At 41.3% G+C, this 57,671-nt stretch carries 41 protein-coding genes, 3 tRNA genes, 1 other RNA gene and 3 pseudogenes (1 of these 48 running past the window's edge); 30 read left to right on the forward strand and 18 right to left on the reverse strand.

Annotation, left to right across the window (positions count from 1 at the left end; all coding sequences use genetic code 11):
* Positions 1-984: 984 nt before the first annotated feature.
* The 3 genes and pseudogenes from L2703_RS07705 to L2703_RS07715 all read left to right on the forward strand — a co-directional run bounded on the left by L2703_RS07705 (position 985) and on the right by L2703_RS07715 (position 3,280).
* On the forward strand, positions 985-1,548 hold the full coding sequence (locus L2703_RS07705; RefSeq protein WP_248970536.1) for a hypothetical protein: 564 nt from the start codon (positions 985-987) through the stop codon (positions 1,546-1,548).
* Positions 1,549-1,706: 158 nt separating this feature from the next.
* Positions 1,707-2,785: pseudogene (locus tag L2703_RS07710) on the forward strand (transposase).
* A gap of 207 nt (positions 2,786-2,992) precedes the next feature.
* Positions 2,993-3,280, forward strand: a complete 288-nt coding sequence (locus L2703_RS07715) for a hypothetical protein (protein ID WP_283107835.1) — start codon at positions 2,993-2,995, stop codon at positions 3,278-3,280.
* 99 nt (positions 3,281-3,379) lie between these two features.
* Here the strand turns inward: L2703_RS07715 and L2703_RS07720 are convergent, their stop codons facing one another.
* Entirely contained in the window at positions 3,380-4,846 is a 1,467-nt protein-coding gene (locus L2703_RS07720; protein WP_248970537.1) for a DASS family sodium-coupled anion symporter, read from the reverse strand.
* A 683-nt stretch (positions 4,847-5,529) separates the two neighbouring features.
* Here L2703_RS07720 and L2703_RS07725 point away from each other — a divergent pair.
* The 11 genes from L2703_RS07725 to L2703_RS07775 all read left to right on the forward strand — a co-directional run bounded on the left by L2703_RS07725 (position 5,530) and on the right by L2703_RS07775 (position 14,901).
* The gene (locus L2703_RS07725; protein WP_248970538.1) at positions 5,530-6,345 is read left to right on the forward strand and encodes a YHYH protein; all 816 of its coding nucleotides are present in this window, start codon (positions 5,530-5,532) and stop codon (positions 6,343-6,345) included.
* Entirely contained in the window at positions 6,332-6,916 is a 585-nt protein-coding gene (locus tag L2703_RS07730) for a toxin-antitoxin system YwqK family antitoxin (RefSeq protein WP_248970539.1), read from the forward strand. Before L2703_RS07725 ends, L2703_RS07730 begins: the two co-directional genes overlap by 14 nt.
* Positions 6,891-7,547, forward strand: coding sequence for an SCO family protein (locus L2703_RS07735; protein WP_248970540.1), 657 nt, complete (start codon positions 6,891-6,893; stop codon positions 7,545-7,547). The genes L2703_RS07730 and L2703_RS07735 overlap by 26 nt, the downstream gene beginning before the upstream one ends.
* 370 nt (positions 7,548-7,917) lie before the next feature.
* Positions 7,918-8,337 carry a secondary thiamine-phosphate synthase enzyme YjbQ gene (locus L2703_RS07740; RefSeq protein WP_248970541.1) on the forward strand — a complete coding sequence of 140 codons (420 nt, stop codon included), beginning with the start codon at positions 7,918-7,920 and terminating at the stop codon, positions 8,335-8,337.
* A 256-nt stretch (positions 8,338-8,593) separates the two neighbouring features.
* Positions 8,594-9,238, forward strand: a complete 645-nt coding sequence (uvrY, locus tag L2703_RS07745; RefSeq protein WP_248970542.1) for a UvrY/SirA/GacA family response regulator transcription factor — start codon at positions 8,594-8,596, stop codon at positions 9,236-9,238.
* Between the two features lie 39 nt (positions 9,239-9,277).
* Complete coding sequence (gene uvrC / locus L2703_RS07750) at positions 9,278-11,110, forward strand: excinuclease ABC subunit UvrC (protein WP_248970543.1); 1,833 nt, start codon at positions 9,278-9,280, stop codon at positions 11,108-11,110.
* Positions 11,111-11,154: 44 nt separating this feature from the next.
* Positions 11,155-11,703, forward strand: coding sequence for a CDP-diacylglycerol--glycerol-3-phosphate 3-phosphatidyltransferase (pgsA, locus tag L2703_RS07755; RefSeq protein ID WP_248970544.1), 549 nt, complete (start codon positions 11,155-11,157; stop codon positions 11,701-11,703).
* Between the two features lie 227 nt (positions 11,704-11,930).
* Positions 11,931-12,006, forward strand: a tRNA-Gly gene (locus L2703_RS07760).
* 40 nt (positions 12,007-12,046) lie between these two features.
* Positions 12,047-12,120: transfer RNA gene (locus L2703_RS07765), tRNA-Cys, on the forward strand.
* A gap of 48 nt (positions 12,121-12,168) precedes the next feature.
* Positions 12,169-12,254: transfer RNA gene (locus L2703_RS07770), tRNA-Leu, on the forward strand.
* A gap of 769 nt (positions 12,255-13,023) precedes the next feature.
* Positions 13,024-14,901 (forward strand): methyl-accepting chemotaxis protein, encoded by a 1,878-nt coding sequence (locus L2703_RS07775; protein ID WP_248970545.1) that lies wholly within the window; start codon positions 13,024-13,026, stop codon positions 14,899-14,901.
* Positions 14,902-15,426: 525 nt separating this feature from the next.
* Here the strand turns inward: L2703_RS07775 and panP are convergent.
* From panP to L2703_RS07810, 7 genes and pseudogenes are all read right to left on the reverse strand, one after another.
* Entirely contained in the window at positions 15,427-17,079 is a 1,653-nt protein-coding gene (gene panP, locus L2703_RS07780) for a pyridoxal-dependent aspartate 1-decarboxylase PanP (protein WP_248970546.1), read from the reverse strand.
* Positions 17,080-17,276: 197 nt separating this feature from the next.
* Complete coding sequence (locus L2703_RS07785) at positions 17,277-18,446, reverse strand: glycerate kinase (RefSeq protein WP_248970547.1); 1,170 nt, start codon at positions 18,444-18,446, stop codon at positions 17,277-17,279.
* 123 nt (positions 18,447-18,569) lie between these two features.
* On the reverse strand, positions 18,570-19,724 hold the full coding sequence (locus L2703_RS07790) for a sugar diacid recognition domain-containing protein (protein ID WP_248970548.1): 1,155 nt from the start codon (positions 19,722-19,724) through the stop codon (positions 18,570-18,572).
* Positions 19,725-20,052: 328 nt separating this feature from the next.
* Positions 20,053-22,140: an MtrB/PioB family decaheme-associated outer membrane protein gene (locus tag L2703_RS07795; RefSeq protein WP_248970549.1), complete on the reverse strand. Its 2,088-nt coding sequence runs from the start codon at positions 22,138-22,140 to the stop codon at positions 20,053-20,055.
* A gap of 12 nt (positions 22,141-22,152) precedes the next feature.
* Entirely contained in the window at positions 22,153-23,142 is a 990-nt protein-coding gene (locus L2703_RS07800) for a DmsE family decaheme c-type cytochrome (RefSeq protein WP_248970550.1), read from the reverse strand.
* 97 nt (positions 23,143-23,239) lie between these two features.
* Positions 23,240-25,201 (reverse strand): annotated as a pseudogene (locus tag L2703_RS07805) (OmcA/MtrC family decaheme c-type cytochrome).
* A gap of 278 nt (positions 25,202-25,479) precedes the next feature.
* On the reverse strand, positions 25,480-27,642 hold the full coding sequence (locus tag L2703_RS07810) for an OmcA/MtrC family decaheme c-type cytochrome (RefSeq protein WP_248970551.1): 2,163 nt from the start codon (positions 27,640-27,642) through the stop codon (positions 25,480-25,482).
* A 900-nt stretch (positions 27,643-28,542) separates the two neighbouring features.
* Here L2703_RS07810 and ffs point away from each other — a divergent pair.
* An RNA gene (gene ffs, locus L2703_RS07815) (signal recognition particle sRNA small type) lies at positions 28,543-28,640 on the forward strand.
* A gap of 47 nt (positions 28,641-28,687) precedes the next feature.
* Here the strand turns inward: ffs and L2703_RS07820 are convergent.
* From L2703_RS07820 to dinG, 6 genes are all read right to left on the reverse strand, one after another.
* Positions 28,688-28,990, reverse strand: a complete 303-nt coding sequence (locus L2703_RS07820; protein WP_248970552.1) for a late competence development ComFB family protein — start codon at positions 28,988-28,990, stop codon at positions 28,688-28,690.
* Positions 28,991-29,074: 84 nt separating this feature from the next.
* Complete coding sequence (locus tag L2703_RS07825) at positions 29,075-30,004, reverse strand: histone deacetylase family protein (protein WP_248970553.1); 930 nt, start codon at positions 30,002-30,004, stop codon at positions 29,075-29,077.
* Positions 30,004-30,693 carry a DUF2057 domain-containing protein gene (locus L2703_RS07830; RefSeq protein WP_248970554.1) on the reverse strand — a complete coding sequence of 230 codons (690 nt, stop codon included), beginning with the start codon at positions 30,691-30,693 and terminating at the stop codon, positions 30,004-30,006. The genes L2703_RS07825 and L2703_RS07830 overlap by 1 nt, the downstream gene beginning before the upstream one ends.
* A gap of 9 nt (positions 30,694-30,702) precedes the next feature.
* On the reverse strand, positions 30,703-31,365 hold the full coding sequence (locus L2703_RS07835; protein ID WP_248970555.1) for a primosomal replication protein: 663 nt from the start codon (positions 31,363-31,365) through the stop codon (positions 30,703-30,705).
* On the reverse strand, positions 31,362-32,135 hold the full coding sequence (locus tag L2703_RS07840; RefSeq protein ID WP_248970556.1) for a TSUP family transporter: 774 nt from the start codon (positions 32,133-32,135) through the stop codon (positions 31,362-31,364). Before L2703_RS07840 ends, L2703_RS07835 begins: the two co-directional genes overlap by 4 nt.
* An 8-nt stretch (positions 32,136-32,143) precedes the next feature.
* Positions 32,144-34,219, reverse strand: a complete 2,076-nt coding sequence (gene dinG / locus L2703_RS07845; protein WP_248970557.1) for an ATP-dependent DNA helicase DinG — start codon at positions 34,217-34,219, stop codon at positions 32,144-32,146.
* 80 nt (positions 34,220-34,299) lie between these two features.
* Here dinG and L2703_RS07850 point away from each other — a divergent pair, with 80 nt between their 5' ends.
* The gene (locus L2703_RS07850; RefSeq protein ID WP_283107836.1) at positions 34,300-36,735 is read left to right on the forward strand and encodes a DNA polymerase II; all 2,436 of its coding nucleotides are present in this window, start codon (positions 34,300-34,302) and stop codon (positions 36,733-36,735) included.
* Positions 36,736-37,295: 560 nt separating this feature from the next.
* Positions 37,296-40,136 (forward strand): TonB-dependent receptor domain-containing protein, encoded by a 2,841-nt coding sequence (locus tag L2703_RS07855; protein WP_248970558.1) that lies wholly within the window; start codon positions 37,296-37,298, stop codon positions 40,134-40,136.
* A 134-nt stretch (positions 40,137-40,270) separates the two neighbouring features.
* Here the strand turns inward: L2703_RS07855 and L2703_RS07860 are convergent.
* Positions 40,271-40,504, reverse strand: a pseudogene (locus L2703_RS07860) (transposase); the annotation flags it as partial.
* A gap of 492 nt (positions 40,505-40,996) precedes the next feature.
* On the opposite strand from L2703_RS07860, the gene L2703_RS07865 reads away from it, so the two are divergent.
* The 12 genes from L2703_RS07865 to glnS all read left to right on the forward strand — a co-directional run bounded on the left by L2703_RS07865 (position 40,997) and on the right by glnS (position 55,094).
* Positions 40,997-41,779 (forward strand): DUF3450 domain-containing protein, encoded by a 783-nt coding sequence (locus L2703_RS07865; protein WP_248970559.1) that lies wholly within the window; start codon positions 40,997-40,999, stop codon positions 41,777-41,779.
* The gene (locus L2703_RS07870) at positions 41,779-43,134 is read left to right on the forward strand and encodes a MotA/TolQ/ExbB proton channel family protein (RefSeq protein WP_248970560.1); all 1,356 of its coding nucleotides are present in this window, start codon (positions 41,779-41,781) and stop codon (positions 43,132-43,134) included. Before L2703_RS07865 ends, L2703_RS07870 begins: the two co-directional genes overlap by 1 nt.
* Positions 43,134-43,661, forward strand: a complete 528-nt coding sequence (locus L2703_RS07875) for a MotA/TolQ/ExbB proton channel family protein (protein WP_011638074.1) — start codon at positions 43,134-43,136, stop codon at positions 43,659-43,661. Before L2703_RS07870 ends, L2703_RS07875 begins: the two co-directional genes overlap by 1 nt.
* A gap of 13 nt (positions 43,662-43,674) precedes the next feature.
* Entirely contained in the window at positions 43,675-44,079 is a 405-nt protein-coding gene (locus tag L2703_RS07880; protein WP_188739792.1) for an ExbD/TolR family protein, read from the forward strand.
* Between the two features lies 1 nt (position 44,080).
* Positions 44,081-44,701, forward strand: coding sequence for an energy transducer TonB (locus tag L2703_RS07885; protein ID WP_248970561.1), 621 nt, complete (start codon positions 44,081-44,083; stop codon positions 44,699-44,701).
* Positions 44,701-45,948: a tetratricopeptide repeat protein gene (locus tag L2703_RS07890; RefSeq protein ID WP_248970562.1), complete on the forward strand. Its 1,248-nt coding sequence runs from the start codon at positions 44,701-44,703 to the stop codon at positions 45,946-45,948. The genes L2703_RS07885 and L2703_RS07890 overlap by 1 nt, the downstream gene beginning before the upstream one ends.
* A gap of 1,020 nt (positions 45,949-46,968) precedes the next feature.
* On the forward strand, positions 46,969-48,798 hold the full coding sequence (locus tag L2703_RS07895) for a DUF885 domain-containing protein (protein WP_248970563.1): 1,830 nt from the start codon (positions 46,969-46,971) through the stop codon (positions 48,796-48,798).
* A gap of 76 nt (positions 48,799-48,874) precedes the next feature.
* Complete coding sequence (locus tag L2703_RS07900; protein WP_248970564.1) at positions 48,875-49,153, forward strand: peptidylprolyl isomerase; 279 nt, start codon at positions 48,875-48,877, stop codon at positions 49,151-49,153.
* 96 nt (positions 49,154-49,249) lie between these two features.
* A complete protein-coding gene (locus L2703_RS07905; protein ID WP_248970565.1) occupies positions 49,250-49,786 on the forward strand; it encodes a GNAT family N-acetyltransferase in 537 nt (178 codons plus the stop codon).
* A gap of 196 nt (positions 49,787-49,982) precedes the next feature.
* Entirely contained in the window at positions 49,983-50,222 is a 240-nt protein-coding gene (locus L2703_RS07910) for a FeoA family protein (RefSeq protein ID WP_248970566.1), read from the forward strand.
* The gene (feoB, locus tag L2703_RS07915; RefSeq protein WP_248970567.1) at positions 50,215-52,527 is read left to right on the forward strand and encodes a Fe(2+) transporter permease subunit FeoB; all 2,313 of its coding nucleotides are present in this window, start codon (positions 50,215-50,217) and stop codon (positions 52,525-52,527) included. The genes L2703_RS07910 and feoB overlap by 8 nt, the downstream gene beginning before the upstream one ends.
* Before the next feature lie 896 nt (positions 52,528-53,423).
* Positions 53,424-55,094: a glutamine--tRNA ligase gene (gene glnS / locus L2703_RS07920; RefSeq protein ID WP_248970568.1), complete on the forward strand. Its 1,671-nt coding sequence runs from the start codon at positions 53,424-53,426 to the stop codon at positions 55,092-55,094.
* Between the two features lie 64 nt (positions 55,095-55,158).
* Here the strand turns inward: glnS and L2703_RS07925 are convergent, their stop codons facing one another.
* A complete protein-coding gene (locus tag L2703_RS07925) occupies positions 55,159-55,755 on the reverse strand; it encodes a Yip1 family protein (protein ID WP_248970569.1) in 597 nt (198 codons plus the stop codon).
* 372 nt (positions 55,756-56,127) lie between these two features.
* On the opposite strand from L2703_RS07925, the gene miaE reads away from it, so the two are divergent.
* Complete coding sequence (miaE, locus tag L2703_RS07930; protein WP_248970570.1) at positions 56,128-56,898, forward strand: tRNA isopentenyl-2-thiomethyl-A-37 hydroxylase MiaE; 771 nt, start codon at positions 56,128-56,130, stop codon at positions 56,896-56,898.
* Positions 56,899-56,917: 19 nt separating this feature from the next.
* On the opposite strand, the gene L2703_RS07935 is transcribed toward miaE, so the two are convergent.
* Both L2703_RS07935 and L2703_RS07940 read right to left on the reverse strand, forming a co-directional pair.
* Positions 56,918-57,640, reverse strand: a complete 723-nt coding sequence (locus L2703_RS07935; protein WP_248970571.1) for a UDP-2,3-diacylglucosamine diphosphatase — start codon at positions 57,638-57,640, stop codon at positions 56,918-56,920.
* A gap of 2 nt (positions 57,641-57,642) precedes the next feature.
* Positions 57,643-57,671 carry the end of a peptidylprolyl isomerase gene (locus L2703_RS07940; protein WP_248970572.1) on the reverse strand. Its footprint extends 466 nt past the window's final position, so only the last 29 of its 495 coding nucleotides appear in the window; its start codon lies off the right edge, out of view — the gene reads right to left on this strand; the stop codon is at positions 57,643-57,645.

Consider the following 57,671-nt stretch of genomic DNA (forward strand, 5'->3'; position numbering starts at 1 on the left):
ATATAACAAGTTGCTCAAGTTCGTTCGTAAACTCACTGGGACAATTACCAGTCGGCTTGGCGCTTCGCGCAATCCTAGCCAACTGGTAATTGCCCCTTAGCAAAGCGTTATGTTGGGGAATTGCAACAGAATATCGCCTCGCATAACTTTCTACTTTTTTCATAAGGAAATTGGTGCTAAATGTCATTTGTGCTGTTTATATTACTTCCGTGCTTATCATTATTTTTAATACCGTTATTAATTCCAACATGGAAATGGTATTGGATCAGCTCTGCAATCATAGGCTTGCCTCTTATTGCAATATGGGCTGAATATTTTTTATTGCAGCAGAGCAGTAACGGAAGCCCAGGAGATGGGCTAGGTGTAGCACTACTGAGCTTTCCCACAATTGCTTTTTTTGGAGGTATGCTAGCTAGGTTTGGTAGGTGGCTAATTGAATTGAAAATTTTAGAAATGCGAAGTAGGAACTAAAATCACATAACAAGGTGTTCCAACAACGTTCCGGCGCTTCGCGCCTCCACTCGACAGTTTGTAAGTAGCGCATTTAGCGAATTGCTGCGCAAAGTGTATCGCAATGCGCTACTTACAAACTGCGGTTGAACACTACGTTATGAGATATGGAAGTATCATAAATGAACGAAAACTCATCAATGTTATCAGAAATCCTAATTAGTTGGCTTCCAATGCTAATTATACTTGTCGTATTTTGGTTGGTTCCGTTGTTTGTCATTGGAAAATCAAACAAAGTAGGGAGAAACGAAAAGCTGGCTTGGATACTTGCCACTCTTTTTGTAAGTTGGGTAAGTTTCATATTTTACTTACTATTGGCACCATTAAAACCGAACGACAAGTAGAATGTCTTATAACAAAGCGCTCAAGTTGCAACCCGCTGCGCGGGCTGCTGGGACAAAAACACAATGCGGCTTCGCTATTTTCGCATTGTGCTTTTGCCCCATAGCTAAGCGTTAGATATTTAGGAGCGTTATGAGTTTTAAATCAATTTTTGGTGGAAAATCCCAACAAGAAATAAATGATATTATTAATGACAGCGAGTCCGAACTTCATGTCTATATGAAAAGTTTCAATACAAAGGCTGACTCTTGGATTACGGTAAATGATTTAATAAGTGCTATAGAGCAAAGATTAATAGAATCCCCTCACTTCAAAACAAAGCTAGTAACTAAAAATGCGCGGTTTACTAATTTAAACGATGATGAGGTAGAAATTTTTAATATTGGTTCAGGGTACTTCGATGAGGAAGACGGTAGCCAATTTATTTTAGTGGCTACAGAGTTTGCAAACGAAGAAGAAGGTTTAGGTAAAGAAATTCAAACTTGTGAGCTACTCTCTTTGTTAAAATCACAAGCTGATTCATTTGGTGACTGGCCGATTGTTTCAATCTCAGATCAATTCACCATTCCAGATGGAAGTGTGATTCGCTTATATGGAACCAATAATTTCCCTTATTTAATTTGGCATTCCAATGAAGAAGAACTTTGGCTTCTAGAAAGCCCTATAGAACAATGGCCAGAGTATAAAAATGCCTAACACATATGAGCCTTCCTCCAGTCAATAGGCGAGCCTAACTTATTTGACTGCTTTTGCAGTCAAATTAAAATAACAATAACATGGCCACCCATTACAGCTGGCTAAATATTCAACACTGAACTAGGCTTTATTTACCCTTTCACAAACGGTAATTAAAGATGGCCAGACCAAGACAGACAATCGTTAGCCTGGAAGATACGCCTGCTCTTGTAAATAGAAAGTTATCACTGCTGTTCTCGTGTGGTGCGTAAGGCATTCTTGTGCGGAATTGATAATTCAACAGGTGAGAACTTTGAGCATCGGCGTGAATGGGTTGATTCACGCATTCTTGAGTTAGCGACCATCTTTGCTATTGATATCTGTGCTTATGCATTCTTTGTAATGAACAGGGAGTAATCACTTACATGTGGTGTTAAAGGTTGATGCTGATAAAGCAAAACAGTGGTCAGATAAAGAAGTGCTCATTCAATGGCACAAGGGCTTTAAAGGTACGTTACTCACGCACAAATACCTTAAAGAGGAAGACCTTAACCAGTTTGAACTTCAAACGGTTAATGAATGCATTACTGAATACCGTAAACGCTTAATTGATATCAGTTGGTTTATGCGCTCACTCAGTGAGCCCATCGCCAGAATGGCCAATAAAGAAGATAAGTGCACTGGTCGTTTCTATTCGCTGCCATCCATGGCGCTCACCCTTCGGGCCAGCTAAAGCTGTTCAAATTGATTCCCAATAAATTTGTGGGAAGGGCGTTTCAAATCTCAAGCACTACTCGATGAAGCTGCAGTATTAGCCTGTATGGCCTATGTAGATTTAAACCCAGTCAGAGCCAAGATGGCCACAACCCCTGAAACCTCAGATTACACCAGTATTCAACGTCGAATAAATTCAGCAATGAAAGGTGAGCAACCACCCGAGCTATAACCGTTTGTGGGAAATGAAAGACTCAATATGCCTAACGGACTCATGTTCAGCGTAAAAGATTACATTGTACTGGTTGAAGATACCGGTCGGATTATTCGAGAAGATAAGCGTGGTGCCATTAGCTCAAGCAGTCAGGACATACTGAATAGGCTAAACATCCCCGCAGAGAATTGGCTTAAAATCACCACTGAATTTGGTGCATTATTTAAAGGTGCAGTCGGAGCGTTACCTGCCTTAACTGAATACTGTGAGCATTTAGAGCGAAAACGACGACAAGGCGCGGCAAATTGTCAGCGCTGGCTGTGCGCTTAAGTCATCATCCCAAATAAAATTACAATTCTTCTTATGCTTGATAGCTATCAATGTTCTCTGCTGTGCTAAATTTCTTAGATGACACATAAATCACTCATTTAACGATAATATTTTAGCTATATCGATAAAAATTGATGAGTTGATCACTTCAATCGTAACCCTCGCCAAAGCCATGAAAAAGAGTTAAGTTACTTTTGTAAATTATGGGTGGCTTCGTTTTTTTTCCGTGATGGTGTTGGGCAAGCTAAACGTGCTGAAGAGTCGTTAACGGCAATCAATGTGTCGGTGATTAAAATCAGTGATATGAACACCCAAATTGCAACTGCTGCTGAGCAACAGTCGGCCGTGGCGGCAGAGATAAATCAAAACTTTGTTGAGATAACCCGTTCAGCATTGTTAGCCCAACAAGAGGCGAGTAAAATCACCGCTGCGAGCCATCAATTAGAAGATCTTGCACAAACCTTAGAGTTAAATGTAAAACAGTTTAAAACCTAAATCGTATCGACTTAAGGGGATTGCGTTATAACGCTGACAAATTGCCTAGGGCATTTGTCAGCGTTAATTTAAAAGTACAGTAAGTTGATTGCGATAAGCTTACCAAAAGCCCAGCGCTTTCCACCAAAGGGCGCCAACCACACCCCAAATAGTTAAATTAACCACACTCATGATTAAACCCATTAGCCACCAATTTTCCATTGATACGTAACCCGAGCCAAAAATAATGGGTGAAGTACCGGTAGCATAATGGGTTAATGACATCATTAAAGACGATGCGCCGGCAAGCAGTAAACCAAGATATAACGGTGGTGCGCCTAAGGCGATACCTGCAGCAAAAAATGCGGCAAACATGGCGGTAATGTGTGCGGTTGTGCTGGCAAAGAAATAGTGCGCGTAGAAGTAAACCACTACCAGAATAATGACTGATATCATCCAGCCCACTCCTAATTGAGCGATATTGCTTTCAACGATGCCAGAAAACCAAGCCACTAAGCCGAGTTTACTTAAAAAAGTGGCCATCATGACTAACGCAGAAAACCACACCACTGTATCCCAGGCGGCTTTTTCTTTAAGCACATCTTCCCAACTCAACACGCCGCTAATTAATAAAATCGATAACCCTAAAAAAGCGACTGCAGTTGTGTCAACAGCAAAGGCTTCACCAAAAATCATTGCCGGTATCCCTGCCCATAACACTAGCAACAAGGTAAATACACCAACCATGATTTTTTCTGCGTATGACATTGGGCCCATGTTGGCTAATTTATCTTTCGCGTATACACGGGCGTCTGGGGTTCGTTTGATTTCTGGTGGATAAATTGCGTAGATAATGAGCGGCATAAGTGCAATACAAAGCAGGCCGGGTAACAATGCAGCTAATGCCCATGTGCCCCAAGTAATACTTATATTTGCCCCCGTAGCGTCGGCAATTAATTTGACGATGAGTGGGTTCGGGGCTGTTGCGGTAATAAACATGGCTGAGGTGATAGGGTTAGTATGATAATTCACTAACGCGAGATAGTGACCTATTTTGCGCGATGTGCCATCTTCTGGCGATGAGCCAAAGCTGGTGGCAATAGATTTCATTATGGGGTGAATAATACCACCGCCCCTTGCAGTATTACTTGGGGTAACTGGTGCAATAACAAGTTCTGATAGCGCTAACGCGTAGCCAATACCTATGGTTTTTCGGCCAAACAATGCAATAAAGTAATAGCCGATACGATTACCCAGACCTGTTTTCGCTAATCCACGTGAGATAATAATCGCAATACCTATTAGCCAAATTAATGAGTTAGAAAAACCACTGAGCGCATCTTTAATCGCATCTGATGGTTTGTCACTGGTTACGCCTGTTAATGCCACCAATGTTATGGCTAAAACCGCAATAGCCCCAATGGGCATGGCTTTACCAATAATGGCGACAACTGTGCCCACAAATAACGCCAATAAATGCCATGCATTGGCAGACACCCCCTGTGGCGGAGCGACAACAAACCAAAGAAAGAGAATGATTGCAATTGAAACTATGCCCGGAATAACGCGAATGTCAGTACTTTTCATTGCAGGTTCCTTAAGGGTGATTGCACACCTTTTGCATGAGGCTCATCGTGCTTGACGTGGATAAGTATTAAAATAAATCTGCTCGATAACTTGATACTAAGTCTTTGTCGACATTAAATTTGTGAGGTATTTCTCATTGCCAATATGTGTCATGTTTAATTGATGTCTTAGTGTATTACCAATAAAAATGTTGCATCTGTTGGTCAAAGGGCACAGCCCCTAGGGTCTGTTGATCTTTGCTGGTTGAATTTTGTTCGAGTTAAAAATGTTTTAATCGAGGCGAATGGATTGAAGCCTAGTCACCTAAGCAACTCTTTATTTGAAAGCATCGTTCAACAAAGAGTAAAACGTTTTTAGCCGAACCCTGTGGGCAGCGTTTGTTGGCCATTTTTACTGCTTATCGACTTTTTAAGAAGAATTACTACACCTCAAAGTCTCCGCTGCGCACTTGTATATGAGTAAAGACCAACAAATCGCTGCAAAAACATCCTTGAATGATCAACAGACCCTAGGTTAACGGCTTGTGGTACATAACTTAGGCGCAAAGGCCAGTAGATTGTGATTGGGTTGTTGTTTTGGTTAACAATGTTGGATACAAACATGCTGCTTATCCATTATTTCTCCATATTTTCTGCACATTGCATTGTTAAGCTTTGTCTTATGTTTAACCGATGAGAAATAAAATGAACAATGCTCCTTTAACTAAGCTCGCGATTGCAATCACTTTGGCATTGACCTTGGGATTATTGGGTTGTGGAGGGACTGAAGACAGTACTGATGTAACCGACGCGGCAAGTTCTACAGACTCATCTACCGACAGCGATTCTGACGATCTTGGCACTGGTATTTTGCATACGGCTTATTATGAGTTTGATCAAGATAACGTCAATGTTGTGCTCAGTGGCACTAAAGTTGTTATTGAAACAACAGGTTTACCAAATCACACTTCACCTTACTGGTCGTCAGGACACGAGTTACATGTTGAGCCTACCGTAACCAGTTATGCGCAAATGGCACCGGGTTACATTGATGATTTTGTGGGCACATATACATTAACCGTTGATAACAACCCAACTAAAGCTACGTCTAGCTCAGCTACTGGGCTTGGGGCGATTGGTATTGCTGTGAGTGGGGCCGTTATTTATAACGATGAAGAAGGCCCAGGTGTCCCATTAGATGATGCCGCGACGAGTCTTGACTTTAACGGTGCTCACACCGGACCCCAAAGTTATCATTATCATTTAGAGCCCATTTCGTTTTCCGACGATGACTCAAATTTAATTGGCGTGATTGCTGATGGCTTCTTTTTGTATGGCCGCAAATGTAATTCTACTGGCACATACCCGACCGATTTAGATGAATCTGGTGGGCATACGTCAACAACACAGTTTGCGCAAGATCCTGAATACCATTATCACATTCAAAATGAGCTGTACTTAGGGTCGTACTACATATTATTCCCAGGCGATTATCAAGGTACCGCTAGTGCTATCCGTTAAAGCAATATTGTTAGGTATTGGCTCGGTGTTGTTACTTGTGGTGGCGTGTTTACTGTTTAATGCTCCCGTAAATGGCTCTATCGACAGTAAGTTGATCCATATTTCGCATACCACGGGGTTAAGAATGTACCAAAATAAGCCTTTTACAGGTGATGCCGTGACTTTTTACCCCAACGGAAAAATGGCTAAACGCGAACACTTTAAGCAAGGGTTACGTGACGGTTTTTTAACACAATGGTTTGAAAACGGTACATTGGCTTTTGATTCTCGTTATGTTGCTGGTGTGCTTGAAGGAACAACTCACAGTTGGTGGAGTAATGGCAATATGCGCTCCGAGTCTGTTTATCGGCAAGGCAAGGTGAATGGCACTTCGTTGCAATGGTATGCCACAGGTGAGTTGTTTAAAAAGATGAATTATGTTGATGGTCAGGAAGTTGGTTTACAACAAGCTTGGCGGCGTAATGGAAAATTGTTTAGCAATTATGAGTATATTAACGGCCGTGTTTTTGGCCTTAAGCGTTCAAATATGTGTGTGGAATTAGAAAATGAAGAAGTGGTTGAGTCTAATTAATTTATGTGTGGCTTTGTGTACAGGAACTGCGTTAGCTGAGCCAAGTGCTAAAGAGGCATTGGCCACCTTACCTTATTATGGCAGTGCTGAATTTACTCCCCATTGGTTTACACCAAACAGCTCCGAATTGGTGGGGTTTCATCAAATTCCGGCGTTTTCGTTTATTGATCAACAAGGTGAGTCGGTTACTCAAGACACGGTAAAAAATAAAATTTATGTAGCCAGCTTTTTCTTTACGAGTTGTCCGGGGATTTGCCCTCGAATGAAGTCGCAATTATCTAAAGTACAAAGCGAATTTATAGACGATGGCGATGTGATGATTGTGTCTCATTCTATTCAACCGGCTAATGACACGGTTGAGGTTCTGCAACAATATGCTCAAAAAAATCATATTAATGCCGCCAAATGGCGTTTGGTTACGGGAGAGCGCGAACAGATTTACTCACTTGCCAGAAATGCCTATTTTGCCAATGAAGATTTAGGTGAATATGTCAGTAATGAAGATTTTTTACATACCGAAAACTTAGTGTTAGTTGATAAAAACAGGCACATTCGAGGCATTTATAATGGTTTAAATAATACCTCTGTTGCTAATCTTATTGTCGACATCAAACAATTAATGCTGGAATAACATCAGCGTGTAAACGCCGTTTGTTGCTGCTTTTAAGCATGGCAAACGGCTTAGTGCCATTGTTTTATCTCGTTAACCCCTTCCTCGCTCACTCTTTTATTGTGATTTTTTACCTGAGTCAAAGGTAAAGTGTTTATCTTTGACTTCATCTTCATACTAAATCGTCAAACATGTCAGATTATGCATTTAACAGGGCCTGCGTGATGGTAAATGACCGACTAGATGCTATCGAAAGCAATGACTTGGGTGTATGCTCTATTGTTGCTGTGTATGGAAATGGTTTACAGCGTCTATGTTAACGAGTGTTGTTTAATCTCTCATTGCCATCACAGTTAATCGCGTGGTGTATTTTATTGAATAGGTTTTATTTATGTGGATGCAAAAAACAATCTCACTTGCTTCTAAAAAGCGTGGTTTTCATTTAATTACAGACGAGGTGTTATCGCAATTACCTGAGCTAAAAGAGATTAACGTTGGGTTATTGCATGTATTTATTCAACACACCTCAGCATCATTAACCATTAACGAAAATGCAGATCCGACAGTGCGAGGTGATATGGAGCGTCATTTCAATGTGCTTGCACCTGAAGGCGCACCTTATTTTAAGCACACATATGAAGGGCTTGATGATATGCCCGCGCACATTAAGTCGACGTTAATTGGTGTTAGCCAAACCATACCTATTACTCAGGGATGTTTAAATTTAGGCATTTGGCAAGGGTTGTATTTATGTGAGCACCGCGATAATGCGTCTTGCAGAACAATTATTGTTACTGTTCACGGTGAATAGTTTATAAACTTAGCCATAGCTAACCGTGTTTCTTGGCTAAGTGACCTTATTGCATGTTTTGTACACATCCTTCACGTTTGATTATGACTTTACTTGTGTCAGTAAATGTAAAGATGCTAAATTCAGGCGTCTTATTCATGCAATTAATATTGGTTGTTTAAATGGCCTCTGTTGCCGTTAGCTGCATTGAAGTGTTTTGTATATAAAACGGCCCTAAAGATTTTAAAAGAATAACGCATAAAATAGGTGGGTTAACGTGATATCTGTATATTTGGTTGACGATCATGAACTTGTGAGAACAGGGATCCGTCGCATTCTAGAAGACGAACGCGGTATTAAAGTTGTTGGCGAAGCGCCCGACGGCGAAACGGCCGTGCAGTGGTCAAGGCACAATGAAGCCGATGTGATTTTAATGGACATGAACATGCCAGGTATGGGCGGCTTAGAGGCGACACGTAAGATTTTACGTTATCAGCCTGAAGCTCGGATAATTGTATTAACGGTACAAACAGAAGATCCGTTTCCGACAAAGGTGATGCAAGCTGGCGCATCGGGTTATTTAACTAAAGGTTCAACGTCACCAGAAGTACTGAGGGCGATTACTCAAGTGGCGCGCGGTCAACGTTATTTGTCGCCCGAAATCGCCCAACAAATGGCACTTAGTCAGTTTAATCATTCAGACGAAAACCCATTTAGTAGCTTGTCTGAGCGCGAACTCCAAATTATGTTGATGATCACCAATGGTGAAAAGGTCAATGATATTTCGGAAAAACTCAACTTAAGCCCTAAAACGGTTAACAGTTATCGCTACCGCTTGTTTGCTAAACTCGGTATTGGTGGTGATGTTGAGTTGACCCGTTTGGCTATTCGTTACAAAATGCTCGACACAGGTTCATTTTAGTTGCGATTATTCCGCGTAACGCATTAAGTAGCTTTAATCATGTCTAGTGGTTTTAATGCCAAGTCTTTTTTAAAAACGGTGACCAGCGCACCTGGCGTGTATCGAATGTACGATATACGCCAACAAGTGATTTATGTTGGTAAAGCCAAAGATCTTAAAAAACGCCTCAGTTCTTATTTTCGTAGCAATATTCCTAGCGTTAAAACGCAGGCATTGGTGTCGCATATTGACCACATCGATGTGACTGTGACCCATAGCGAAACTGACGCGCTGTTACTCGAAAACGATTACATCAAGCAGTACATGCCCAAATATAATGTGCTGCTGCGTGATGACAAGTCATATCCGTATATTTTACTCAGTGGCCATAAACACCCAAGGCTTGCCTATCACCGTGGCCCTAAGCGTGAAAAAGGCCATTATTTTGGACCTTATCCTAACGGTGGCGCAGTACGCGAAAGTTTGCACTTAATGCAAAAGCTGTTTCCAATTCGTCAATGTGATGACTTGTACTATAAGTCGCGTTCTCGTCCATGCTTACAATATCAGCTCGATCGTTGCAGTGCGCCTTGTGTTGGGATTGTGAGCGATAAAGAATACAGCGAACAAGTTAAACTGGCAGGGCTGTTTTTACGCGGCAAAGACAAGCAGGTTATTAGCCAGCTGGTGGCCAAAATGGAAACGGCAGCGGTTGAAATGGAGTACGAACAAGCGGCTCAATACCGCGATCAAATTACCGCATTAAGGCGTGTTGCCGAACAACAAGAAGTGTCTAATCACAAAGGTGATATGGATGTGATAGGGGTTAATTATGCCTCTGGTATCGCTTGCTTTCACTTGTTGTTTATTCGTGATGGAAAAATTTTTGGTAGCCGTAGTTATTATCCTTCAGTGCCTGCTGAAACCGACATTGAAGAAGTGTTATCTTCTTTCTTGGCTCAGTTTTATCTCAATGCAGATATTCAACGTACCATTCCTAAAGAAGTCATTTTAAGCCATTCTTTTGATGGCATAACAGAGCTTGAAGCTTCGATAGAGCAGGCGTTAGATAAGAAGTTTGAACTTAAAACCAATGTGCGTGGCGATAGAGCTAACTTTTTACGGTTAGCGATAACAAATGCTAGCAATGCTGTTGCCACTCGGTTATCGCACAAAAATACCGTCGAGCAACGTTTCCAATTATTAGAAGAAGCATTAGAGCTTAATGAACCGATTAAACGCATGGAATGCTTTGATATTAGCCATACGATGGGAGAAAGCACGGTAGCGTCTTGCGTGGTATTTAACCGTGAAGGTCCACATAAAGCGGATTATCGTCGCTACAATATCAGTGGCATTACTGGTGGTGATGATTATGCAGCGATGGAGCAGGCCATTAGTCGACGTTTTGATAAAATTGACAACAACGGCAAAGTACCAGACCTTTTATTTATTGACGGTGGTATTGGTCAGCTTAGAGTGGCGCAAACCATTGTCGATGAAAAGTGCGTTAAGATTGATAACCCTCCTCTGCTAATCTGTGTGACCAAAGGCGAGGGGCGTAAAGCGGGGTTAGAAACGTTTACCGTGGGTGGCAGTGAGCAAACCTTTGATATACCGAGCGACTCACCTGCATTTCACCTTATTTTGCATATTCGTGACGAGTCACATCGTTTTGCGATAACCGGTCATAGAAATAAACGTCAAAAAACGCGTAACACTTCAACACTCGAATCAATCCCAGGAGTGGGCCCTAAAAGACGTAAAGCGTTGCTGCAACACCTTGGCGGAATACAAGAAGTCAAAGGTGCGAGTGTGGCTGAATTAATAAAAGTACCCGGAATTAGCTTAGAAATGGCACAAACAATTCACGATACATTGCGAGGGGGCTAAAATTAAGGCAAGATTGGCGCTGCTTCTGACAAATTGGTCTTTTTATGCCGTTTAATGTACCTATTGCACTGACATTATTTCGTATTGCCTTGTTGCCTGTATTTGTAGTGATTTTTTATCTCCCCTACACTTGGGCTCCTTTTGTTGCCGCATTTATTTTTTGGCTTGCAGCACTAACTGATTGGTTAGATGGTTATGCTGCACGTAAATTAGGGCAATTAACGCGTTTTGGTGCCTTTTTAGATCCTGTAGCAGATAAAGTCATGGTATCTACCGCCTTAGTGTTATTGGTGCAACAAAACGACAATATGTATTTAACGTTAGCGTCCTTGTTTATGATTGGCCGTGAAATTGTGATTTCAGCACTGCGAGAGTGGATGGCCGAAATAGGCAAACGCGGTGTAGTTGCAGTGTCGTGGATTGGCAAATACAAAACGGCAGCGCAAATGGCGGCAATTGTTGGACTGATTTGGAAGCCAACACCATTACTTACTGACTTAGCATTTGCATTGTTTTATGTTGCAGCAGCACTGACGTTCTGGTCGATGATGAGTTATATTTCAGCAGCTTGGAAAGATTTAACGGCTGAATAGCATAATAATAGTTCAATGAGTTTATTTAGTGCGCAAACAGTCAATATTGCGTAAATCAATAATTGACACACGAGGTTTATTCGGTAGAATGCCTCCCCGTAGACAAGAGATGAGTCGGCGTAAAGCGCTAGGCTAGTATATTAAACATCACAGTTTACGCGAAATTAGCTCAGTTGATAGATTGAAAAACAGTATCTTATTGATGAGCAGTTCAAAAGATTGAAAACGCGACATTAGCTCAGTTGGTAGAGCGATACCTTGCCAAGGTATAGGTCATCGGTTCGAACCCGATATGTCGCTCCAATTTCTTACTTTATCCGATGGGTTTGAAATTGGTATATGTGGCGCGATGGCAGAATGGCTATGCTGCGGATTGCAAATCCGTCGATCTCGGTTCGACTCCGGGTCGCGCCTCCACGAATTGAGTTTAATGGTTACTTTAGGTAACGGTTAACAAAACACTTTGCCCGAGTGGTGGAATCGGTAGACACAAGGGATTTAAAATCCCTCGCTGAATAAGCGTGCCGGTTCAAGTCCGGCCTCGGGTACCATTATTTATAGTAAGAAATTACATACGTAAGTATGGTGCAAAAAAGCCTCGACATTAGTCGGGGCTTTTTTGCATCTGCCAGTTGAGTTTTCATATTCAAAAACCAGAAGAGAAAAAATAAATCGCTATTCCTGTGCGTTTCTAATCATTTGCATGTGTTTAATGGATACAGTTTTCGGTATGTCTGTACAGCGGTGCTATTTAACCTGAGTTCGGGATAATAAACGCCTTTCAAACAGTCCTTTGTACTGTTAACTGCGTTGAATCGACTTGCAATAGGCTAGCTATTGACGCGTCAATTCGCCTTGTTAGCAGAACAAATGACAAGCTTGAAAGTGAGAAAGGATAACATGTTGATTTTAAATAGCATAAGTTCATCCCTTATCCCGAACTCAGGTTATTTAGTTTTTGATATGTCGACCGATAAATTTTTAATGATGTTAAAAATTTTGGCAAAATCCTAACGAATTTCCAGCAGTGTTTTATAGTTAACCTCAGCTCTGGATAACAAACGCCTTTCAAGCAGTCCTTTGCCTTCCTCACTGCGTTGAATTAACTTGCAATAGGCTAGCTATTGACGCGTTAATTCGCCTTGTTAGCAAAGCAAATCACAAGCTTGACAGTGGATTTTAGTCAATCTATTGATTTATATCGTTATCAATACATCTCTTATCCAGAGTTGAGGTTAGTTAGGTATATCAGTTTAATCGGTCTGTCATTCAATAATGAAAGACAACACCATGTTCCAAGACAATGATTTAGGAGCGACAATGAGTGCAAAATTAAAGTTAGTGAGCTTTATTGGCGGTTTGTTTGCTGTGGTCATTATATTGATCACCACCGTGAGCTACTTAAACTTTAAAGCATCATCTGTGCATGATTACAGCGAAAAGCTCAGTAACGAGGCTCATCTCATTGCCGATGCATTAGAACAAAGGATGCTGCGCTATTTTGACACCTTAACACTGGTTGCTGGCAATATGCCAATTGATGAGGGGCAACTCAATGTCGATGAAATTAAGCGCCAGTTAGCTCAATTAGAACAAAAACTTGGCGTGTTAGAAGCCTATATTGGCCTGGAAAATGGCGTGACGTATTTGCCTAGTGGCGTTATTCCAAACTTTAGCGCAGTTGAGCTTAAGCGTGAATGGTATATTAGAGCTTTTGCAGGTGAGCAGTACATTGTCACTACGCCCTATATTAGTAGTACAGGTACTCCTGTGATGGCTGTTGCCGTTCCTGTTATTCGAGGTGGTAAAACCATTGCGGTGTTGTGTATCAATATTGGGGTGCAATCGATTACTGACTTTATTGCAGGCTTGTCTGATAGTGGTCAATTATATGTAAGCCGCGAAGATGGATTTATTTTAGCGTCTAAGTATACAGAGCAAATAGGTAAAAACTTATTTGATGTACAACCCGATTTTGCCCCGTTTAAAAACAGCGATTCAACGGGGATTAATTATCAACAAGCCGGCGAAGATTACTTTGCACTTAATGCAAAGTTATCCACTTTAGGTTGGAGCGTTTGGTCTTGGGATCGTTGGCAGCATATTAATGCAGCATCAACTGCCAATTTAATCTTGAGTATCGGCATTGCTGTGTTGGCTTTATTGGCGTCATTAACATTGACTTATGTATTGGTGACACGTTTGATGTATCGCCCTATTGGTGGTGAGCCAACTGATATTGAAGATATTGTTAAGCGTGTGGCTAAAGGTGACTTATCTGCTGCAGGTATTGGAACGGGTGATGAAACTGGGGTTTACGCAGCTACGTTAGTGATGGCAAAGCAGCTTACCTCAACATTACAACGCATAAATAGCGCCAGTGCTGAGTTGGTTAAATCATCGGACAAGATGTTTTCAGCAGCATCAAGTGTTAGCCAAAGTTCCGAGTCGCAAATGCTGCAGTTAGAGCAAACATCGACGGCAATGAATCAAATGACGGTTACCGTTGATGAAGTTGCTCGTAATGCCATGCAGGCATCGACAGCAGCAGACGAAGCCCAAAAGTCATCAGAGGGTGGGATCGAAATCGTCAATCAAATGAATAGTGAAATAACCACTCTTGTTGGCGGATTAGATAAAGTCGTGTCTGTAACGACTCGGCTTGAGCAAGAAACTCAGCGTATTGGCGGCATTTTAGATGTGATAGATAGCATTTCAGAGCAAACCAATCTTTTAGCGCTCAATGCAGCTATTGAGGCTGCGCGAGCCGGCGAGCATGGTCGCGGCTTTGCTGTAGTGGCTGACGAAGTAAGAAATTTGGCGAATCGTACCAAAGAGAGCACTCGTGAAATTCAAGATATGATCAGTAAATTGCAAACTGAAGCCAAAGAGTCTGTAAGCTTGATGCAAGTGAATATGAACAATGCGCAAAGCACCGCGGCGCGCTCTGCCAGTGCAAACGAAGCATTAGTGGCGATATTGCAGTCTGTGTCGATGATTTTAGATATGAATAATCAAATTGCCACGGCAGCAGAAGAACAAACCCATGTGGCTGCCGACATTAATCAAAGTATTGTTGCGATAAATGATTTGGCAAAAGACACCTTTGATAGTGCGCAAAGTAATAGCCAAACTGCGACTGAATTAAAAAGTATTTCTTCGCAGCTGAACAAGTCTGTCGAGGTGTTTACTTTTTAAGTCTTAGATTAAGCTTTTTGTAAGCTTAATTGATTACGCCCGTTGCCTGTTTTTTAGCATGAACGGGCGTTTTTAGCGACAATGTGGCACGCTATTAATTGATTAACCTCAGCTCTGGATAACAAACGCCTTTCAAGCAGTCCTTTGCCTTCCTCACTGCGTTGAATTAACTTGCAATAGGCTATCTATTGACGCGTTAATTCGCCTTGTTAGCAAAACAAATCACAAGCTTGACAGTGGATTTTGGTCAATCTATTGATTTATATCGTTATCAATACATCTCTTATCCAGAGTTGAGGTTGATTAATAAATTTAGTGGGGTCAGAAATTTAGTGGTGTCAGAATAAAATTTAATAAAATCAGTTCAATCTTGTTCTTTAAGCTAATTGTGTCCAAAAGCGAGTTGGTCTTTGCTTAAAAATATTTAAATTCAACTCTGGACTTGAGGTTGGAATGGCTGGGGTGATCCAAAAGAGGATTGCTGTTGATCCCCTTTTGGCTCGTGCAGGGTGGAACCTTGCGATCTTAAGTATTTGCGGCCAACTCCATCAGCTGCGGTAAAAATTCATTGTCTAATTGGGCTATTTCAACTTGTTCAGCCAGCACATCATGTAATATTTGCTCATTGGTGAGCGGATTGGCTAACACCACTCTGAATACTGTGGTGGGTTGCCTGAAGTATTTAGCGGGTTTTATACGGGTACGCGATACAAACGATTTACCCTGTTCGCGTTGATGCTTTTGAATGAATTGGGTTAAACCATCAAGAAGCTCGTTGATTTGACGAACCAAAAGATCGTTATTATTGGCGACAGCATCGTCAAGTAACGTTTGTACTGCGCTGGGGATGTATCGATAAGTGAGTAAACACAGCTCTGGTTTAGTGACTAATTCAAACTCTGAGTGTTGTTTGATAATGGATGCGAAATAACGGGCTTTTTCTAGGCTGTTATTGATCAAAATCTCATAGCCGTCGCGGCCAATAATCTGTAAACAAGCATGTACCAGCATAGCCATGCCTGGGCGAGAGCCCTCTAGTGTTTGGCTGCCTAAATCTTTAGAACCCACTCGTAAAATATATTCTGCATGATGCACAATGGCTTGTGCTAGCTCAGGATCTTTAAATATCACCATGCCAGCCCCCATTGGCACATACATTTGTTTATGGGCATCTATGGTCACTGAGTCTGCAAGCTCTATGCCTTTGAGTAAATGACGATATTTGTTTGATAACAGGCTCGCACCGCCCCAAGCTGCGTCAACGTGAAAGTGGCAGTGCAACTCAGCTGCGAGTTCGGCCAGTTCTGTGAGTGGGTCAACATTACCCGTTTCTGTGGTGCCAGCTACACCCACAATCGCCATCACTTTAATATTTTGCGCCGCTAATTTTTTTGCCGCCTGACGCATCGCATCTACGTCGACTTTATTATTTTCATCGGTTGCGATGCTGATAATGTTGTCACGGCCAATTCCGAGTAAATCAGCCGCTTTACCAAGCGAGTAATGGCTGCGTTCAGAGACTAAAATTGCGATATCGTCAAAACCATAAAAACGAAGGGCTTTGGTCATACCTTCGCGGGTGATCCCTTTAAAATCACCTTGTGCTTTAAGTAAACGGTTGCGCGCTATCCATAATGCGGTGATGTTGGCCACTGTTCCACCGGAACAAAAGGCGCCAAGGGAGTGGTTCGCGCTGTGCATCCATTGATCATAAAAATTGCTGGGTTGTTGGTACACTAAATGGTGCATCATGCCCAGCACTTGACGCTCAAGTGGCGTGAAAGCTTTGGATGTTTCAATTTTAACTAAATTTTGGTTTAGCCCCACCATCATTTTAGATAACGGTAATACAAAGTATGGTAGGGCAGAGGTCATGTGGCCAATAAAGCTTGGCGCGGCGGTATGGACAGAGTGTGCGACCAGATTTTGCATGATTTCATCAGCATAATCAGATACAAAGGTTGGATCTGCAGGTATTTGATATGCATTAAAATCTGTTTCTATTTCAGATAATGGCTTTTCTAAGGCGGCAATACTGTTACCTAAAAAACCGGCTAAGTCTTGAGATAACCTCTGTTCAATAATGCTTAACGTCGATGTTGCATCTTCAGGTGCAGTAAAAATGCGCAGTAAACTGTCTGCTGAAGCTTGTGCTTGACGGGTGATTTTTGAGGTCATTGTACTTGCCGTTAAGGTGAAAACCGCATCCCAAAGACAAGGACTGATGCGTTAAATTGACCGCAATGCCTAAGGGACGAAATGAGGGTGCTAACTTTACTGTAAGCTAGGCTTTGCTTCAAGTCTTTATGCAGTTTACACATTACCTGCGCTGACATTATTGGCGTTGTAAGTGCAGGTAGTCAGTGAAGGGACGTTTAGGTTTGTTTGAGTGATAATGACCATACTGCGGCAATATTTTTAGCGGTATGGGCTAAATTAACTTGAGCGTCAGATAAGACTTGTTCTAATGGTTGTACTGCCGGAATTATCGGGAAAATCGCCTTCATTCCTTGTTTGAGGATTGCGTCTGCGCCATTACCTAAGCAGCCTGCAATGCCAATAGTGGGGACATTGTATTTTTGGGCAACATTGAGTACACCCATTGGCGTTTTGCCATAGACAGTTTGACCGTCAATTCGCCCTTCGCCAGTAATAACTAAATCGGCATCTTGGCAATGTTTTGCCAGCTCAACGCTTTGAGTGACAATGTCAACCCCTGGTTTTAAGGTTGCAGCTAACATTGCCATCACGCCAAATCCCATTCCGCCCGCGGCGCCAGATCCAGCTTGATGTTCACACCCGACACTAATTTGTGGTGTTTGTTGGCGGTTGACCACATCGGCAAAATGAGCCAGTGCGTGGTCGAGTTGCGCTACCATTGCTGGGCTTGCACCTTTTTGTGGACCAAAAATAACGCTGGCGCCCCTAGGCCCACATAATGGGTTATCAACGTCACAAGCGACTTCAATTTGGCAATCGTTAATATTGGGATGCAGTGACTGGATATCAATATGATGTAAGTTAGCGAGGGCAGCACCTCCAAATGCAATGTCGGAACCACTCATGTCGGTGAGTTTTGCGCCAAGAGCTTGCATCATTCCTGCGCCAGCATCATTGGTCGAACTGCCTCCTAGGCCCAAAATAATGTGCTTGATCCCTTGATTGAGCGCATCAGCAATTAGCTCGCCAACACCAAAACTGGTGGTGATTAGCGGATTACGCTGCGGTGGTGGCACTAAGTGAAGGCCCGATGCCGCTGCCATTTCAATGACGGCAGTAAGCTGACCGTTTGCATCTGGTTGCCCAAGAATGCCATAAAATGCGTTTACCTGAGTACCTAATGGCCCAGTAACGCGACGCTCTATTATACGGCCGCCGGTTGCATCAACCATGGCTTGCACTGTCCCTTCGCCACCATCGGCCATGGGGATTTTGCAGTACTGTGCGTGAGGGAAAATATGCTTAAACCCTTGCTCGATGGCGTTAGCTACGTCAAGCGCACTAAGGCTTTCTTTGAATGAGTCTGGTGCAATGACGATTTTCATAAATAGCTCTTGTAGATGATTTACCACTAATAGTAAATCATTACGCTTAAATTTCTTTGATATTTCGCACTAATTGTTCGGGCTTTTGTCGTATTTTATTGTGCAATTGCACAATGATGGCGGTTAGTCTGGTTGATGGATGATCTGACCAAGATATAAACTCAGTAGGCCATTGAAATTATGCAAATTAATTTGGGTGATTTGCTGAATTTTATCAAGGCGATAACGAAGTGTATTTCTATGGATAAACAAGCTATTAGCACACGCTTGTAAGTCGCCCATGTGCTGTAAATATGCCGCTAAGGTTTTTTGCAATTGTTGGTTGTTGTCGGCCTCAAGTAATTTTTGGTATGGGCCTGTAAGGGCATGTCCGCGCCAATGATGGCGTAAACCGGATAATAAGACTTGTAGGCTGTAATCTTGATACACATATTTGCTTTTTTCTGGGTGGTATTTTTTGCCAATATCGAGGGTTTCTTTGGCTGTACGGTAGGAATAACTAATACCTAAGTCACCGCTAAAGTAGTGCCCTAAGGCAATGTGCAGCTTTATTTGCATGTTAGCAGGTAGTCGTTTAAGTAATTTGTCTATGTGCTGGCTTTCTCGTTCAGGGTTAAATTGTTGACCGTCAGCCAAGGCTGGTTTGAGGATGACTAATTGAGTGAGCGATGTCATTGCAATTAATTTGTCACGCAAGGGATGTTGCAGTAAATGCATCACCTGCTTGAGTGCTTGATTGTCGTGCTGACAATCAGTGCTATTGCTGTTTAGTTCAATGATGATTGCCACTCGTGGCACTGACAAGTCAATGCCTAATTGTAAAGCCCATTGTTTAAGTGATGGCAGTTCGGTGTCGCTTGCATGAATTAGTTGTGAAATAAACTCATCTTTTTGGCGATTTTGCCACTGTAGCTGCTCTTGCAAGTTAGCTTGCTCGATGATCATTTCGGCTGTCATTTTAAGTAGTTCGCCGTAATGGCTTAATGTGTCTGGTTCACCTGTTATGCCTATTGCACCGACGATTTTACCTTGGTAATGAATAGGAAGATTTAAACCGGGTTTTACCCCTTGTAAATTGGCCGCAATGGTGTGATTGATTTCAACGTTACGATTTTGATTGATTGCCAGTAAAGCTCCTTCATGAATGGTGCCAATACGGTGCTTTTCACCTGAGCCAAGAATGACTGCCTGCGCGTTCATGACATTGATATTGTGGCCGATTATTTTCATTGTGCGGTCGACAATTTTACCCGCAATATCTGTATCAATTTGAAGCATTATTACCTCGAGTGCCTCTAGTGTATGGCAATCAAATCACCTTTGAGATCATAATAACTTATGTTGTGTTGCCAGTGGCAGTCAATGTTTAAAAATGCGTTTGAGAGGGGGGGAGGAGACAGGGGTAATAGCAATAAAATGTGGGCAACATCCATTTGCCCAAATTTCAATCACAAGTTATTCACGTTGTTAATATAATGTTAAATCATGTTAGGTTGCAAGTTTTTTGTACAAAATAAAACAATGCCAACATGGTGTTGGCATTATTGTTGTTGATTGTTGCTAACAGTAAACAAAATACTGAGCGTTATCTTGGTTTACGTATTATTCACAATCGGTAATTCATACTGAGCATTATCATGTGTGCAGTGTAGTCATGATTAATATTGCCAAAGCTAACGAGGTTCCAGATTGTGTCTGGGTTAATGTCGTTTGCATCGTCGTTATCAAGATACTTTTCTATTTTGTAGTCAATACGCAGGCTCATGTTATCAGTCGCTTGGTATTGTCCGTACAGGTTAACGTTATGCACTTTTGCAAAGTAATCACCATATTCACCAGTGATACCTTGTCTGACTTGTGTGGTGCTGTCTGAGTTTGAATAACGATAATCTAGCCCCAATTTTAGGCGGCTATCTAATAAGTTGTTGTAGTTTATTCCTGCCCCAACATAATCAATGGTATCTTCAATATCAGCTTGCCAGTTAGCTACACTAAAATTTGAACTGCCTGATTGTTCAGATTCAATGGTTTGGTGATTGTAAAATACATTCAGTGACATATCAGATGTCAGCATGTAATTAATATTGACGTCAAAGGAAGTGTCAGTTGATTGTGTTAAGCCTATTTGTGTCTCTGTGTAGTCATCTAGGGCATAGCGTGCACCAAAATCTATGCTGAGATCTGTTATTGGTGTATGGCTAAAACGGGCCTCAATTTGGCTGCGATCACGATCAGCAAGATAGTAACGGCGTAAAAGCGCATTTTGCTCAGTTGATGATATTTTTGATGCTTGGTATTTTGAACCGTCACGTTGGCTGGCACTGCCTTTTAGCCACATGTCCCACATTTCAAAATAATTGATCCTCAGCCTGGCCCATAGGGTACTTTCGTCTGTGGTTTCTCTGTCTTGATAGTTGCGTTCCTCGCGTTCAAAATCATAGCCTGCATCGAGTTTTATACCTTGTGTTATGCGGTAATCACTCGAGAGCTTGGCTCGTTGAGTCGTGAGATCGTATGGGGTGTTATAGGCCGCTTCTCCGGTGACATTGTTGATGCTTATTTGGGTCCATTGCTCGATTTGGGTTTGATTATCCCGGTCGTTGTAGTCATAACTGCCGCTGATCCGCCAATCACGGTTAAGTCGAGTGAGGGCTTTTAATGTCGCCCCTGTTATGCCCACTTTTGCATCAATGCTGTTTGCGGGCAGCGGGTAACCGTAACCTATGGTGGTGAGGGTTTGATCTTGAGTCATTTGCCCTATGAGTATTCGCCCACTTAGATTGGTTTTTGCCATATTATATTGGCCTAATAACGACACGGTATGAGCTTCATTGTCTGGGTCGAGTGCGATATAACCAGTGGTTTGAGCGCCAAATGTTGGATTAAATGCGCTGTCAAATCCGAGTTGGTTATTGTCATTTTTGAACACAGAACCCGTATAATTTAAGCTTGTAAACCAATTATCTCCGCGAAGTTTAACCCCTGCGTTTAGGATGTCGGTGGTATAATCGACAGGTTCTGCCAGCATCATCGATTGGTTATAAAAACTACCTGATGTCGTTTTGGTGCCTGTTTTCTCTTCACGTTGAAAGTTGACATAAGTGCTAAACAGCGACGCTGTTTGGTACTCAAATCCAAGTCCAGCACGGTCGCGTGTTAATGAAAGCTCTGTTGGGGTTAAGCTGCTGTAAAGCATTGGCATGTCTGGGCTTGAGCCTGCCGTAATCCAATTGTCTGGCAGAGTTAGGTAATCACCTCCCATATTTTGGTAAGGGCTTAATGCATTATTTGATTGATAGTGAGCAAAAGAGCGGTAGTTAACATTAATGTTGTAGGTACCTTGTTTACCCACATCGATGTCTAAACGGCCGTTGTCCATGCCAAGATGATGCGCTGCAACGTTAGCTTGATAACCTGTTTCACTTTGGTAATGAATATCTGCATCGATTTTACCTGCCACTTGGTTACTGCTATTGAAGGCATTGGCAGATTGAATATCGTCTTCACCGTTGTAGGCTATACCTGCTCCAACGAAGCCCGAGGTGCCTTTTTCAACCACGCATCCTTTGCATTGCCAAGCATCAAATTTTACATTATCTGTTTTTGCGTCTGCCAAGCCATAACCTTGTGCAAGTAGACCAAAGCTGCAGCTTGATAGTATTGCTAAGGTAATGATGTTTAATTTTGTATTCATGTTGTTATCTCCTTAGCGCTGCAATAGTTTGCCCGATGGGTGGTTTGACCCATGGACTTGGCTATGGCAGTTTAAGCAGCTTCGTCCACCCGTGAAGGCATTACCATTGACTGTTGAACCCATATCTGTGTTGCCAAGATAGGCACTACTGGTGTGGCCGTCGCCTGCGTGGCATTGCTGACACAATTGTGGAGCACGCGTTTTGAGCATTGCATCATTAACAGACCCATGGGGATTATGGCAATTGGCGCAATTTTCGGTGACGGGTGCATGCTCCCACAGCTTTGGGCCACGCTTCTCTGCATGACAGCTGTAGCATGTTTCATTGACGGTAGGTTGCACTAAATCGGCGTCACTTAAGCTGCCATGAGCATTGTGACAGTCGCTACAGGTCATTTGATCCCATTTCATTGGATGACTGGAACGTTTGTTCATGTCGGCTTTTTGTTTAGTGTGGCAACTGGTACATACATCCATTTCAGTTTGTTTTGACAAGACTGGATCGTTGGCGGTATGAACGCTGTGACAAGAGGCACAGGCAACATCGGCATTGGCATGATGGCTGCTTTCCCATGTCATGCGTTTGTCGTCATTATGGCAACTCATGCACACACTGTTTTGTTTGTCGGCTGCCAGGCTTGAGTCAGGACCAAACGTAATCATCGGCTCTTTGCCACCACGATTGTGGGTACCCAATGGGCCGTGGCAGGCTTCACACTGTAGCCCTGCCATTGGGCTTTTTGATGAGTCTATTGCCCCATGGACACCGTTAAAAAGATCCATGACTTTTTCTGATTTTTTATGACACATTAAGCAGGAGTCTGCGCCTTTGGGGGAGTATTTTCCCTCTGCGAACTTTTTATCAAGTGTGGCTTCAACTTCAGCCGGCGTCATTGTGGCATCCCACTTTGCTGCGTGTACTTGATTTGATAAAAATACGGTTGATGCCGTCAAGCAGAGCAGGGCTAATAATAGGGTATTGATGTTATTTGTGGTCTTCATAAGTAGACTTCCTAATTTGTCCATTGTGATGATCAACCGTCTGATAATGTTTGTCACAGCTTGAGAGAGAAGCTTGGCTTCTCTCTCAATGAACAGATTACAGTTTTACTTGAGTATGATTTCCAATGCTGGGTGCATGGCAGTAGAAACAAGTTTCTAACTGCGCGGCATCGTTTGCTTCTTGATAACTACCGTTAACAATAGCCCCTTGGCTGGTGGCGTGTTGTGATATGTCGTCAAAGCCATGACACGATGCACAAGTTGCTGTGATAGGTGTGGTGTATAACCCTGCTGATGTGGCAAGGGCGCCTTTCACTTTAAATGCGTCTAGGTTGAAGTCGTCATGACATTGAGTACAGTCTTTGATAATCCCTTGCTCGCCATGCACACTGTGAAGTTTCATTTCAAGTGCGCCTTGATTAGCACCAGAGGCATAGGTGCCATCTGGTGTATGGCAAGTGACACATCCATCTACGCCCACAGTCATTTTACCGTTAAGCTCGCGGCCTAGTTGTTCGGTCATTATAAACCCAGCGTGATAGCCTTTGTGCAGTTCGAAGGTTTCTCCGTGGCAGCTTTCACATGAGCCAAAATTAACGGAGTCAATATGGCGATAGCTCGGGGCATTACCTGAGTAGGTTGCATGGGTGAGTTCTGCTTTCATGCTGGTGGTGGCGACACCATCTGCACAATCAATTGCTTGGCTACCATCGTTGCACATTTCTAGGCCTAAAAAGCTAAATGCGGTGTCGGTGTCACCACTGCCAAAGGGAAGTGATGGGATGGTGTAAACCAGTTTACCGTCAGCAACGGTCACATCGGTTTGCAATAAACCCACTTTGACCAAGTCTTTAGTCACTTTTGCAAGTCCACTGCCTGGGCTAGGGTTGTAACCCATAATGGGGAAGTTTGGCCCAACGTTAGTGATGGTTTCAAGTCGTTGGATTTTGCTCACAATTGAGGTGGCATCAATTGCTGTGCCATTAGCGTCTACTATGGTTACCGATAACGTTGCAGATTTATCATCAGCAGTGGCTTTATTGGCGACTAACGTTGCGCTCATACCATACTGGTTGATAAAGGCTTTTTTCTCACTAAAGGCTGAGGTATGCAAGGTTTCGGTCCAGCTCGCATTGTGACAAGCAATACAGTTTGAGTTGTCTACTTGTTGTGGGTGGCCTTGACCTGTTTTGAAGTCAATGTCGGTATGGCAACTGCTGCAGGTTTCCATGGTTGGAATACGTGTCCAGTTGTTCCATTCTGTTAATTGTTCTGACTCTATATGACAGGTTGTACAATTGTCTTGCACGATTGCATGTGCTGCTTCTGCGCTTTTATCGAGATTGCGACCATACATTTTTGCGTTGTTATGAACGTTATGAATTAGATGGCTGAAGTCGACTTGCACTTTGTCTTTTTCTATTGCCATTTCGTTCGTGTGGCAACTAATGCAGGTCGTTAAGTCGGTATAGCTGTGATAAATACTTTCGCCTTTTGCATGGCAAGTATTGCAGGTGGCATCGCTGACAATATTTTTGGTGTACTTGGCGCTTTAACCTTCACCGTCGAAGTCTTCGGTGATCTCGGCTCTTGGTGATGTTGAGATGCCATCAAGTAGTGTTGATGCACTTGAGATCACATTATAACGTTGGGTCAGTTCTGGATTAAACCCTTCAACATTCACGGTAAAGGTGTATTTTCCGTTACCTAAATCAGTAAATGCGTCTTGTGAACCGATATATTGCCATTGGGCTGCATTACCTGCACCACTTGCACCGGCTGGTATTAACTGAACTACTTTTTTGACTTCTAGTGCTGTTAATCCTGCAATCGGTAGGTCATTTTCATTGGTTGCAAATACCGTGATTGTTGGCTTGTTGTCTTGGTAGGTCACATCGGTAATATCAAGGTTTAGCTCTTGAATGCTAACCGCGGGCTCACCGCCTGGATTTCCAGGGTTGCCGGGTTCACCGTCACTACCGTCGCCACACCCCACCAGTGTCATTGATGCAGACATAGCAAGTAATAATGCAATTTTTGTGTGTGTTATATTCATCATCTTTTCCCTGCAAAGGTCATCCATCTAACTTACTGGCAGTATGTTCTGCATTATTGAATTCAGTTAAGTTGATGTTGGAATTAGTTTTCCCATGACTAAGATTACTTTACAAACAACAAGACGTCTGTAAAGCGAACGCAATTGTGTGATGGTGATCAGCCTATTAATAAAGAGGTATATAAAATACGGACTTCTGGCCTGTGAATTGTTCGTCAAATAAAAAGACCCTAGCATTTAGCAAGGGTCATTTTGAGATGACATACAGTTAATTTGGGTTGTTAAAAGCCGTGGCTTTCAGTGATACGTGTCGGCGTATGACAGGTTGAACACATTTCAGCTGCGCGGGTGCGAACATCGTCTTCACTCATGCCATCTGTAATACCACCGTTGGTTTCAATGTGCGACACGGTGGATTCGGTAATGTATTTTTGGTGACAACTCAAGCAAGCCCCTGTGTCTGATGAGACCCAGACGTCTGCGCCGGTGTCGGTATCGGCATATCGCCACACTCTGTCTTCTGCGCGCCCCAGAGTAATACCATCTGTGATGTGACAGGTTTTACAGTCTGTTTTTAACACTGTGCCTGATTCAACTCCCGCATATTTTAGGTAGTGGCCTTCAGCACTGTGAGCTTTAAACGCAAAACTGGTCGATTTTTTACCGCCTGGGTATGTGTCATCTGCTCTGAGTGTTTTATCTGAGGTATGGCAAGTTTGGCAGTTGATCCCATTATCATAATGATAAACAGCTTGGTTGTGGCATCCTTGGCAGGTTGTGGTATCGATAATATTTCGTCGAGTTACCGCGCTTTGACTGCTATTTACGGCATCTGCAGCCATAACAAAATGATATGAACTGCTTTTAATTTCAACTTTTCGAACATCATCGGTACTACATGCGGTTAACTGAACTTCAGGACGACCATAACCACCATTGTTGTAACAGGCTGTAACAGCAGACCAAAGTTCAAAGGTTTTACCGATATAATCAGTGGGTAGTGTTATGTTGTTCCATACTAAGGTCCAGCTGTTATCTGCATTTGCAACACCTTCGCTTAGTCTTAGGCGTCTGTTACTGTAGCTGGCATTATTATAAGCGGGGTAATCTTTATCGCTGTCCCATGCCATCACAATACGACTGCTTGTGTCGATAAACTCTGCGGCGATAACCGTTGCAGACGCATCGGTAAACTTAACATTTGTACTGAATTTGCCGTCAGTCGTTACCCTAATGTCGCTAAATACCGCATTCATGGTTTGGGTTTCGTTATAGGCTTTCATTACATCGCCATGGGCTTCTTTTGCACTACGGGCGTAACCCTCTTCGATATGACATGACGTACATTGCGTGCTTAAGCCTACGTGATGTTCAGATGCCGATTCTGTATGGCAAGCAATACAAGCCGTGTCGCTTTTGTTGGCATTAAATAGTGCGGCATCTTGAGGGGCATTAACGCCTTCAACATGGCATGCGCTGCAATCAGCTGCAGGGTTTTGTGGGTACATTACATTGCCATAATCATGCATGCTACCGCCATAACCGATAACTTTATAAGGCGCTGCTTCTTCTGCTGTTGCGGTATGTGTTATGCGGTCTTGGCCTTTATGGATAGCATGGATCATGTATCCAAAATCGACACTGTTGCCGGTTTCTGGGTCGCCGGATGTGGCGGTATGACAAGAGGCGCAGTTTTCAAGATCAATTCTACGACCGCCATGTAATTCAAGGCTGTCAGGTTGGTGACAGGTGTAACAGGCCTCAATTGACACCACATCTCGTGAGGCAATATCTTCGGTGAGCCCTGTAGATGGCTGGAAGTCGTAATGGGCATTTGCAGTAATGAGTGGTTGTTTTAACTCAAGCGTTATGCGCTGAGTATTATCTTGATTATAGGTAATCGTTAATGGCTCAGTAATTTGGCTAATATTGGTTTGGAATGTGTACTGATACGTACCGTCTTGATTATCCACAAAGCAAGTCTCACAAGCAGAAGCGACTTCTACTTCGGCTTGGTATTGAGCTGAGGGTGAAATATTGGTTTCACCGTCGGGGATGGTGCTGGTATTAGGCTGTTTTAATACATTGATATAGGATTGCCATTGATAACCACGATCAACTTGGGTGTCACCGATCATTTCGGTTACCGGCGTTAATTGGGCAATACCGAAGCGAATATCATGATCTTTTGTTAACCCAAGTACTGCTACGCCATTGCCGTTTTTGAGACTAAAATTGACGCTGACTTGACCATCTACAACAGTTGCTTCTGTTAAGGTGGCTTTTAGTGTTGTTGCATCGTCAATACTGACACCGATAAGGCCATCTTGTCCATCTTCACCATTAGCACCATCGCTGCCTCCACAGCCTGATAGTACCAAGGCAATCAGCCCTGCACTCAGCATCGCTTTTGTTACGGGACGAACGGTAATTGTTTTCATCATGTATTCCCTGCATTTTTTAGTTATCGCGCAATTCACTAAGCGTTAACAGTGTGCGGATTTTATTCAATTTTTATATTAGCTAACCTTTCCCCGTTCCTCATTGAAATAAGTGCAAAGTTGTGACTGAGATCTGACTATTCCTTTTGGGGTAAGTGGCGAATGCCATCTCGTGCATTTAAAATCGATTTTATGGGCTATACCAATCAGCATAAAAATGTGTTCATGCTTACTGGTTAACATCGCTTGCAACGTCGTTAGACATGTTGAAGGTTGAACAACTTACTCGCTGAATTTTTGCCTTGTTCTAAGCGATTTGCTCTACGTAATATCAGTTCAGTTATTTATCCTGATTGGTAGTATTTTGGGGACAGCAGATGGGAATATGTTAAAGAGTGACATAAATTGGTGCGCAAACATTACGTGTAATATCAATCTTTATTAGAATCTGATCTATTTTAGGCCCTAGAAACCGTACAATAAAAATGACTGTTGGTGTCGTCATCTTCATCAACGTCATTTGAAGCCGTAATGGGGGGATGCAGCCCCTAAGGGCGAATTTATCAGCGTGGTTTTCTTTGTGAGCCTTGCTTAACCAAGTGCACTAAAATCAAGTGCACTAAATCCTAGTGTACTAAATCCTAGTGTACTTGGCCTCATAAGGCTGCCTCGAATACCTCACTGATAATTTTCGTTAAAAGAGCACATTCTGATGCGGATTGGTATAAGGGGCATTTACGTGAGTGCTAATGGCACAAAGTGATAGTGATTTGCATAAGGATTGTGCAACTAAGCAAGTGATTGCACAGTTATCAGGATAAAGGCTTGATCATGCTAAAAGGTTAGGGGATAATCGCCTCGTTCTGAACAACATGCTTTGTTAGTCAGAAGTCAATGGTGACCCTAGGGTCCCCCCGCAATGATAACTTGTGAACTCGGCCAGGCCCGGAAGGGAGCAACCGCAGCAAGCGACTCGTGTGCCGGGGTGTCGGCTCTAGGGGAGCCTCCAAATTTGTTCCCCAGCATCATTTCTAATGACTTATCATTTTTATACTTGTTGTGCCGCTGCCATTTCTGCTTCTTCTTTTAAACGTTTTTGTAAGTTGGCTTTGAGAAATTGGCGCGATTTTTCAAGTGCATCATAGATTTCGGTTTTCATCATGTGCAATTCTTGGTAGTTTTCAAAAAAATAGGTGTCTACCAAATGACGTATATAGCGAACCGGTAATTGGTTGAGTGTGACGCAGCATAAGTCGGCGAGGTATTCTTCAGGCAATTCTTCCATTAAGCCTTCATCTCTTAATATTTCCATTAATAGAACTTCATAATAGTTACGAATATCTAAGTGCATTATATGCTCCATTGAGACTGATGGGTTGTTTGACGTCGATGTCGATATGTTGCTGCGTGTATGCGTTGCGTTAACCAGTAACTCTTATGGCTCGCGTTGCTGTATCCATAACTCATTTGCTGCTACAAGTAATTGGCTATGTCGATGAGTTAATTCCGCTTCATTACGACTATAGCCTCCACCAATCACCGCTGCAAGTGGGATGTTATGGCTTTTGGCTATTGATATCACTTGGGTATCTCTTGCTAAAACCCCCTGGGTTGAGATATTAAAGTAGCCTAAATCATCATTTTGGTGAATATCGACACCTGCGTCATAAATAATAAGATCGGGTTGATGCAGCCGAATTAGGTATGGCAGAATTTGCTGGATATGGTCAATATAATCTATGTCGTTACAGCCTTTATTTAAGTCAATGTCATGATCTGAGTCTTGCTTACGCGATGGAAAATTTTGAGCGCAATGAATTGAGCAACTGATTATGTTGGGATTATTTTGGGTTAATGTGGCTGTGCCATCGCCTTGATGTACATCACAATCAAAAATGAGTACTTTGTCTACTTTACCGCTGTCGATGGCTGATGTTGCTGCAATCACCAAATCATTAAATATGCAAAAACCGCTGCCAAAGTCATAATGAGCATGATGATAACCCCCTGTTAAATGCACCGCAAAACCATACGCTAATGCTAATTGGCTGCATAATACTGTGCCATTTACGGCATGTAACGTGCGCGTGACCAGATCTTGACTCCAAGGAAAACCGATTCGACGCTGTGCTTTGTGCTCAATTGATCCATTGATAAATTGACTAACATATGTTGGGCAATGAACACGGTGTAGTACTTCAAGGCTTATTGGTGTGGGAGTATGGTGAGCTGATGCATGCAGTAATTGTTGTTCAAGTGCATATTGATATAACAATTGATATTTTGTCGTTGGAAATCGATGCGTGCGAGGCAACGCCAGCTGTGAGTAGCTGGCGTGATACACAAATGGAATGGCTTTTAACATTAAAGTTGCTTGATTGCCCAGCCCATGAACTCTTTACGTGTTTTTTCGTCAGCTTGTAACCACCAATATTGCAACATTTGTTCAGCTTGCGCAGGGGTGGTAGCTTTCTCTTTTATGACGTTATTGGTTGGTGTGATGTTGGTTGCACTTGCGATATCAGACTGAACAGGTGCTTGATTACTAACCTGAGTGCCATGACTTGTTGCCGATGCTGCGAGCGTGTCAAAGTCTTGTTGTTTATCGGTTTTAAACAAGTTAGTGATGAAGGTTTCTTCAGTAAAATTAGTTTGTTCAATACTATAAGATACTGAGCCTTTGTCTTGTCTACTTATCTTGACTTCAGGCGCCTTAGCAAATGCTTTCGGCTGTTTTATGACATCGCCCTTGGCTGGTTTTAGGTTGTATTGATAATCACCGTCTACCGTTAATGTGACAATAAAGGGGGCTGACTTAACAAATGACTGGCTGTCGCTAAAAGAGTCATCGACAACATCATGATAACGAATAGCTATTTTATGCGTGCCATTAGTTAGCTCTAAATCAGATTGATGTTTAAACATGCTGGTTTCAATGGGGTTGCCATCAAGAGCTAAGTATTCAAAAGACATTGGGATCGTTAAATTTGCTGCAAAAACAGATGATGAGGTTAAAAATGCTAACAGCGCACTAGTGGTCAAGATAGATTTCATTGTTGCTCCTTAACGAGGGTAACTTTGGCGAGGCCGCTCAAATAATTGAATACGCTCTTCAATATAACTAATTGCTTGTTTACATTTCCCTAAGCGACGATGCATCAAAAGGATGTCATTTTGCAATTTAATTTTGTCATCACTATGACAGAATTCAAGATTTGCTTCCATTTGTTGTATTTTTTGTTCAATTTTTTTAGCCCAGTTGAGATGTTTATTAAGCTCACCATACAATTGATGGCTGTTTTGCATCACATTACTGGCTATCCAGCCAAAGCCACTGTCTTGTGCAGCGAGTTGTTGCTTTTTAGCGTACCTTGCTCGGTTACTGGCTTTACGTTGTGCCTCTGCTTTTAAATTGATATCTGTGGTGAGCAGTGCTCTTTTTAAGGCAATAAAACGGTCCTGAATTCGATCGCAACTGAGCTGGATAACATGCCCACCTAAGTTTAACGCGAGTTGCTTTTCAAGTTTTTGGATGTCTTGACGCAGCTGTGAGATACATGGACTCAGCAAGGCTCCTTGTTGCGCAAACAATTGGCTGTTAAATCGCTCGGTTTGTTGTAACGTTTGTCGCTGATTGGGCGCTAAATTTTGGTCATGAACAAGGGCATCTTGCTCAAGCTGAGCCAACTGTTGTTTTAACAGGGTAACCAATTGTTGGGTGTTCATCCCCAAGCGCTCCAGGTTAGGTGAGCCGCAATAGACAATACCATAATAATAAAAATGGGTTTAATGAAAGGGATCCCAAATCGAATCGCGCTTCGTGCACCAATATAAGATCCCGCCATCATACACACTCCCATCCATAAACCCAGTAGCCACTCAACTTGCCCCATAAAAGCGAATATAATCAAGGCTGTGACATTACTAACAGATGTCATGACTCTGGCTAAGCCACAGCTATGCAAAAGGGGCAGTTTATGAATAGAGACTGATGATACGGTCCAAAATGCGCCAATTCCTGGCCCGGCGAAACCATCGTAAGTTCCTAGTACAAACCCTTGGCTGGCTTGTTTGTATGTTTTTGACCGTTCAACAGGTAAGCTGATGTTTTTATCGCCCATCGCTTTAGGACTGAATAAGGTGTAAATCGCGATACTGATAATTAATAGCGGTAAAATTTTGTCTAGCCATTTAGGGTCAATAAGGAAAACTAAAACACAGCCTGTAATAGAGCCTACTAATGTAGCAAAAAAGCACACTTTCCATAATGCAGGATTAAATAGTTGCTGTTTATAAAACGTAAAACTAGAGGTCAATGACCCAAAGCATGCCGCTAATTTATTGGTACCTAATGCTAAATGAGGTGGTATGCCAACAGTCAGTAATGCCGGGATAGACAATAATCCACCACCACCAACTACGGCATCAATAAAACCTGCAATAATCCCTATAACCGCTAAAACAGCCCAATGGCTAGGGTCTAATAATAAATCCAACTCAATACCTATTCGATAACACGTCTAAAAGGGGGAAGGGCATCAATTAATGATTTGCCATAACGTTTGGTCACTAAGCGGCGATCTAAAATTGTGACTCTGCCATAGTCTTGCTCTTTTCGAAGCAGGCGACCACAACTTTGGACTAATTTACGCGATGCATCAGGTATTGTCAGCTGTAAAAAGGGATTGCCTCCTTTTACTTTAATGTATTCTGCATGTGCTTGTTCAACTGGTGAGGTCGGGACCGCAAAAGGCAGCTTGGTAATAATGAGATTGGTTAAATAGTCTCCTGGTAAATCAAGCCCCTCAGAGAAGCTACCAGTACCAAATATAATACTGGGTAAACCATCATCGCAACGTTGTTTATGTTTTTCTAAAATTTGTTGTCTTGGTATTTCACCTTGCACAAATAACTGATCTTTGGCAATTTTGCCCTCTACCAAATCAACCACTTTTTCCATTTGCCAGTATGATGCAAATAGTACTAGTGTGGCCATTTCACCATCCACTAGTGCAACGATGTGTTCAGCGATTTCGGCCGTGTAGTTATCATCGGTAGGCTCAGTGACCATTTGCGGAATAAATAGTGTGGCATTGTTTTCGTAATCAAATGGCGATAATAATGCTAAAAAACGAGTACCATCATTTATCCCTAAGCCGACTTGATGGGCAAAATGAGTAAAGTTGTTTAAGGCTCGTAGTGTTGCGCTACACAGTACAACGCCAGCGGCTTTTTGCCATAACATGGATTCGAGCATAAAACCGACTTCGATGGGGGATGAGCAAAATAAGTAATCTTGTTGTTTACCGGTAATTAATTCTGCCCAGCGTGCCATAGGTGCACCTTTTTTACTGTCCTCTTTGGCCATCATCTTCCAAAGTTTATGTAAATTATCTAAGCGCTGTAAAATAAAGCCTGTTTCAGATAATAATCCTTCAGATTGATGCTTAGGTACTTCACCATCTTTTATCGCTTCACTAAGTACCGATACTACTTTGTTAAATTGTTTAACTGCAGCCCCAGATGCTGTTGCTAAATTTTCTGCCAAAATCAATAACGCTTGAGGGAGTTGACCGTGCTCAAAGCGAAGACGGCTTTCTGGGTTGGCAAACAATTGCGGCTGGGTGTCGCAATAATGCGCCACTTGTGTCAGTAAATTGGTTAACTCGGTGGTATGATCTAACATGGCTTGCACTGGCGCAATAATGTTATTTGTTTTGAGCTGGTTTTGTAATTTAGCACAAGTCTTAGAGGCTTTTTCTAGCCAATCACAAGCGCCACGTAATGTGGCCTGCGCGCTGGAGAAATCCCTTGCAACAATTGGCAAGTGATGAGCCTCATCAATAACATAAAACATGTCTTCTGGTTCAGGTAAAATCACTCCACCGCCTAGTTCTAGGTCGGCAAATAACAAACTGTGGTTGGCAATGAGTACATCCCAAGTGTCAACGTCTTCACGCGCTTTATGAAATGGACAGTTGTGATGGGCTGAAACTTGTCGATGACAACTGTGTTTGTCACAACATATTTGTTGCCATAAAAAATCAGGAATAGGTTGTTGCAGGGTATCTATTTCACCGTTCCAACGTTTTTGATGGTAATCTTGATGGAGTTTCTGAAGCTCGTTTATTTGGCTTTGATCAGGCTTCGTTTGCCACATTGCCATTTGAGAGCTGTCTTGGCTGCCGATCATCGCCTCGAGTTTTGCCAAACAAACGTAGCGCTGGCGGCCTTTAACGAGTCCAAATTTAAAATCAACGCCAGATTGTTGCAAAAAGAACGGTAAATCTTTGTGAAGTAACTGTTCCTGTAGTGCCACTGTTGCAGTCGCGATACAGACTTTTTTCTTACTTGCCAACGCTAGCGGAATTGTCCCAAGTATATATGACAGAGACTTACCAATGCCGGTTCCCGCTTCAACGACAATAATACGCCGCTCTTTGTCATACTCTCCCGCAAGGGTTTTTGATATTTCAGCTACCATGTAGTTTTGTTCGCGACGAGAGCGAAATTGCGGCATAGCATTAGCAATTTCTTTGTAAATTGTGCGAATTTGACTTTTTATCGTATCCGGTAGCATAGGAGTATGATTTCTGTGTTGTCTGAATTATGCTGTACATAATAACAGTGAATTAGCATGCTACGAAGTAATAAATAAAATTGAATCAATTACAGCCGCAATCAACACGTTCACCCAATACTCATCAAAGCCCACAGGCATCACAGCGTGTAAAAGGCAGAGTATTAACGCGCCATGCAATATACCGTCATGGCCAATTGGTGTTGCAATATTATTTAAAAACGGCAAATGGACCAATTTTAGTTGAGTTGCTTCACAGTGACGTTATTTGTTTTTGTCGTCAGCAAGATGTTGGCTTGCTTACAAGTAAAATTGATTTTGCCTTAAAAATAGAACCAATTGCATTAAACAGTTTTGCTTATGAGCCCATTAGTGCGCTGTATTTAAAATCAACTAGCCAATTAAAAACATTGAGCCGACTGGCTAATGATCTCGGTATTACTTTATTTGAAACAGACATTAAACCTGAGCAACGATTCCTTATCGAGCGCTTCATTGCGCTTGATATTGAATGTGTTGGTGAGTATTTGAGTGAAACCCACAATAGCACTTTGCCTTTAATGTCACTTGAACGTGCGCGCAAAACGATTATAGAACCTACAGATGTAGAGATTAAATTAACCGTTATATCATTAGATTTTGAATGTAGTTTTGATGGCGAGTTGTACTCAGTTGGATTATATGGCGAGCAATACCAGTGTGTGTTTATGGTTGGCGAGCCACAAGATAATAGCCATGACTATATTGTGTGGGTAAATGATGAAGTTGATCTTATCCATCACCTCATTGAATGGTTTGCACAATATGATCCTGACATTATTATCGGTTGGGCTGTGGTCTCTTTCGATTTAGCGTTGTTATATCGACGCTGTCTTTTGCATCAAATTTCACTCAAAATAGGCCGAGGCGGCTGCGAATTAAGCTGGAAAGTGGACGATAAATTTAGGCCCGAAACCCTGTCATTACCCGGGCGTGTGGTATTAGACGGCATTGATTGGTTAAAAGCGGCGTTTTATCAATTTGACAGTTTTTCATTGGAGTTTGTCTCAAGACATTTGCTCGATGAAGGTAAAGCTATTGACCATGTTGAGAATCGCGGCCAAGAAATTACCACGTTATTTTGCACAGATAAAAATGCATTGGCATTTTATAACATCACAGATTGTCGTTTGGTGTGGGATATTTTTGACAAAACACAGTTGGTCGATTTTGCTATAGAGCGAGCTAAACTGACGGGGCTTGAATTTGGCCGTGTCGGGGCCTCAATTGCTGCTTTTTATCATTTGTATTTACCTCACTTACATCGCCATGGGTTTGTTGCGCCAGCCCTGCCAGCAAGTCAGGGCTTAGAAAGCCCTGGTGGTTATGTTATGTCATCCATCCCTGGTTACTATAAAGATGTACTCGTTCTTGATTTTAAGAGTTTGTATCCATCGATTATTCGTACTTTTTTAATTGATCCTAAAGGATTGATTGAAGGGTTAAGTATGACTAAACAGGGGAATATAGACTCAACAGTTCCTGGTTATTTAGGCGCTCAGTTTGCACGTGACAATGCCATTTTACCAAGCTTAGTGGCCGATCTTGCAGCTCAAAGAGAATTAGCCAAACTAGAAAAAAATGCACCACTGTCTCAGGCCATTAAAATTATTATGAACTCATTATATGGTGTTCTAGGTTCCAGGGGGTGCGTATTTCACGATGCAAAACTAGCCAGCTCTATTACCATGCGCGGTCATCAAATCATGAAATTAACCAAGCAATGGATAGAAGAGTGCGGATATCAAGTGATTTATGGTGATACTGATTCAACCTTCGTATGGCTTGGGCATAATCACACAGTAAAAGACATTAATGCATTAGGCCAACAACTCGCCTTCAATATGACTGCTCGTTGGCGTGAATGGTGCGAGCATGAATATCAACTCGAAAGCTATCTTGAACTAGAATTTGAGACTCATTTTGACCAATTTATTATGCCAACCCTCAGAGGTTCAGAGGAAGGGAGCAAAAAGCGGTATGTGGGAGCATCATTAAATGCTAATAGTGAGCTAAGGATAACATTTAAAGGTATGGAGCAGGTCAGAAGTGATTGGAGCCCTATTGCCCGTAAGATGCAATTTGATTTATATCAGATGTTTTTTAAAGGTGACGATGTTATCGATTACCTTCGCCAAGAATTAGACGCGCTTAAAAAGGGTGAAAGAGACAGCGAGCTTATTTTTAAAAAACGTTTACGTCGTAATATTGAAGATTACACCGCAAAATCATCTCCACATGTTAAAGCTGCAAGACACTTAGCTAACATTAAAGGTTCAAATAAAGTGACGCGTAAAGGGGCTCAAATCAGGTATGTTATGACAACAAATGGATCTCAACCTATTGAAGCTAATCCTAATAATATAGATTATGAATACTATATTACTAAGCAGATTAGGCCCATTGCCGAGCCCATTTTACAATTGTGTGGGCAACAATTTGATGCACTCGTCAATGATCAGTTATCACTCATCTAGGCTATTTAATTAAACAGCCACGAGTAAAACGCCCTTAAAATGACAGGATGTTAATGCAATTTACTACCCAATAGCCCTGTCACGTAAAAATTAATTGTAGTGTTTTCCATTCATACAGTAAAAATCTCATCGAGTTCCCAATGTGAATCAACCTCAGTTTTAGTTACAACAGTCTAACAACTAAGTGGCTTCGCTAAAATTAAACTCACCTTAATCAAACAGAAAATGCCCTAGCATAAAAATTCATCCCGCAAAACAGGATGTTAAGAAATTTTATTTTTAACATTCAAAAGTTGTGTAAATAAAGCAAAATTCACGCAGCTCTATGTTTTTTATAGTTTTTAACAGAAAGTGTTCATTTTAGTTAACAATAACCAATGTCATATTTGATTAACTTTTGTGCTTACGATGTTTCAATTGTTGATTAGTTGTATTAAATGTGATTTTATTGCATACGTAATTGGGCGTTTGTGATGATTTTTGTTACTTACTCTCATTGAACTAACGCCTAAAAAGGCGTTAGCATTATAAGAAAGACATAAAGTCCAGGGAGATAGACAATGCATAAGAACGTATTAGCTAAATCAGTGCGTTTAGCACTGATCAGTGGTGCAGCTGCAACTGCATTTGCTGCACCAGCAGTATTCGCTGCTGATGAAGATGGCGCAAAAGTAGAACGTATTGAAGTAACCGGTTCGCGTATTAAGCGTACTGACTTAGAGACGGCCTCTCCAGTAACTGTTATTTCTGCTGAGCAAATGAAGCTGCAAGGCATTCAAGACGTTGGGCAATTCTTACAGAATAGTTCTGTTATGTCTGGTTCGCCAGCTATGACCACTACCAACAATGGTGGTAATGGTGGTACCTTCGTTGAATTACGTGGTTTAGGGTCTGTTCGTACATTGGTATTAGTCAACGGGCGACGTCCAGTTAGTTCAGATTTCCAGAACATTCCAAGCTCAATGATTGAAAGAATAGAAGTGTTAAAAGATGGCGCTTCTGCTACATATGGTGCTGATGCTGTTGCTGGTGTTGTAAACATTATCACGCGTAAAGACTTTGAAGGTTTAGAAGTAAACGCTCAAGTTAAAAACTCTTTCGATGTTAGTGAAAATAAGCAAACAAGTTTTAGTTTGGTAGCAGGTAAAGCATTTGATGTAGGTCACTTAGTATTTGGTGTTGACTATGTTAAACAAGAAGAAGTTTACCAAGGTGATACCAGTATTGATTTTATGAACTACCCTTGGCAAGTATGGGGTGATGAGGCTGAAGAATCATTTTGGAAAAATGGTTTAATAGGCACTGGTGATAACGCTAACGTTATTGAAGTTGGTTCTGGTTCTACTCCATGTGGTAATTTTTACTTAGCTTCAGGCGGTCCTAGTCAAACTAATGGTACTTGTGATGGTGGCATTGCAACTATAGATGACATGCGTGATTATGTTGGTGGTGGTCCTAACAACGATACATATAACTATGCTCCTGTTAACTATTTACAAACACCATATGAAAAACTTAACTTCTTTATAGAAGGTCAGTTTGAGTTAACTGATACTGTCAGAGCTTATACAGAAACTCGTATTAATAAGCGCGAATCACGTCAAGAACTTGCTGCCGTACCTTATGATACTTTGTATGATCCAGCATATAGTGGTGTTACTCCAGATGGCACAGAGTTCAACGGTGTATCTGCTGATAACTATTATAATCCATTTGGTGAAGATGTAGTTCGTTCACGTCGTCGTATGTTAGAGGGTGGCCGTAGTTTCGAACAAGATGTAACACGTTTCCAACAAGTTATTGGATTTGAAGGTGATATTGGAGATAGTTACTACTTTGATGTAAATTATAACTACGGACACAGCCAAATTATATCTACTGACTTTGGTCAGCTATATGGCCCGAACCTAGCGAAAGCTATGGGGCCTTCGTTCATGGATGCTAATGGTAATGTTGTTTGTGGAACAGAAGATGCTCCTATCAGCGACTGCGTTTCTATGAACGTATTTGGCGGTCCAGGTTCTGTGACTCAAGAAATGCTTGATTATGTCACAGCTCCTTTAGTTGATTCTGAAGTATATACTCTTCAAACAATTACAGCATTTATTGGCGGTGATCTTGTTGAACTACCAGCTGGTGCTATAACTGGTGGTGTAGGTTATGAATACCGTGAAGAGGAATATACTGCGCGTTCAGACTCTGGTAAGTTCATGGGTGAAGTTACTGGTAACAAGTCAAAAGGTACCCAAGGTAGCTTTAATGTAAATAGCTTGTTTGCAGAATTCCGTATTCCAGTATTACGTGACTTACCTTTAGTGGAAAGCTTAGAATTACCCGTTGGAGTTCGTTATGATGACTTCTCTGCTTTCGGCGGTAGCACAACTTATCAGTTAGGTGCTGAATGGAAAGTTGTTGATGGATTAATGGTGAGAACAACATATGGTACAGTTTTCCGTGCACCAACAATCTCTGACCTATACGCACCTGGAAGCGATTCATTCCCTTCTGCAACAGATCCATGTAGCTCTGCAAACTGGGGTTCATTAACATCAGCACAGCAAGGTTTCTGTATGGCTGATGGTGTTGCGAATGGTGGTTCAAACAACCTAGATTCACAACAGTTAGCTCAAGTCGGCGGTAATGAAGAGTTACAACCAGAGGAAGGTGATACTTTCACAGTAGGTATCGCTTATTCTCCTAATTTCATCGATGGCTTCGGTATTACTGTAGATTATTGGTCAATCGAAATTGACAATGTAATTGACAGTATCGGTTCTAATGATTCATTAAAAGGTTGTTACTTAGGTGGTATTGAAACGCTTTGTAATAACATTGAACGTACAAATGGTGAGATTTCATATTTAAGTGAAAAGTCCGAAAACTTAAGTCGCATGACAGCAAAAGGTATTGATGTTGATGCTAATTATGCTTTCAGTGCTTTAGCTGGTGATTTTAGCTTGAATCTGTCTTGGACTCATTTCCTAGAACGTGAAAATCAAGTATATAACTCAGATACTTTCACATTCGAAATGCAAGACTTGAATGGTTTATTTGAGAATGATACAAGTTATGCAACAGATAAGATTAATTTTACAGCTAATTACACGTGGGAAGATTTAACTATTGCTTATGCAGCGAATTATATTTCTTCTCTAGATTATGATGAGCTTTTATATTGGGGCACAACTGAAGGTCATACATACACTGTTGACTCGTACTTATATCATGATATTTCAGCTACATACAGCTTCGATACAGGTACAACAATCAGTGTTGGTGTAGAGAACTTTACTGATGAGCAACCACCATATATAGAGCCTGCTTTCAATGGTAATACTGATGAAAGTACCTATCGATTATTCGGTGCTAGCTGGTACGCTCGTTTCACTCAAAAATTCTAACATTGAATTTTAATATAAAAGAGATACCATTCAACAATGGTATCTCTTGTTTTACAAAACCCTAGGTACTTGCTTAGGGTTTTACTTTATAATGGTGCTGAACATTCAACACTGACAGATCCCCTCATTAATCTGATGATATCGTTATATCCTTCAAAACACCTATTCGACAAACAATGCTGTCTTAACCATTGGCAGATCGGTTCTTTTGGATTTAATTCTGGTGAATAAAGTGGCAATTTGAGCACTGATATATTACTAAAGTCTTCGGCTATATCTTCTGTATACCAACCTACGCAATCTATGATAACCAGAGCATATGTATCCGAATGGGTTGCTTCTGAAATTTGCTTCAAGTGTTGCCACATTACTATCCAAAAATTATATGTGATAGTTCATGCATCCTAAAAACCTCTGAACATATTTAATTAACGCTCTAGTATCAGTTCAACTGCAAATCACAAAAGTAACAGATAGAAATTTTTTATCTCAAATATTCAAAAAATATAAATAGTTGATTCAGTGAAAGTAATGATTATAAGTAATTAAAATAGAGCCTTAGGTGCAAGTTTATTTCATTTTTATGTCTAAGATGTTCATAAATTAACCTTTCGTTTACATTGCTAGTCATAACTGCTCTTTCCACATAGTTTTTACGCTTTGCAAATATTGACATAGGTCAACATTTTGTGAAATGATGCGAACGGGTCTACGCCTTTACTGGCGTAGAAAAGGGAAGAAAAACTAACAATCACAAGAAAAAGACACACTTAGCAGAATTAACATTGATAACAAGTTTGTATCATCGTTATTTATGCTTAAGTAGAACTTTTTAATTCACTTCAAATTGGTTGGGAACTATGTCCAAGGTAAGCAATAGAACAAAAATCGCTACTGCACTTGTTGGCGCACTGGCTTTAGCGGGTAGCAACTTCGTTGTTGCAGGTCCTCTAGCTGACGTTCAAAAAGCTGACAGCAGCCTTCACGCTGCATCTGCTGCGTCACAACAGAAAGTCGACAAATATTTTGACCAAGCACAAGACATGCTTTTTGAGTATGGCAGCGTTGCTGACGAGCGTGAGTCACTTAAATCTTATAATGACTACGTTGCAGGCTTGGTAGCTGATCAACAGAAAACGCTTGACGCGATTCAAACTGACATCAACGGCGTTGATAAATTACGTCAAGGTGTTGTTCCGTTGATGTTTAAAATGGTTGAAGCTTTAGATCAATTCGTTAATTTAGATCTTCCATTCAACACTCAAGTTCGTAAAGAACGTGTTGAAAACCTAAAAAATATCCTAAACACAGCTGAGGTTACTCTTGCTGAGAAATACCGTTTGATCCTTGATGCATATAGCATTGAACGTGAATACGGTAACTTCGTTGCGGTGCACACTGGTAAATTAGATCTAGATGGAAAAGAAGTATTAGTAGACTTCTTCAACCTAGGTCGTGTAGCTCTTTATGCACAAAGCTTAGATCAAAAAACTGCCTGGATGTATGACGCTGACGCTAAAACTTGGAACAAGTTAGAAGACAGCTATTTACGTGACATCACTAAAGGTATTCGCATTGCTCGTAAGCAAGGCGCTCTAGATCTATTTGGATTACCAATTCCTGCTGCGGAGACTGCACAATAATGAAGAAGTTAATTACATCAGCGCTAGTGGCTGCAACTTTCTCTTTAACAGCTGGTATGGTTTCTGCTGCTGACGCACCTAAAACTATCGACCAACTGCTACAGCAAGTTAAAGTTGACCGTGCTAACGAAGGCAAAACTAATGCCAAGCGTGAAAGAGAGTTCCAAGCTGAGCGTGGTGACAAAGCTGCTTTATTAAAGCGTGAAAAAGACGCTTTAGCTGCTGAGAAACAACGTGGCAAAGATTTAAACCAAGCTTTCTTAGATAACGAGCGTAAGATTGCTCAATTAGAAGAAGACTTAAAAACTGCCCAAGGCGACTTAGGTGAAATGTTCGGTGTTGTTAAAGGGGAAGCTGGTGATTTCGCTGGTAAACTTGCCTCTTCTAACATCAGCGCTCAATTTCCAGGTCGTGATGCGTTTATCGCTGACTTAGGTGCTCGTAAATCATTACCAAAAATTGAAGAACTAGAGCAATTCTGGGAAGCACAATTATTTGAAATGGTTCAATCTGGTAAAGTCGTTAAGTTTGACGGCGCTGTGACTGCAATTGACGGTAACGTTGTTAATACTGCTATTCACCGTGTTGGTCCATTCAACTTAACTGCAGAAGGCAAGTATGTTGTTTACAAGCCAGAGTTGCGTTTAATTCAACAATTATCGCAACAGCCAGAAGGTTACCAAGTAAGTGCTGTGGCTTCATGGGAAAATACCACATCTGGTACAGCTCCTTTCTATATTGACCCTGCTCGTGGCGTATTACTAAATATCTTCACTAATAAAGCAAGCTTTGAAGATCGTTTAGAAGCCGGTGGTACAATTGGTTATATTATTTTAGCCCTATTAGCTTTAGGTGCGTTAATTGCTGTTGAGCGTTTAATCACTCTTACTGTTATTGGTGGTAAAGTTAACAGCCAACGTAAAAACATTGACAACCCAGGCAATAACGCTTTAGGTCGTATTTTAAAAGTTTATCAGTCTAACAAAGATGTTGATGTTGAAACATTAGAGTTAAAACTTGACGAAGCTATTTTAAAAGAAACGCCTGCTTTAGAAGCGCGTATCTCTATTATTAAAGTGATTGCAGCTATTGCACCAATGATGGGTCTATTAGGTACAGTAACCGGTATGATCGCAACCTTCCAATCTATTCAATTATTCGGTACAGGTGACCCTAAATTGATGGCTGGTGGTATCTCTATGGCGCTTATTACTACTGTTCAAGGTCTAATTGCAGCATTACCGCTAATGTTATTACACGCTGTAGTAGTTGCTCGTAGCAAGTCTATCGTTCAAGTTCTTGAAGAGCAAAGTGCTGGTATTATTGCAGAACATGCTGAGAAGAGGGCTGACTAATGATGCTAATCCTGATGGACGTATGGGATTCCGTCAGGGGCTTCATGGCCTCCGGAGGTGATGTCCTCTGGTTGGTTGCAGCTGTGCTATTTCTTATGTGGGTGTTAATGCTTGAGCGTTATTGGTATCTAAATTGGATATCACCTAAACAACATCAAGCAGTAATTGCCTCATGGGAAGCAAGAGAAGAAACAACTTCTTGGCATGCTCACCGTATCCGTGAAGCTTGGGTATCCCAAGCGAAGCAAGATTTGAATGCACGTATGCTGTTAATTAAAACACTAGTAGCCATTTGTCCAATGATTGGTTTACTTGGTACCGTAACCGGTATGATTTCAGTATTCGATGTGATGGCAGTTCAGGGGACGAGTAATGCTCGTTTAATGGCCGCTGGTATCTCTATGGCCACAATGCCAACAATGGCAGGAATGGTTGCAGCTCTATCAGGTGTTTTCTTTAGCACCCGCTTAGACTCAAAAATGAGAATCAGTTTAGAAAAGCTAAAAGACAGCATGCCTCACCACTAGAGAGAGATTGAACATGGCACGTAAGAAGCATTCCAATATGGAAGAGGAAGCTCAAATTGATATGACCCCGATGCTAGACATCGTGTTTATCATGCTGATTTTCTTTATTGTAACAACATCGTTTGTTAAGCCATCAGGCTTAGACTACAACAAGCCTAAAGCTTCACAGGCTACGTCTAAACCTTCGGCAAACATCTTTATTGGCATCAGTAAAACTGGCGTCATTATGATGGAAAACCGTCAGGTTGATATCGAACGTGTAACTGCTAACGTAGAACGTATGTTAGCAGAAGCACCTGAAGCAGCAGTACTGATTCAAGCGGACAAAGACACCCAGCATGGTTTGGTTGTTAAAGTACTTGATAACGTGAAAGCTGCGGGTATTGACAAAATTTCAGTATCAGCGGGGAATGAGTAATATGCTAAGAGCACTCGTATCAATAATCATTGGTGCTGCAGTGACTTTTGGGCTGTTTGCTTTCATGGCTTTCCTTGTAGGTGGTGGCGCACAGCGCAACGACGAATCAACGGAAACCCCTGTTATTGAAATTACGATGGATAAACAGGATTCGAAGGCACAGAAAAAACCAAGGGTTACACCTAAGCCACCTCCACCACCGGAGCAGCCACCGAAGCCGGATACTACTCCGCCTGATTCATCATCTAATATTGACACCAATATGGCGTTTAATATGGGTGGTATTGAGTCTGGTGGTCCAAGTACTGGTTTCAAGCTAGGCAACATGATGACCCGTGATGGTGACGCTACTCCTATCGTTCGTATTGAGCCACAGTATCCAATTGCTGCTGCTCGAGATGGTAAAGAGGGTTGGGTACAACTTAGCTTTACTATTAACGAGCTAGGTGGTGTTGATGATGTATCTGTTATCAAAGCAGAACCTAAGCGTTTATTCGATCGTGAAGCGATTCGCGCATTGAAAAAGTGGAAATACAAGCCAAAGATTGTTGATGGTAAGCCATTAAAACAACCTGGTATGACAGTACAACTTGATTTTACTTTAGAGAAGGGAGGTAGATAATGCGTAAAGTTACTAGTATCGCTACAGCGTTATTACTTTCAGTCTGTACAAGTGCAATGTTGTCTGGTTCTGCATTTGCAGCTGAAAAGTGTGAGATTGATAAACGTCAATCTCGCGCAGTAGGCGAAAGTGCAGCAAAAAAAGTTCAAAAATCTTTTGAAGCCTACACAGAAGGTAATTTAGACCAAGCAATTTCAATATTACTTGAGGCTAATGCCAAAAACGATTTCGACAAAGCTTATGTCGATCGTATGTTGGGTAACTTCTACGCTGAAAAAGGTCAGATGGGTACAGCAATCAAATACTTAAAGGGTGCTGTAGACGCTGATATTCTTGGTGGTACAGATCATGCTGCAACATTACGTTTGTATGCAGATTTACTACTCCAAGAGAAAAAGTTTAAAGAAGCGATTCCATACTATTACAAATGGATGGACTTTACCTGTAAGTCAGATGCGCAAATGTATCGTCGTATTGGTATTGCACATACTGAGTTAAAAGAGTGGAATAAAGTACTTGAAGTAGCTGATAAAGGGTTATCTTTAGCTGAAGCGCCTGATAAAGGTTTGTATCAGATGAAGTTGACTGCTTACTTTAACCAGAAAAAGTACAAAGATGCCGTAAAAGTGTTAGAAATTATGGTGCCTTTGTTCCAAGACGATAAACGTCTATGGGTTCAGTTAGCTCAGTTTTACTTAATGACTGAAGATTATGATAAATCATTAGCAACATATGATTTGGCTTATAAAAATGGCTTTTTAGAGACAGACGGTAACATTACTCGTTTAGCTCAGTTGTTAGCGCAAAAAGGTTCGCCTTACAAAGCTGCGACTATTTTCGAAAAGCACATGAAGTCTGGTCTTATTGCTGAGAACGAGAAGAGTTTAACGACTCTTGCTGGTTTTTATCATAATGCTAAAGAGTTAAAAGAAGCCGCTTACTATTATGGTAAGGCAGCCTCTGTGAGTGGCAAGGGTGATTTGTTCTTAAAGCAAGGTCGTATCCTAGCTTTAGACCAAAAATTCAATGATGCAATTCCTGTGCTTAAAAAAGCCCTTGATGCAGGTATTGATAACCCTGGTGAAGCTCAATTTGAACTTGCTTTAGCTTACTTGAGTCTCAAAAAGTATAAGTCTGCTTATAATCGTGCAGTGTTAGCTGCTAATGATAAGAAGACTGAGCGTAGTGCAAAGAGTTATATTTCTTATATTAAAGAAAAGGCTCGTATTCACAACATCACGCTTTAAGACTTTCGATGTATTAAAAGCCCCTCTTTAGGGGCTTTTTTATTTTTTGCTGTTTTACAAAAGTGCTCTACTAACTTGTTTTTGGGTTGATACTAAAGGGCACGTAAATTCTCATTTTTGATGTCACCTTGTGTGCAATGGTGTATACCAATTCCGCTCAATATTGTGTCATTTAGTGGCATTCAGTGTTTTTTTGTGAGGTGGTCTATGTAACGAAAGGCTCCTGCTTTGTACTATTTCCTGCGTTCATGTAGTCGACGACAACTTCTCCTGCTTTGTACTATTTTTCTGCGTTCATGTAGTCGACGTCAACTGTTCCTGCCTTGTTCTACCTTCTGCGTCCATGCAGTCGTCGACAATTGCTCGTGAGTTTTTCTACCTCCTACATCCTGCAGTCGTAAGTCACTATGTTATTGAGGGTGTTAAGTCTCCAAATGCGGCTAACATGATCCGCTAAGACTCCCTATTTATTTGTTTAAATGCCTAAAGAGTGCAGTAATGCGCTACAAAATGAACTGTCTGATTGACTCTGATTTCTCACATCATGAATGAAAATACTGTAATACGATAAATTACAGTACTCATTATGTTCATTCACAATCCAACAACCTATAGGTGTTCTTATGTCTATCAAGGCTGTGTAATCTATACTCTTAATCAGTAATGTGTTGATAAGGTTAAAATGTTAACGTCAGTCTTTTCAAGCATGTAAGGTGTTTTATTAACAGGTGAATGATACGTCAAGATAGGCTTTGCAAGTTAAGTTAACCAATAAGAACGGTAAATTGACAGTCTGAAAGGCGTTACTGACCTAGATTAGAGGTTATATAGACTAAATTGTTAATTTGTGTGTATTTTAGCAAGTTTAGTTTCAAGTAGTTCGATGCACAGATACAATACTAAGGTAATTTGATTTCATTTTTAAACGAATTCTCATGCAATACACCTAATAGTGTAAAGCCTTTGTGAATCGACAAACAGAGTCAATATCTGTGGCGAATGTGTTAAGGAATAATAACAATGAATAAAACAATGCTGGCACTTGCCGTGTCATTATTAGTGTCGACTCAAGGGTGTTCAGATAGTGCTCCAACACCTCCATCTAAAGCGACCGAAAGTGTGGCTGCTGCAGTTGTTGAAAAAACAGCTTCTCAACAGTACCTAGATATGGTGGATGCCTTTTTTAACGAGCAACTTAAACTTGAACCTATATACGCAACTTTTGTTGGCGTTAACGATTATAACGATCAGTTTGGTGGTTCATTAACAGAAGAATACTTAACACAGCGTCACCAACTCAATAGTCGTTATTTTGAACTAGCAAAATCGATTGATGTGAGTCAGTTAACTCCTTCATTAAAGCTTAGCTACGACATGTTTGTATATGATCGCAATATGGAACTGATTGGCGAAACATATCCAGAACGTTTCCTCCCGATTAACCAGTTTTACAATACTGTTTTTACTATGGTTCAGCTAGGTACTGGTGAAAGTGCACAGCCTTTTAATACGGTGCAAGATTATAAAAACTGGTTGTCTCGTCTTCGTGGCTTCATTAAGTGGATTTCGTTAGCACAGCAACGAATGGATGAGGGTATTGCCAGTAAAGTGGTTCTGCCAAGAGTGCTTGTTGAGAAAATCATCCCTCAACTTGACGCTCAATTAGTTGATGGTGCAAAAAACAGTTTATTCTATTCCCCTATTAATTTGATGCCGGACAGTTTTACCGCTGACGAAAAGTCAGAATTAGCTAAAGAGTATCAAGGCCTAATTGATAACGAATTATTGCCTGCACTGACTCAATTACGTCAATATGTCAGTGAAACCTATTTAGCTAATGCGCGAGCATCTGATGGGTGGTGGGGCTTACCTAATGGTAAAGATTGGTATCAACATCTGGCTAATAGCCATAGCACTACTACACTCCCTGTAGATGAGATCCATCAAATTGGCTTGTCTGAGGTCGCTAGAATTTTATCTGAAATGGATAAAGTAAGAGAGCAGGTTGGTTTTAAAGGTGATCTAAGCGAGTTTTTTGCGTCGTTATCCTCTGAACCACAATATTTCTTCACTGATAAGCAAGATTTGATTGATGGTTATATGGCCATCAAAGACAAAATAAATGCAGTATTACCACAGTATTTTGATGTAATGCCAAAAGCGGATTACATCGTCAAGCCAGTAGAGGCTTTTAGAGAAAAGTCTGCAGCAGGCGCATCTTATCAATCTCCTGCGGTTGATGGTTCGCGTCCAGGTATTTTCTATATCAACACTTATAATTTAAAAGCTCAGCCTAAATGGGGCATGACTACGTTATCTTTACACGAGGCCGCACCTGGACATCATTTTCAAATAGCTATTAAGCAAGAATTGACAGACGTACCTCAGTTCCAACGCTTCCAAGGCTATACTGCTTTTGAAGAGGGGTGGGCCTTGTATGCCGAATATTTAGGTATTGAAATGGGGGTTTTTAGCGACCCATATCAATATTTTGGTAAGTTATCTGACGAAATGCTGCGCGCAATGCGTTTGGTTGTTGATACTGGTTTACATGCTAAAGGTTGGAGTCGCGAACAAGCGATTCAATACATGAAAGATAACTCCCCTATGGCTGAGTCGGATATCGTTGCCGAAGTCGAGCGCTACATGGCGATACCGGGTCAAGCTTTGTCGTATAAAGTGGGACAGCTTACTATTTTACGATTGCGCGCAGATGCTGAAAAAGCCCTGGGTGATAAGTTTGATTTAAAAGGTTTTCACGATCAATTGCTAACGACTGGCTCGTTACCGATGGCTGTGATGGAAAATAAGATTGCAGATTGGATAAAATCAGAGTCTGCAAAAAAGTGATTTAATGCCATGTGTCATCTTAGTGTCATTATGATAGTGTTATTTTTTATTAAGAATATTTTTTAGGAGCCATGAAATGGTACAAGCAACTGCAAGACATTTACTCGTTAGCACAGAAGAACAATGCAATACGTTGAAACAACAAATTGAAGCTGGTGCTGATTTTGCTGATGTGGCAAAAGCCAATTCATCATGTCCTTCTGGTGCTCAAGGTGGTGATTTAGGTTCATTCGGCCCAGGTATGATGGTAAAAGAATTTGATGAAGTAGTGTTCAGTGCGCCGTTAAATGTGGTTCAAGGCCCAGTCAAAACACAATTTGGTTACCATTTGCTTGAAGTGACTAGCCGTGGTTAATACACCACTGCATTGATTGGTGACAATGGCAGCCTCAAGGCTGCCATTTTTTATACCCATTTGGGGTAAAATTGATTCAGAATTTGTAGGTTCATTATGCAAATACAGCTATATGCCGACAGAGTGCTTCTTCGTAATTTAAGGCATTCCGATTGGAATGATTTTTTACATTTGCATTTAAATGAAGCGGTTAATCAATATATTCGTCCAGTAGAGTCAGAAAGTGCAATAAACACAAAATTTAATCAACGGGTTTCACCTTGGCTATTTGACAGTGGTGAGTGGCTTTCTCTTGCAATAGAGCGCCATGATAACCAGCAATTTGTTGGATTAATTGGTTTTAGGTGCGATGATTTAGCCTTAAAACGCGCAGAAGTTGGCTATCTCATTACACCAAACCAACAAGGCATGGGCTTTGCGACCGAAAGTTTGCGTACTATTGTTGATTGGGGAGCGTTGCAATTTCAAATGCATAAGTTTATTGGTATTTGTGCCAGTAGTAACATTGCTTCTCTTAATGTTCTTCAAAAGGTTGGGTTCATCGTTGAGAGCACATTGCGCCAACACACTTGCATTGAAGGAACTTGGTTCGATGATTGTTATTTAGGATTATTAGCAGCTCAAAGAGAATAATCCTTTGTTTCAAGCTCCTCGATTCAAAATAAATTGTCTGTGGCACTATATTCTATTGGGCATTTGTCACATAATACGTAATACAAGTGAAAACTATTCTCGTTAGCGGATTAAACTTTGATCTATATTTGAGTTTCGAATGCAAAGCTCAGATAAACTTTTAGCCGTTAATTATGTTGTTAAAGGTAAGTGCTACATGAAACTGAGTGAACTCAAAGCTGGAGATCGCGCAATTATCTCTGAAATCGGGCAATTAACATTACCGCAAACGGTAAAGCGTAAATTGTTATCGATGGGCATAACACCCAATACACATTTTTCTTTTATTCGCCGAGCACCAATGGGCACGGGTGTTGAATTAGATTTACGTGGCAGTAAATTATGCATGCGTTGCGATCTGGCCGATATCATTGAGGTAGTATTAACGAATGACTAAACAATTCCATTGCGTTACGGTAGGCAATCCAAACGCAGGTAAATCGACGCTTTTTAATGCCTTAACAGGTGCCAACCAACAAGTGGGTAACTGGTCTGGGGTCACTGTCGAAAAGAAAACCGGCAAATTCACTTATTCTGGCGTTGATATCTCACTCACCGATTTACCTGGCATTTATGACTTATTACCCGCTGGTAACAGCTGTGATTGTTCTTTAGACGAGCAAATTGCTCAAAACTATTTAGCCAATCAACAAGTTGATGCAATTATCAATTTAGTGGATGCCACAAACGTAGAGCGTCATCTTTATTTGACAACTCAACTACGTGAACTCGGTATTCCGATGATTGTGGTTATTAATAAAATTGATGCGGCAAAAAAACTTGGCATTAATATCAATGTAGCAGATATGTCAACTCGCTTAGGTTGCCCTGTTATTGCGATTTCTTCGCGTCATCAAGCCGATGTTGAACAATTACAGGCTCAAATCTTAACTCTGCTGGAGACAAACGATAAAACAATACCATTAGTTTTAGCTTATCCAGATGATATCGAGACAAGTATTAGTGCGTTACAGCAGCAAAATGAGCAACAGAATCTTGCAGCGTTAAGCCGTGGTCAGGCCTTATCTATTTTAGCCAATAGCCATGGTAATGCTTGTGGTACCAGCGAAGTTCAATTGCATGAAACAGTTCAGCTATGTGTTCAACGAGCTGAACAAACAGGTGCTGACATCGAAATTATGATAGCGACAACCCGTTATGACTTTGTTCAAAGCGTGTTTGAATCTTCAGTTAATCAAGGTGCACACATTAGTGCATCAGATCGATTAGATAACGTGGTGCTTCATCCTGTATTGGGTATTCCGGTATTCCTGTTCGTAATGTACTTAATGTTTTTATTCAGTATTAACGTTGGTAATTCGTTTATCGATTTCTTTGATATTACCGCAGGGGCTATATTTGTTGATCATTTTGGTGCTTTATTAGCGTCAATGGGATCCCCCGATTGGCTAGTGACTATTTTAGCTGGTGGTATTGGGCAAGGCATTCAAACTGTTGCAACCTTTATCCCTGTAGTGGCTGCATTATTTTTAGCATTATCTGTTTTAGAAGCTTCAGGTTACATGGCTCGTGCAGCTTTTGTGGTTGACGGCTTAATGCGCCGTATTGGTTTGCCAGGTAAAGCGTTTGTGCCAATGATTGTTGGCTTTGGTTGCTCAGTACCAGCCATTATGGCCACCAGAACGCTAGGCAGCGAGCGTGAACGTATTGTAACGGGCATGATGGCCCCTTTTATGTCATGTAGTGCGCGTCTACCTGTTTATGCGTTATTTGCGGCAGCATTTTTTCCGCAATCAGGCCAAAATTTAGTATTTTTACTTTACATCATTGGCATTTTAGCTGCGATCGGCACAGGGTTATTATTACGTAAAACATTACTACCAGGTACCAGCAGTGCAGTAGTAATGGAACTTCCTAGCTACGAAATGCCTAAAATTAAAGCGGTATTTTCTCGCATGACAAAGCGCACTAAAAGCTTTGTGATGGGCGCAGGTAAAACCATCATTATAGTGGTTACTTTACTTAACTTTGTTAATGCAATTGGCACAGATGGATCTTTTGGTCATGAAGACAGTAAAGAGTCGCTATTAAGTGTTGCTAGCCAACAGGTCACTCCGCTTTTTGCTCCAATGGGGATAGAGCAAGATAACTGGGCCGCGACAGTAGGTATTATTACCGGTATTTTTGCAAAAGAAGCCGTTGTTGGCACCTTAAACAGTCTATACAGCACTTCAAATGGCGACGAAGAAGAAATGTTGTCTATTTGGGACAGTGTTAAAGTAGGCTTAGCGACGATACCAACAAACTTATTGGGTATTGAGCCAGATGATCCTCTTTCTATTGCAATTGCCAGTATTACCGATTTAGACGAAGCAGCTGCAGAATTATCAGTGGATACTTCAACATTTAGTGCTCTTCAGAGTGGTTTTAAGACTCAGCTTGCTGCGTTCTCATATTTGCTATTTATTTTGCTTTATACACCTTGTGTAGCCGCTATGGGCGCGTTAGTTAATGAGTTTGGTGCAAAGTGGGCTCGTTTCGCCGCGATATGGACCTTTTCATTGGCCTATGGCTCCGCAACCGTGATTTACCAGGGCGCCACATTCTCGAAGCACCCGGTTCAGTCTGCCTGTTGGATTGGTTTTTTTGTTATCGCATTAGTTGTTTTTTACATGTGGTTGAGTAAAAAGGGCAGACAAGCACAACAAATTATTCCAGGCATTAGGATTGTGACTGAATAAATAAATCGCTCTATGTGTTGATGAAAACCCAGCTTTGCTGGGTTTTTTTATTACTCATACTAACCCGAATTAATATAGCTCAATCCAGGACAAGATATGTATTAATACCAATCCTTATTAGAATGTGATCTATTTTAGGCTGTGTCACTAGCCCCAGTACAATGAAAATGACTGCAGGTGTAGTCATCTACATCAAAGTTATTTGAAGCCGTAATGGGGTTTGTGACGCAGCCCCGAAGGGCGAATTTATCAGCGTGGTCTTCTTTGTTAGCCTTTCTTAACGTAGTGCACTATGCCCTCAAAAGGCTGCCTCTAATTCCTCACTGATAACTTTCGCTAAAAGAGCATATTCTAATGCGGATTGGTATAATCACCAGGCTGATCAATGCGCCAATAGCTAGCCCATTGCAAGTATTGTTATTGTAGGTGAGTAACGCAGTGAGAAAGATAAAGGGCGGTTAGCAGGGTGTTTGTTATCCAGAGTTCAGATTGATATATGATTACTTAGAATGTGACTGGCGGTTTTGATTAAGGCATTGCTATGCTGTGATGGTTGTTCCCTTTCAGATGGCAATCACGCATAGCAAAAGCGGTTGGTGTATTCTTTTATGGCGAGTGTTGAAGGTTGCCACAAGAGCTACATGACTTTGAAATAGAATAACTATTCATCCATTCATGCATCTAGATTAAGCCCTGTTCAATTCTCGCTGAGTCAATACTCATATAATGCACAAAGGCATTTTAACCATATTGTGATTCTGGCAAGATCCAACAGAAAGAATTGATATTTTTTAGCTATCTGGCTATTTTTTCGGTGCTAGTAGTTGTAACTGCTGAAGAACTGTAGGATCATCTGTTTTTTATTCATATTGCCATTGTGTGCCAAGAGGAATTCCATGAGTCATGTGGACACCGAAGTACGTCCTAGTAACTTCATTCGTAATATCATAGACGAAGACCTAAGTAGCGGTAAGCACAGCCAAGTTCATACTCGTTTTCCGCCAGAACCTAACGGCTTTTTGCATATTGGACACGCTAAGTCTATTTGCTTGAACTTTGGTATTGCACAAGATTACCAGGGGCAATGTAACTTACGTTTTGATGATACTAACCCTGAAAAAGAAGACATTAATTATGTAAAGTCGATTCAGGAAGATGTGCGTTGGTTAGGCTTTCAATGGTCCGGCGATATTCGTTATTCGTCTAATTACTTTGACCAATTGCATCAGTATGCAATTGAGCTTATCAATAAAGGCCTTGCTTATGTGTGCTTTCTCACTGGAGAGCAGACTCGTGAATATCGTGGCACATTAAAAGAGCCAGGTAAAAATAGTCCTTATCGTGACACATCCCCAGAAGAAAACCTCGCGCTGTTTGAAAAAATGCGTAAAGGTGAATTCAAAGAGGGTGAATGTGCTTTACGCGCAAAAATTGATATGGCATCACCATTTATGTGTATGCGTGATCCGGTTATATACCGTATTCGTTTTGCACATCACCACCAAACGGGTGACAAGTGGTGTATTTATCCAATGTACGATTTTACTCATTGTATCTCAGATGCGATTGAAAACATTACTCACTCAATTTGTACTTTAGAATTCCAAGATAACCGTCGTTTATACGATTGGGTATTAGATCATTTAGATGATTTTCAAGCGCCAAATCGTACAAGACAATATGAATTTTCTCGTTTAAATCTTGAATACACTTTAATGTCAAAGCGTAAGCTGAATGATTTAGTGACTCGAAAATTGGTTGATGGCTGGGATGACCCACGTATGCCTACGATTGCAGGCTTGCGTCGTCGCGGTTATACCCCAGCATCTATCCGTGAGTTTTGCTTACGTATTGGTGTAACTAAGCAAGAAAACTTAGTTGAAGTTGGTATGTTAGATGCGTGTATTCGTGAAGAATTAAATGAGCATGCACCGCGTGCAATGGCAGTTTTAAGACCGGTAAAAGTCATTATCGAAAATTATCCTAATGCACAGCCTGAAACCATTTCTGCTCCTGCTCATCCAAACAATGACGCTATGGGTACTCGTGAGTTGTCTTTTGGCCGTGAGCTTTTTATCGATGTTGAAGATTTTAAAGAAGAGGCTAACAAGCACTTTAAACGTCTTGTATTAGGTAAAGAAGTTCGTCTACGCAATGCGTATATTATCAAAGCTGAACGTTGCGACAAAGATGCCCAAGGCAATGTAACAACCATTTACTGTACTTACGATGCTGATACGTTAGGTAAAAATCCTGCGGATGGACGTAAAGTTAAAGGTGTCATTCATTGGGTTGAGGCTACAACAGCAAAACCTGCTGAGTTTCGTCTTTATGATCGTCTATTTACTCAGGAAAACCCAGCCGGATTCGAGACTGTTGATGAGGTGTTAAATCCACAGTCTTTAGTTGTGGTGCAAGGTTTGGTTGAACCGAGCTTAATTAACGCGCCAGCAGAGAAAGCTTATCAGTTTGAGCGAGAAGGTTATTTTTGCGCAGACAATAAAGATTCGAGCAGTGATCATCTTGTGTTTAACTTAACCGTTCCACTTCGTGATTCTTTTGCGTAATGAATTTTTAAACAGTACGATTAAAAAAGGCGCCTTGGCGCCTTTTTTGTTTGCAGCATTCATTTTATTGCATCATTGGGCCAAATCCCACGCTCCATAAAATCACGCTAGAAGCCATCAAGGCAACGAGTAATACTAATCCTGCGGTTACAACAGAGCTTGCGTAGATAAACCCTTTTTCTTCAGGAATATTCATAATAATGGGAACGCCTGCATACAATAAGTATACAGAGTACGCTAAGCCTATTAAGCCGACCACCATCATGAACCACAATACGGGATACAATGCTGATAAACCGACCATAAACAGTGGGGTTGCAGTATAGGCTGCTAATTCCAAAGCTTGGGTATAGGTTGGGTTAGCGTCAAAAGTTCTTCCCATCCAAAATGCTAAATATGCTAATGCCAGCACGCCAATGATTAAGCCAAAGTACATTCCGATAGACATAAACAGTGCGCTTTTGGAGGTGAGAAACATTGCCTCACCGACGCCGGGATGCCAACCAATATGAGCCGTAGCAAAGTAAGAGCAAATTGCGGGAATGAGTGCGATGAGTAACACATGACTCAAGCTACTTTTTAGTGCTTCGTGGTTTTGTTCAATTGTTTGCCACTCTTGTTTAGGATGAGTGTAGAGCCCCATTAAGTGATTTAATACCATTATAGTTATCCTTGTTTAGCATTCTTGACCTAGCTCGCCAAACAACAGGCGAACTGACTACAGCTCTTTATCAATCGCCTTAATCAGTTCACTTAACTAAACAACTGGCTAATGTAAACGAAACAATGTGGGTGTTTACTACCAATTGCTAAGTTTAACCTCATCCCAACTAGAGGTCTCTTTAAGGAGATTGGACACACTAAGTTAATGTTGACCCTAAATAGAATGTTAATTTACGGTTAAATCACTTGGTGTGTAGTCTATTTATTGAACATAAATACGCTTTCGTCAAGTTCTATTACGTTTTGAGCTTCAGAAAAGATCGTCAAAAAGGTAAAATTATCATCAGATTTTTTCAGGATTTATGATCTTATGCAGCAATTACTTGAACCCATTAACCAATTTTTAGGTTGTGAAACGCCAGACAGTTGGGTTGCACAAGCTAAAAAACCAGAGCAATTATCATTATTGCTCATTGATCATTGTAATTGTGAGCTAAAGGCAGCTCAAACTGCAATGGCGATGATCCGTAAGTATGCCATTGATAAACAAAGCGCCAGAATTTTGCTTAATTGGGCTAAACCCTATGAAGATTTTGTTTATAACCAGCGTGGGGATATCAAGTCCTTTTTGTCTCGTGAAATGAAGAAAAATGATATTACCAGTGAGCTTGTTGCTAGCCAGGTGTTGCCTATAAGCACAGACTTATTGACAAAAATGGTGCGATTAATAAAAGAAGAATTTCACCATTTTGAGCAAGTATTAAAAATCATGAGTGACAGAGGCATTGAATATAGCAATATTCGGGCTGGGAGTTATGCAAAACGACTCATTAGCCATGTACGCACACATGAACCATTAACCATCGTTGATAAATTGATTGTTGGGGCATTTATCGAGGCTAGATCTTGTGAACGTTTTGCTAAGTTAGCTCCTCATTTAGATGATGAGCTCAGCAAATTTTATGTGTCGCTACTGCGTTCTGAAGCTCGGCATTATCAAGATTACCTCACACTTGCAGAAGCCGTTTTTGAAGGGGATATCAGCGAACGCATAGCATATTTTAGAGAACAAGAAGCTGCATTGATTTTAGCCGAAGATAATGAGTTTCGTTTTCACAGTGGGATCCCTGTTAGTTGTTAACTCAGCAGGGAACACTGGCTTATGAAGTGAAGGGCCTTTGTTGTAATTCACATCCTTGCGCACTTACCGATAGCACACTACCTTGGGTGTACCAATCGCCAACGACAATGCGCTCTTTATGTTCTGCTAGTTGATGAATATCTGGCCTATGGGTATGGCCATGGATCATTCGCCTACAGTCAGTCGTTGCTAATAGGCTATCAACTGCCGATGGTTCAACATCCATGATTTCATATTGTTTTTGTTGGTTGCCTTGTACACTTTTTTGACGAATTTTTGCTGCAATGTTTAATCGCGTTTTTTTCGGTAGTAAGTGAGCATATATCCAACGAACCGCTCCAATACTCCTAAAGCGTCTAAAACGTTGATAAGCTTCATCGAGTGTGCAAAGGCTATCACCATGCAGAACGACAGTTCGAATCCCATATAAATTAATGCAATGGACTTCAGGTAAGATCTGCATACCAGCCTGCTTGCAAAAAGTGCGACCTACCATAAAATCGCGATTGCCATGTGTAAAATACACAGGCATTAATCTAGAGACGGCTTTAATGGCTTTGGCAATATCTTGAGTAAAGGGCTCTGCAATATCGTCACCCATCCAAACCTCAAACAAATCGCCAATAATGTATAACGCCTCGGCGTCTTTTAAGCCATAGGCTAAAAAGTCTAAAAATGCTTGGGTGATATCGGGGCGATCAGCACTTAAGTGCAAATCGCCCACAAAGACAGTGCGCTTCAAAATTATGCTTTTACGCTAACATTATTGATAA

It is taken from the genome of Shewanella basaltis (genome assembly GCF_023283885.1).
In the GTDB taxonomy this organism is placed as follows: Bacteria; Pseudomonadota; Gammaproteobacteria; order Enterobacterales; family Shewanellaceae; genus Shewanella; species Shewanella basaltis.

What these genes read in the sequence shown, in the direction of transcription:
- L2703_RS07835 (WP_248970555.1), bottom strand. Translation starts at nt 31,365, where the DNA reads ATGAACACCCAACAATTGGTTACCCTGTTAAAACAACAGTTGGCTCAG.
- L2703_RS07800 (WP_248970550.1), bottom strand. Translation starts at nt 23,142, where the DNA reads ATGAAGACCACAAATAACATCAATACCCTATTATTAGCCCTGCTCTGC.
- dinG (WP_248970557.1), bottom strand. Translation starts at nt 34,219, where the DNA reads ATGCTACCGGATACGATAAAAAGTCAAATTCGCACAATTTACAAAGAA.
- uvrC (WP_248970543.1), top strand. Translation starts at nt 9,278, where the DNA reads ATGTCTAGTGGTTTTAATGCCAAGTCTTTTTTAAAAACGGTGACCAGC.
- L2703_RS07725 (WP_248970538.1), top strand. Translation starts at nt 5,530, where the DNA reads ATGAACAATGCTCCTTTAACTAAGCTCGCGATTGCAATCACTTTGGCA.
- L2703_RS07870 (WP_248970560.1), top strand. Translation starts at nt 41,779, where the DNA reads ATGAAGAAGTTAATTACATCAGCGCTAGTGGCTGCAACTTTCTCTTTA.
- glnS (WP_248970568.1), top strand. Translation starts at nt 53,424, where the DNA reads ATGAGTCATGTGGACACCGAAGTACGTCCTAGTAACTTCATTCGTAAT.
- L2703_RS07895 (WP_248970563.1), top strand. Translation starts at nt 46,969, where the DNA reads ATGAATAAAACAATGCTGGCACTTGCCGTGTCATTATTAGTGTCGACT.
- L2703_RS07890 (WP_248970562.1), top strand. Translation starts at nt 44,701, where the DNA reads ATGCGTAAAGTTACTAGTATCGCTACAGCGTTATTACTTTCAGTCTGT.
- L2703_RS07820 (WP_248970552.1), bottom strand. Translation starts at nt 28,990, where the DNA reads ATGCACTTAGATATTCGTAACTATTATGAAGTTCTATTAATGGAAATA.
- L2703_RS07830 (WP_248970554.1), bottom strand. Translation starts at nt 30,693, where the DNA reads ATGAAATCTATCTTGACCACTAGTGCGCTGTTAGCATTTTTAACCTCA.
- miaE (WP_248970570.1), top strand. Translation starts at nt 56,128, where the DNA reads ATGCAGCAATTACTTGAACCCATTAACCAATTTTTAGGTTGTGAAACG.
- L2703_RS07910 (WP_248970566.1), top strand. Translation starts at nt 49,983, where the DNA reads ATGAAACTGAGTGAACTCAAAGCTGGAGATCGCGCAATTATCTCTGAA.
- L2703_RS07785 (WP_248970547.1), bottom strand. Translation starts at nt 18,446, where the DNA reads ATGAAAATCGTCATTGCACCAGACTCATTCAAAGAAAGCCTTAGTGCG.
- L2703_RS07775 (WP_248970545.1), top strand. Translation starts at nt 13,024, where the DNA reads ATGAGTGCAAAATTAAAGTTAGTGAGCTTTATTGGCGGTTTGTTTGCT.
- L2703_RS07875 (WP_011638074.1), top strand. Translation starts at nt 43,134, where the DNA reads ATGATGCTAATCCTGATGGACGTATGGGATTCCGTCAGGGGCTTCATG.
- L2703_RS07740 (WP_248970541.1), top strand. Translation starts at nt 7,918, where the DNA reads ATGTGGATGCAAAAAACAATCTCACTTGCTTCTAAAAAGCGTGGTTTT.
- L2703_RS07720 (WP_248970537.1), bottom strand. Translation starts at nt 4,846, where the DNA reads ATGAAAAGTACTGACATTCGCGTTATTCCGGGCATAGTTTCAATTGCA.
- panP (WP_248970546.1), bottom strand. Translation starts at nt 17,079, where the DNA reads ATGACCTCAAAAATCACCCGTCAAGCACAAGCTTCAGCAGACAGTTTA.
- L2703_RS07880 (WP_188739792.1), top strand. Translation starts at nt 43,675, where the DNA reads ATGGCACGTAAGAAGCATTCCAATATGGAAGAGGAAGCTCAAATTGAT.
- L2703_RS07825 (WP_248970553.1), bottom strand. Translation starts at nt 30,004, where the DNA reads ATGTTAAAAGCCATTCCATTTGTGTATCACGCCAGCTACTCACAGCTG.
- pgsA (WP_248970544.1), top strand. Translation starts at nt 11,155, where the DNA reads ATGCCGTTTAATGTACCTATTGCACTGACATTATTTCGTATTGCCTTG.
- L2703_RS07925 (WP_248970569.1), bottom strand. Translation starts at nt 55,755, where the DNA reads ATGGTATTAAATCACTTAATGGGGCTCTACACTCATCCTAAACAAGAG.
- L2703_RS07905 (WP_248970565.1), top strand. Translation starts at nt 49,250, where the DNA reads ATGCAAATACAGCTATATGCCGACAGAGTGCTTCTTCGTAATTTAAGG.
- L2703_RS07705 (WP_248970536.1), top strand. Translation starts at nt 985, where the DNA reads ATGAGTTTTAAATCAATTTTTGGTGGAAAATCCCAACAAGAAATAAAT.
- L2703_RS07735 (WP_248970540.1), top strand. Translation starts at nt 6,891, where the DNA reads ATGAAGAAGTGGTTGAGTCTAATTAATTTATGTGTGGCTTTGTGTACA.
- feoB (WP_248970567.1), top strand. Translation starts at nt 50,215, where the DNA reads ATGACTAAACAATTCCATTGCGTTACGGTAGGCAATCCAAACGCAGGT.
- L2703_RS07810 (WP_248970551.1), bottom strand. Translation starts at nt 27,642, where the DNA reads ATGATGAAAACAATTACCGTTCGTCCCGTAACAAAAGCGATGCTGAGT.
- L2703_RS07865 (WP_248970559.1), top strand. Translation starts at nt 40,997, where the DNA reads ATGTCCAAGGTAAGCAATAGAACAAAAATCGCTACTGCACTTGTTGGC.
- L2703_RS07790 (WP_248970548.1), bottom strand. Translation starts at nt 19,724, where the DNA reads ATGCTTCAAATTGATACAGATATTGCGGGTAAAATTGTCGACCGCACA.
- L2703_RS07855 (WP_248970558.1), top strand. Translation starts at nt 37,296, where the DNA reads ATGCATAAGAACGTATTAGCTAAATCAGTGCGTTTAGCACTGATCAGT.
- L2703_RS07795 (WP_248970549.1), bottom strand. Translation starts at nt 22,140, where the DNA reads ATGAATACAAAATTAAACATCATTACCTTAGCAATACTATCAAGCTGC.
- L2703_RS07885 (WP_248970561.1), top strand. Translation starts at nt 44,081, where the DNA reads ATGCTAAGAGCACTCGTATCAATAATCATTGGTGCTGCAGTGACTTTT.
- L2703_RS07900 (WP_248970564.1), top strand. Translation starts at nt 48,875, where the DNA reads ATGGTACAAGCAACTGCAAGACATTTACTCGTTAGCACAGAAGAACAA.